Origin of the sequence: Isachenkonia alkalipeptolytica, assembly GCF_009910325.1 — a bacterium.
Lineage (GTDB): Bacteria > Bacillota > Clostridia > Peptostreptococcales > T1SED10-28 > Isachenkonia > Isachenkonia alkalipeptolytica.
Genome location: NZ_SUMG01000006.1, coordinates 115343 through 173013 on the forward strand (window position 1 = coordinate 115343; position 57671 = coordinate 173013).

59 protein-coding genes and 2 pseudogenes (2 of these 61 running past the window's edge) are annotated in these 57671 nt (G+C 44.5%); 5 read left to right on the plus strand and 56 right to left on the minus strand.

The window, feature by feature from the left end; translation table 11 throughout:
- The 13 genes from ISALK_RS06745 to ISALK_RS06800 all read right to left on the minus strand — a co-directional run.
- A protein-coding gene (locus ISALK_RS06745; protein WP_160720475.1) for an ester cyclase crosses the window boundary here: on the minus strand, positions 1-21 show its 5' end (the start). Its footprint begins 1194 nt before the window's first position; the window shows 21 of its 1215 coding nt (coding positions 1-21); its start codon is at positions 19-21; its stop codon lies off the left edge, out of view.
- A gap of 86 nt (positions 22-107) precedes the next feature.
- Positions 108-1697: a sodium:solute symporter family transporter gene (locus tag ISALK_RS06750; protein WP_160720477.1), complete on the minus strand. Its 1590-nt coding sequence runs from the start codon at positions 1695-1697 to the stop codon at positions 108-110.
- A 404-nt stretch (positions 1698-2101) separates the two neighbouring features.
- Positions 2102-3349 carry a tetratricopeptide repeat protein gene (locus ISALK_RS06755; RefSeq protein ID WP_160720479.1) on the minus strand — a complete coding sequence of 416 codons (1248 nt, stop codon included), beginning with the start codon at positions 3347-3349 and terminating at the stop codon, positions 2102-2104.
- A 143-nt stretch (positions 3350-3492) separates the two neighbouring features.
- Positions 3493-3906: a GNAT family N-acetyltransferase gene (locus ISALK_RS06760; RefSeq protein ID WP_160720481.1), complete on the minus strand. Its 414-nt coding sequence runs from the start codon at positions 3904-3906 to the stop codon at positions 3493-3495.
- 113 nt (positions 3907-4019) lie between these two features.
- Positions 4020-4604, minus strand: coding sequence for a serine hydrolase domain-containing protein (locus ISALK_RS06765; protein ID WP_371723662.1), 585 nt, complete (start codon positions 4602-4604; stop codon positions 4020-4022).
- Between the two features lie 26 nt (positions 4605-4630).
- A complete protein-coding gene (locus ISALK_RS15340) occupies positions 4631-5095 on the minus strand; it encodes a serine hydrolase (protein WP_371723664.1) in 465 nt (154 codons plus the stop codon).
- Between the two features lie 53 nt (positions 5096-5148).
- Entirely contained in the window at positions 5149-6009 is an 861-nt protein-coding gene (locus ISALK_RS06770) for a hypothetical protein (RefSeq protein ID WP_160720483.1), read from the minus strand.
- A gap of 356 nt (positions 6010-6365) precedes the next feature.
- Positions 6366-7085, minus strand: a complete 720-nt coding sequence (locus ISALK_RS06775) for an NAD-dependent deacylase (protein ID WP_160720485.1) — start codon at positions 7083-7085, stop codon at positions 6366-6368.
- 14 nt (positions 7086-7099) lie between these two features.
- Entirely contained in the window at positions 7100-8149 is a 1050-nt protein-coding gene (locus tag ISALK_RS06780; protein ID WP_160720487.1) for a hypothetical protein, read from the minus strand.
- On the minus strand, positions 8142-9095 hold the full coding sequence (locus ISALK_RS06785; RefSeq protein WP_160720489.1) for a hypothetical protein: 954 nt from the start codon (positions 9093-9095) through the stop codon (positions 8142-8144). Before ISALK_RS06785 ends, ISALK_RS06780 begins: the two co-directional genes overlap by 8 nt.
- Positions 9096-9281: 186 nt before the next feature.
- Positions 9282-10010: a hypothetical protein gene (locus ISALK_RS06790; protein WP_160720491.1), complete on the minus strand. Its 729-nt coding sequence runs from the start codon at positions 10008-10010 to the stop codon at positions 9282-9284.
- Positions 10007-10972, minus strand: coding sequence for an ATP-binding cassette domain-containing protein (locus tag ISALK_RS06795; RefSeq protein ID WP_160720493.1), 966 nt, complete (start codon positions 10970-10972; stop codon positions 10007-10009). Before ISALK_RS06795 ends, ISALK_RS06790 begins: the two co-directional genes overlap by 4 nt.
- Before the next feature lie 2 nt (positions 10973-10974).
- Positions 10975-11343 (minus strand): GntR family transcriptional regulator, encoded by a 369-nt coding sequence (locus tag ISALK_RS06800; protein WP_371723667.1) that lies wholly within the window; start codon positions 11341-11343, stop codon positions 10975-10977.
- Between the two features lie 293 nt (positions 11344-11636).
- On the opposite strand from ISALK_RS06800, the gene ISALK_RS06805 reads away from it, so the two are divergent.
- On the plus strand, positions 11637-11780 hold the full coding sequence (locus tag ISALK_RS06805) for a hypothetical protein (protein WP_160720497.1): 144 nt from the start codon (positions 11637-11639) through the stop codon (positions 11778-11780).
- Between the two features lie 158 nt (positions 11781-11938).
- Here ISALK_RS06805 and ISALK_RS06810 read toward each other — a convergent pair whose 3' ends face one another.
- Together ISALK_RS06810 and ISALK_RS06815 are read right to left on the minus strand one after the other, a co-directional pair.
- Positions 11939-12415, minus strand: coding sequence for a flavodoxin family protein (locus ISALK_RS06810; RefSeq protein WP_160720499.1), 477 nt, complete (start codon positions 12413-12415; stop codon positions 11939-11941).
- 42 nt (positions 12416-12457) lie between these two features.
- Complete coding sequence (locus ISALK_RS06815; RefSeq protein WP_160720501.1) at positions 12458-15451, minus strand: transglycosylase domain-containing protein; 2994 nt, start codon at positions 15449-15451, stop codon at positions 12458-12460.
- 589 nt (positions 15452-16040) lie between these two features.
- Between ISALK_RS06815 and ISALK_RS06820 the strand changes: the two genes are divergently transcribed.
- Together ISALK_RS06820 and ISALK_RS15045 are read left to right on the plus strand one after the other, a co-directional pair.
- The gene (locus ISALK_RS06820) at positions 16041-16358 is read left to right on the plus strand and encodes an antibiotic biosynthesis monooxygenase family protein (protein ID WP_160720503.1); all 318 of its coding nucleotides are present in this window, start codon (positions 16041-16043) and stop codon (positions 16356-16358) included.
- A gap of 115 nt (positions 16359-16473) precedes the next feature.
- Positions 16474-17871 carry a Na+/H+ antiporter NhaC family protein gene (locus ISALK_RS15045; RefSeq protein WP_160720505.1) on the plus strand — a complete coding sequence of 466 codons (1398 nt, stop codon included), beginning with the start codon at positions 16474-16476 and terminating at the stop codon, positions 17869-17871.
- 39 nt (positions 17872-17910) lie between these two features.
- Here the strand turns inward: ISALK_RS15045 and abc-f are convergent, their stop codons facing one another.
- The 7 genes from abc-f to ISALK_RS06860 form a co-directional block, all read right to left on the minus strand.
- Positions 17911-19857, minus strand: a complete 1947-nt coding sequence (gene abc-f / locus ISALK_RS06830) for a ribosomal protection-like ABC-F family protein (protein WP_160720507.1) — start codon at positions 19855-19857, stop codon at positions 17911-17913.
- 238 nt (positions 19858-20095) lie between these two features.
- A complete protein-coding gene (locus ISALK_RS06835) occupies positions 20096-20575 on the minus strand; it encodes a flavodoxin domain-containing protein (protein ID WP_160720509.1) in 480 nt (159 codons plus the stop codon).
- Between the two features lie 196 nt (positions 20576-20771).
- Positions 20772-21155: an FMN-binding protein gene (locus ISALK_RS06840; RefSeq protein ID WP_160720511.1), complete on the minus strand. Its 384-nt coding sequence runs from the start codon at positions 21153-21155 to the stop codon at positions 20772-20774.
- A gap of 525 nt (positions 21156-21680) precedes the next feature.
- Complete coding sequence (locus ISALK_RS06845; protein ID WP_160720513.1) at positions 21681-22280, minus strand: GNAT family N-acetyltransferase; 600 nt, start codon at positions 22278-22280, stop codon at positions 21681-21683.
- A 158-nt stretch (positions 22281-22438) separates the two neighbouring features.
- Positions 22439-23257, minus strand: a complete 819-nt coding sequence (locus tag ISALK_RS06850) for an alpha/beta fold hydrolase (protein ID WP_160720515.1) — start codon at positions 23255-23257, stop codon at positions 22439-22441.
- Between the two features lie 414 nt (positions 23258-23671).
- Positions 23672-24592: an alpha/beta hydrolase gene (locus tag ISALK_RS06855; RefSeq protein ID WP_160720517.1), complete on the minus strand. Its 921-nt coding sequence runs from the start codon at positions 24590-24592 to the stop codon at positions 23672-23674.
- Between the two features lie 146 nt (positions 24593-24738).
- A complete protein-coding gene (locus tag ISALK_RS06860) occupies positions 24739-25446 on the minus strand; it encodes a flavodoxin family protein (protein ID WP_160720519.1) in 708 nt (235 codons plus the stop codon).
- Positions 25447-25684: 238 nt separating this feature from the next.
- Here ISALK_RS06860 and ISALK_RS06865 point away from each other — a divergent pair, with 238 nt between their 5' ends.
- A complete protein-coding gene (locus ISALK_RS06865) occupies positions 25685-26179 on the plus strand; it encodes a nuclear transport factor 2 family protein (protein WP_160720521.1) in 495 nt (164 codons plus the stop codon).
- A gap of 56 nt (positions 26180-26235) precedes the next feature.
- On the opposite strand, the gene ISALK_RS06870 is transcribed toward ISALK_RS06865, so the two are convergent.
- The 30 genes and pseudogenes from ISALK_RS06870 to ISALK_RS07010 all read right to left on the minus strand — a co-directional run bounded on the left by ISALK_RS06870 (position 26236) and on the right by ISALK_RS07010 (position 50742).
- The gene (locus ISALK_RS06870; protein WP_160720523.1) at positions 26236-27207 is read right to left on the minus strand and encodes an ABC transporter ATP-binding protein; all 972 of its coding nucleotides are present in this window, start codon (positions 27205-27207) and stop codon (positions 26236-26238) included.
- Position 27208: 1 nt separating this feature from the next.
- Positions 27209-28873, minus strand: a complete 1665-nt coding sequence (locus ISALK_RS06875; RefSeq protein ID WP_160720525.1) for an ABC transporter permease — start codon at positions 28871-28873, stop codon at positions 27209-27211.
- Positions 28866-29960, minus strand: a complete 1095-nt coding sequence (locus tag ISALK_RS06880) for an ABC transporter substrate-binding protein (protein WP_160720529.1) — start codon at positions 29958-29960, stop codon at positions 28866-28868. Before ISALK_RS06880 ends, ISALK_RS06875 begins: the two co-directional genes overlap by 8 nt.
- 17 nt (positions 29961-29977) lie before the next feature.
- The gene (locus ISALK_RS06885) at positions 29978-30622 is read right to left on the minus strand and encodes a PHP-associated domain-containing protein (RefSeq protein WP_160720532.1); all 645 of its coding nucleotides are present in this window, start codon (positions 30620-30622) and stop codon (positions 29978-29980) included.
- A 238-nt stretch (positions 30623-30860) separates the two neighbouring features.
- Entirely contained in the window at positions 30861-31460 is a 600-nt protein-coding gene (locus ISALK_RS06890) for a kynureninase/PvdN C-terminal domain-containing protein (protein ID WP_245394409.1), read from the minus strand.
- Between the two features lie 119 nt (positions 31461-31579).
- Positions 31580-31894 (minus strand): DJ-1/PfpI family protein, encoded by a 315-nt coding sequence (locus ISALK_RS06895; RefSeq protein ID WP_160720539.1) that lies wholly within the window; start codon positions 31892-31894, stop codon positions 31580-31582.
- An 83-nt stretch (positions 31895-31977) separates the two neighbouring features.
- A pseudogene (locus tag ISALK_RS06900) lies at positions 31978-32811 on the minus strand (RNA-guided endonuclease TnpB family protein); the annotation flags it as partial.
- On the minus strand, positions 32763-33116 hold the full coding sequence (locus ISALK_RS15540; RefSeq protein ID WP_371723675.1) for a helix-turn-helix domain-containing protein: 354 nt from the start codon (positions 33114-33116) through the stop codon (positions 32763-32765). The pseudogene ISALK_RS06900 and the gene ISALK_RS15540, both read right to left, overlap by 49 nt.
- A 10-nt stretch (positions 33117-33126) precedes the next feature.
- Positions 33127-33528 (minus strand): annotated as a pseudogene (gene tnpA / locus ISALK_RS06905) (IS200/IS605 family transposase).
- Between the two features lie 224 nt (positions 33529-33752).
- On the minus strand, positions 33753-34178 hold the full coding sequence (locus ISALK_RS06910) for a SagB/ThcOx family dehydrogenase (RefSeq protein ID WP_160720543.1): 426 nt from the start codon (positions 34176-34178) through the stop codon (positions 33753-33755).
- Positions 34179-34359: 181 nt separating this feature from the next.
- A complete protein-coding gene (locus tag ISALK_RS06915) occupies positions 34360-35184 on the minus strand; it encodes a hypothetical protein (protein ID WP_160720545.1) in 825 nt (274 codons plus the stop codon).
- A 101-nt stretch (positions 35185-35285) separates the two neighbouring features.
- Positions 35286-36434 (minus strand): MBL fold metallo-hydrolase, encoded by a 1149-nt coding sequence (locus tag ISALK_RS06920; protein WP_160720547.1) that lies wholly within the window; start codon positions 36432-36434, stop codon positions 35286-35288.
- Positions 36435-36561: 127 nt separating this feature from the next.
- Complete coding sequence (locus ISALK_RS06925) at positions 36562-37509, minus strand: TraB/GumN family protein (protein WP_160720549.1); 948 nt, start codon at positions 37507-37509, stop codon at positions 36562-36564.
- 178 nt (positions 37510-37687) lie between these two features.
- Complete coding sequence (locus ISALK_RS06930) at positions 37688-38083, minus strand: TspO/MBR family protein (RefSeq protein WP_160720551.1); 396 nt, start codon at positions 38081-38083, stop codon at positions 37688-37690.
- A 237-nt stretch (positions 38084-38320) separates the two neighbouring features.
- Entirely contained in the window at positions 38321-38500 is a 180-nt protein-coding gene (locus tag ISALK_RS06935; RefSeq protein ID WP_160720553.1) for a DUF3784 domain-containing protein, read from the minus strand.
- 321 nt (positions 38501-38821) lie between these two features.
- On the minus strand, positions 38822-39298 hold the full coding sequence (locus ISALK_RS06940; RefSeq protein WP_160720555.1) for a hypothetical protein: 477 nt from the start codon (positions 39296-39298) through the stop codon (positions 38822-38824).
- Between the two features lie 364 nt (positions 39299-39662).
- Positions 39663-39959, minus strand: coding sequence for a hypothetical protein (locus ISALK_RS06945; RefSeq protein ID WP_160720557.1), 297 nt, complete (start codon positions 39957-39959; stop codon positions 39663-39665).
- Entirely contained in the window at positions 39956-40249 is a 294-nt protein-coding gene (locus ISALK_RS06950; protein WP_201756857.1) for a PadR family transcriptional regulator, read from the minus strand. The genes ISALK_RS06945 and ISALK_RS06950 overlap by 4 nt, the downstream gene beginning before the upstream one ends.
- A gap of 104 nt (positions 40250-40353) precedes the next feature.
- Positions 40354-40665, minus strand: a complete 312-nt coding sequence (locus tag ISALK_RS15050) for a DUF6897 domain-containing protein (RefSeq protein ID WP_236660300.1) — start codon at positions 40663-40665, stop codon at positions 40354-40356.
- Positions 40666-40680: 15 nt separating this feature from the next.
- Complete coding sequence (locus tag ISALK_RS06960; protein ID WP_160720559.1) at positions 40681-41190, minus strand: hypothetical protein; 510 nt, start codon at positions 41188-41190, stop codon at positions 40681-40683.
- A gap of 78 nt (positions 41191-41268) precedes the next feature.
- Positions 41269-41568, minus strand: a complete 300-nt coding sequence (locus tag ISALK_RS06965) for a hypothetical protein (protein WP_160720561.1) — start codon at positions 41566-41568, stop codon at positions 41269-41271.
- A gap of 71 nt (positions 41569-41639) precedes the next feature.
- Positions 41640-42368, minus strand: coding sequence for a hypothetical protein (locus ISALK_RS06970; RefSeq protein WP_160720563.1), 729 nt, complete (start codon positions 42366-42368; stop codon positions 41640-41642).
- Positions 42361-43233, minus strand: coding sequence for an ABC transporter ATP-binding protein (locus ISALK_RS06975; protein WP_160720565.1), 873 nt, complete (start codon positions 43231-43233; stop codon positions 42361-42363). The genes ISALK_RS06970 and ISALK_RS06975 overlap by 8 nt, the downstream gene beginning before the upstream one ends.
- Positions 43230-43607, minus strand: a complete 378-nt coding sequence (locus ISALK_RS06980) for a GntR family transcriptional regulator (protein ID WP_160720567.1) — start codon at positions 43605-43607, stop codon at positions 43230-43232. The genes ISALK_RS06975 and ISALK_RS06980 overlap by 4 nt, the downstream gene beginning before the upstream one ends.
- Before the next feature lie 120 nt (positions 43608-43727).
- Complete coding sequence (locus ISALK_RS06985; protein ID WP_160720569.1) at positions 43728-43919, minus strand: hypothetical protein; 192 nt, start codon at positions 43917-43919, stop codon at positions 43728-43730.
- A gap of 38 nt (positions 43920-43957) precedes the next feature.
- Positions 43958-44305 (minus strand): hypothetical protein, encoded by a 348-nt coding sequence (locus ISALK_RS06990; protein ID WP_160720571.1) that lies wholly within the window; start codon positions 44303-44305, stop codon positions 43958-43960.
- 62 nt (positions 44306-44367) lie between these two features.
- Complete coding sequence (locus ISALK_RS06995) at positions 44368-44682, minus strand: hypothetical protein (RefSeq protein ID WP_160720573.1); 315 nt, start codon at positions 44680-44682, stop codon at positions 44368-44370.
- A gap of 37 nt (positions 44683-44719) precedes the next feature.
- A complete protein-coding gene (locus tag ISALK_RS07000; protein WP_160720575.1) occupies positions 44720-45184 on the minus strand; it encodes a hypothetical protein in 465 nt (154 codons plus the stop codon).
- Positions 45185-45264: 80 nt separating this feature from the next.
- On the minus strand, positions 45265-47955 hold the full coding sequence (locus ISALK_RS07005; RefSeq protein WP_160720577.1) for a hypothetical protein: 2691 nt from the start codon (positions 47953-47955) through the stop codon (positions 45265-45267).
- A gap of 351 nt (positions 47956-48306) precedes the next feature.
- Positions 48307-50742, minus strand: a complete 2436-nt coding sequence (locus ISALK_RS07010; protein WP_160720579.1) for a HelD family protein — start codon at positions 50740-50742, stop codon at positions 48307-48309.
- 242 nt (positions 50743-50984) lie between these two features.
- On the opposite strand from ISALK_RS07010, the gene pgmB reads away from it, so the two are divergent.
- Positions 50985-51647: a beta-phosphoglucomutase gene (pgmB, locus tag ISALK_RS07015; RefSeq protein WP_160720582.1), complete on the plus strand. Its 663-nt coding sequence runs from the start codon at positions 50985-50987 to the stop codon at positions 51645-51647.
- Between the two features lie 140 nt (positions 51648-51787).
- On the opposite strand, the gene ISALK_RS07020 is transcribed toward pgmB, so the two are convergent.
- The 4 genes from ISALK_RS07020 to ISALK_RS07035 all read right to left on the minus strand — a co-directional run.
- Complete coding sequence (locus ISALK_RS07020) at positions 51788-52918, minus strand: ABC transporter ATP-binding protein (protein ID WP_160720586.1); 1131 nt, start codon at positions 52916-52918, stop codon at positions 51788-51790.
- A gap of 12 nt (positions 52919-52930) precedes the next feature.
- Positions 52931-55285, minus strand: a complete 2355-nt coding sequence (locus tag ISALK_RS07025) for a glycoside hydrolase family 65 protein (RefSeq protein ID WP_160720589.1) — start codon at positions 55283-55285, stop codon at positions 52931-52933.
- A gap of 182 nt (positions 55286-55467) precedes the next feature.
- Positions 55468-56835 (minus strand): ABC transporter substrate-binding protein, encoded by a 1368-nt coding sequence (locus tag ISALK_RS07030; protein WP_236660301.1) that lies wholly within the window; start codon positions 56833-56835, stop codon positions 55468-55470.
- 138 nt (positions 56836-56973) lie between these two features.
- A protein-coding gene (locus tag ISALK_RS07035; protein WP_201756858.1) for a carbohydrate ABC transporter permease crosses the window boundary here: on the minus strand, positions 56974-57671 show its 3' portion. It continues 169 nt past the right edge of the window; the window shows 698 of its 867 coding nt (coding positions 170-867); its start codon lies off the right edge, out of view; it ends in the stop codon at positions 56974-56976.

A 57671-nucleotide genomic window follows, 5' to 3' on the forward strand; every position in this document is an offset into this window, starting at 1 on the left:
ATCTTGCTCTTTGGTTTTCATTGGTTTTGCCTCCTTTTTAAGCCTTTCATTTATTCCTCGAATATTGATCCTTCATGGTAAATACCCCTTACACTGCAGTCCATCTTTTAACCGATAAGGTAGAAGAAAAGTAAAATCACCGCCAGGTAAATTAACAGTCCGTATGACCTCTTCTCAAATCGACCGGGAGCAATAAACACTCCGTCTTCCATCTCCGAGAATTTCCGTTTATCAAAGAGTGCTTTTTGTCCTTGTATGGTATAGAGTGTAATATCTTTGGTTTCCGAACCCGTACATATACTAATAACATACCCTGCGATAATGGTGGTTCCCGCACCGATTAAATTGTTCCACATCCAATAAACCTCGGTGTTTTGTGCCACAAAAGCTACCGCTACTATTCCCAGGACAAATCCCGCTGCGGTTCCTTTTTCATTGGCTTTTACTGTCAGCATCCCTAAAATAAATACTCCAAGCATGGATCCCAGTAGGTAGGAACCGTACACACTAATGGCTTCAAGAATGGATAAATTCGAAGTGCTGACGATTACCGCAAAGACCGCCATAAATATTCCAAAGACCAAAGTAAGTTTCTTGGAAATCTTCAAGACCTGCTCATCGGAAGCTCCAGGATTCATATGGTTTTTATACACATCTTTGATCACCACGGTAGTCATGGAATTTAGTAATGAGTCCAGACTGGACATGGCCGATGCAAAGATCGCAGCAATGATAATCCCTAACAGTCCTACGGGAAACTCGGTTAAGGCAAATCGTATAAAGACATCGTTGGGATTTTCAAAGGGAATCCCCTGAAAGTAAACGTAAAGAAAGGAACCCATCATCATAAAGAAAAACATTTGTATTACGACCACAAACCCTCCGAACCATAAAGAATGTTTTACATGGCGCATGGATTTCGCTGTAAGTACCCGTTGCACCTGGGCTTGATCAATCCCGAAATATCCCAAGTGAAGCACCGCTCCTCCAATCAACCCGGCCCAAACACTATTTGCCACCGATAGTCCCTGCGTAAAATTCAGAGCCGTCATCCTTCCCGCATCCCGGATCGATGCAATGCTTGTTGTGAAATCTCCGGGCATGCTTTGAACCACCGTGAAAATCGTAAGAACCAGTCCAAACCAAAGTACGACCATTTGGGTAACATCCGTCCAGATTACGGCTTTGATTCCCCCTAAAATCGTATAGAATATTCCAATGGCCGCCATTATGCCGATGGCCAGGTAAATAGATATTCCCGTTACTCTTGCCAGTACCAAAGCCGGGGCATACAAAATCGTTCCCATAACCATAATGGACTTAAATAAAAAGGCAAAAGCCATCAGTGCCCGAATCACTTTTCCGAAACGTTTTTCCAAATACTCATACACGGAAGTAACCTGGATGTTGTAAAAAAATGGATGAAATATACCGCTGATAAAAAAAAGTACCAGGGGAATATTTAATGTCATAATAATTGCAGAAAGGCCATCGGTATAGGCCCATCCCGGAGCACCGATAAAGGTTACGGCACTGACCTGGGTTGCAATAATCGATAAACCGATGGCCCACCATTTAAAATTTCTTCCTCCTAAAAAGTAGTCCTTTTCGGTTTTGTTAGTTTTACCTAATTTCACTCCTAATACCACAAGACCAAGTAGATATACCCCCACTAAAATCCAATCGATCCAACTCATAATTTACCTCCTTTCTAATCTGATATCGCGCGTACTATTAGCATAAAACCATGTTATTAAAATAACAATTTATGATTTTGCTATAATATGGGATTTTTGTATGGTTGTTTGTATGGAATTGCCCCAATTTATCGTAGATTATAATTCAATCTGGTTTTTGCAAAATGTTTATCCATTCCTTATTTATCCTATTGTCCTTTTTGTCGGTTTCACCCTAACTAACTTAAATTTTGATTTATTTAATGATTCTGATTGTACTTTCTATAATCACTGCAAAAACCAATTTGTAAAGAATTCTTTCCATATGTAAATATGACCCATTTTTATATGGCCCGGAATTTTCTTCATCCCTTTTTGCCATAAAAAAGAACCCGCACCAAAGGGTTCTCCATAAAATACCTTTATTAATCTTTAATCATAATGCTTCCAATAATCACTTTCAGCTTATCCAGGCAGTCCGGATCCCAGCGCCGCTCTTCCCTGGCCTTTTCGATCATCAGCTCTTTTAAATTCTTTAATAAGGGATTTTTCGCATCCATCTCATCCACAATCCTGTTAATTACGTTCAATTGATGGAGATAATAAATATATCCTTCCTTCTCCTCATCAATCATCTGTTCCAAAACAGCCAAAACTTCTCCCTTTTTCCGAAGACGCATTTTAATCTGAATATAAACCGTTAAATAGTCGTTCCGGGTTGCAGTGATTTTGCCCCTTAAACGATGAATCACATCATCCATCAACACTTCTGCTTTTTTAATTTGATTCATTTTGTAGTATAGCCGAGCCAAGGAATAATCCGCCATATTCTCTTCTACGACCTTTCCTTGATAGCGAATGATCTTTTTGGATTTTAAATAAAGTTCCTCGGCCTTTTGATAATTATCCTGCAAAAGTTCATAATTCCCTTTCGCAATCAAGCATTTTGCTTTCATGGTGTTTCTTTCGGTAAGTCTTTCCCCGTTCTCAAACATCAATAATGCAGATTCATGTTTTTTCAGATGATTATAGATCAGTCCCAAATTATAATAGATTTGATCCATGTTATGGATAAAATCTTCGTTGGCCTTATCTAGGCGCCGTACAATATAGGGCATTAATTCCTGTAGACGCTCCCGATCCTTTTTTGCCAGCAAGGCCAGCCCCAACTCTGACATGGTAAGAATCAGACGGGGTTGACCTTCTTTTTTCTTTAAGTAGTCAATGGCCAGGTCATAATAGGCAATGCTGCGGTCCAAGTCGTTCAGGTTATAATAATAAGAAGCATAGGCCCGACATACATCAATATACTCTTTTAACATTTCTCTTTCAAAGCAGATTTTTTTCAATCGTTCCAAAACCTGAACGTCTTCTTTTTTATTGTACTGTTCTTTATAGAGTAATAAATTCGACACATAATGCTTAATCTGGTCTTCCTCAGGAATGTACAGATTATGAAAGTCCTCTTCCAAAGCCATGGTCAATTTCACTTTAAAAGCCCCGGAACCCAAATTTTTACTGTATAGATATTGCTTAATGGAATCGGAATACAGATTGATCTTCTCTCCAAAAGCATCCAGACTTTCATATTCTTTTAGGATCCGGTCCATGATCTGAGCCCCGGGGGTTTGGATTTTGATGTCTTCTATGCCTAACTTAAAGCCTTTTTCCAAGGGTATCACTCTTTTCTTCTATGCATATTCTTAGAATCATTTTATCATAGAACGCTTTGATGATTCCACTTGAATATTCTCTTTACTCTTAAATTCTCTTTCCAATGCATTAGCCAGCTTTTAGGAATTCTTCCAGGGAGAGGTTACCTCTGTATGGCGAAAGCCACCATTCTTCCGTCATCACAGGAGCGAAAGCCCAGGGCTTCATAAAACCCTCTGGTTTCTTCCGTATCCTCGGTTAAAAGCACCTTTTGCCGGACACCCTTGAACTCATTCATTACAAGCTTCATTAAGTTTGTTCCGATCCCTCTTCTTTTATAATCCTGAAGAACCAGAATATCCTGAATAAAGAGTATAATTTCTCCGTCTCCCACCACTCGTATCAGACCCACCAGTTTTCCTGCGTCCCAGGCTCCGACCACCCTCAAGGACTTGGAAATCGCCGCCATCAACTGCTGGCTATTCTCTGTATAGGCCGTCCACCCGGCATCTTCATATAATGGAAGTACCTTGCTTTTTTCCATTGAATCTGCTGTTTGATAATTTATTTTTTCCATCTTACATCCCCCTTCATCCTTTGGGTTTTGTTAACCTTGGCTTGCACAATTACCTGTTCTAATCTCCCTAACAATCCGGTTATCTTCAATAGGTATATAAGCTATGGAACCCTTCAATTAGTATTTGCTTTTAACAGTTGGTTTATCACTTTAAGCATAAACCTTATGCCCTTCGATTTATAGGATACATCATTAAAATTACCGATCAGGTACGCATCCAGTTCCGGATGGTAAAACATAAAGGCCCCGGTTACCCCGGCGCATCCCCAACAGCTGTATTTCCCCGGCATAAAAACCGGTATCCTTTTGAATTGCCAAACTCCATAACCATAATCGATCCCGAAGTATAACTGATCCCCATCATTCTTCATGGTCTCCAGAGTAGCCTTTGAAATAATCCGCCCCGTTACTAAGGCCTTCATAAATTTGAGCAAATCCTCATTGGTGGCTACAACCCCGCCGCCGGCAAAGTCAATCCCCCCATAGTTCTTGAAATCATTCATTATTCGATTGTCTTTGCTGAAATGGGCAATAGGTTCCTTGTAGGCTTCCTTGGGTTCGGAGTAGTGAAGCATCGATGCATTCTTCATTCCAAGGGGAAGGAAAATATAGTCTTTCAACACTTGATGAAAGGCTTTTCCCGTTGTGTTTTCAATGATTAAGCCTAAAAGATAATAATTGGTATCCGTATAGTTCACCTTTTTCCCCGGGGGGCCATGGGGTTTTAAGTGTTTTTCCCCCAGAGGACGGCCTCCCGAGGGGTCATGTTAAAATCCTTCTCTTCCAAAAGCTTCTCCAGCAGGGGCCAGAAACTATCATTTAAACCTGAGGTTTGTTTTAGCAAATGCTTGATTTTGATATCCTTGGTATAGTCTTTGCCCTTGTACACATGAAGACCTTGCAGTAATTCCCCGTCTAAGTGATTGTTGATGGGATCCTCAAAGGAGAGGGCCCCCTTTTCATGTAAGATGCTGATGATCGTAGCGGTAAATAATTTACCCACACTGGCCATGTAGTTCGCTTGCCCGGGGCTTGCCGGCCAATCCCCGGTGGAACCCTCCGCAATATTCATATGAAAATCCAACTTGTCTGAATGAACCAATAAATACGCATTCTTGGCTTTAGGGTCTTGTTGTACCTGCTTTCTAAACATATCTTCAATTGCTTTTTTAGCTTCTTCCTGACGCACCGGTTTTCACTCCTTTTTTAGAAGTCGATTTTTCAAAACAGCCATCAGGGCTGTTATTGCCCTTCTCCGACTTTCACTCTTCGTTCAAACACCTCTTCGTTATCATAAATAAACCGCAAAAGAATTTCATCGTAGACTTCCTCCTCCATAGGGATACGCTTACGATAATTTCGGTAAGTATTTTCCTCATGATGCTCCATTTCCACTTCCCTTACCTTGTGGTTTTCCTTCAATAAATAAGTCTCCAGGGTCTTTAGCTGGTAATTGGGCGAGGGATGATACTGGTCCACATCGATGTTGACATCGTACTCCGGTTCACTTCCCCCATGATGATGGATATTGATATGAACCGGATGGTAAAGCTCAAACTTCATTCCGGAAAAGTGCATCTTTTCTTCTGCGGTGGTTCTTCTCTCACCGTTGTACTCCGTTGATACATAATGTGGGAGATAGTCCTGTCCGCCCTCTTCCTGATCGGCCCATGTCTGAACTTCATTCCCTCGATCTCCGGGGCTGCTGCCGCTGTAGTGCATCCTGATCTCCGGTTCGATGGACAGTGCAAGATCAAACACGGCACGAAAAACCCCGGTGCTGACCTCCTCCATTTCCACCGATTGATAGTGCTCATCTGCTGTGGGTCGGTAGTGAAAGTAAAGCTTTTCTCCATCTTTGTAGTCTTGAATCTGATATTCTACTGAAACCTCCTGAAGATTCTCCCCTTTTCGTTCCAGTTCCAAAGATCCTTTGCTCCACCACCGTTCCTCCTCCCGGATTTGACCGACCTGCTGCTCGATACGGCCGACCTCACGAGATATTTCCCGACTCATGTTATGGAGTTGGTTTTCAATTCGTTGCAGATCCCCGGACTGTAAACTTCGGCTGTAGTAGGTGAAAATTAGTAATGCGATGATCATTCCGATGTAGATTTTTTCCCGTTTCTGATTGATTTTTCTTCAGCTCCTTTCATAATGTCTCGGTTTCTTTATGTACCCGGTATTTGATTTGTGCAATAATAAAACCTTTTTCATTATAACAGCCTCCATAATTAATATTAGCTAACTATAATAATAAAGGTTATTCCTATTGAATATAACCGTCGGAAGATGTCTTTAGATCCCTTCTAGAGACTTACGCTTTCTCGGTCTGTAGACCGAAGCCCTTATTCCTTTACCCCTGGGGATCAGACCTGCATAAAAACAAGCTCGGCTGCTCATGGAATGGGTCCAGCCGAGCTTGTTAGATGACAAAAACTCCGTCCCGCTGTCATCTCCTAATCTTCCAGATTGTCATACAACTCCTCGAGTACCTCCCGGGCTTTCCCGATGATTTTCAAATCAAACATTCCGCTGCCGCCCCGGTCTTCATTATTAATCAATACGGTTTTTCCCCGGGTCATCATCGGCAACTGATTTACGGGATATACCTCCAGGCTGGTGCCGATAACCACCAGTAAGTCGCTTCTCTCGATGGCGCTCATGGCGGAATCCCAGGCCTCGTTAGGCAGCATTTCTCCGAACAACACCACCCCGGGTCGTAGGGCGCCACCGCAGAAGTTACATTTTTCCTTGTTTAAGAAGTTTTTTAGCCCGGCCTCCCGGTGGCAGTTATTGCATCGGATGCTTCGAATATTTCCATGGAGTTCATACACCCTACGGCTCCCCGCCATGGCATGTAAGCCTGCTACGTTCTGGGTGGCAATGCCCTCAATCATTCCCCTGCTCTCAAGCTCGGCGAGTATGAAGTGTCCTTTATGGGGCTTAACACCTTCCAGCATCTTCAGTCGCATGGAATAAAATTCATGAAATAGCGAATAGTTTTCCTGTAGGGTATCAATACTTGCCACGGTTCTCGGGTCCATGTTTTTCCACCAGCCGTCTTTTCCACGAAAGTCGGGAATATTGCTTTCGGTGTCCATCCCTGCTCCCGTGAGTACCACCACATGCTTGGAGTTTTTTAGTAAATCTGCCAGTTCCATAACTTCATTCTTCATTTGAATAACCTCCTTTACCCTGCACTCCTCCTGACATAGCGTTTATAAAGAAAAGCCAACAGCCACACCACCAGAACCGTAAGCACTAAGGGTCCGGCAAATACCGCGAGAAGAAAAAGCCCCCAGCCCACTCGAAACAAAAATATCATGGGGATCAGTACTAGGCCCAACCATTTATATTTCGGATCCTTCTTTATACTCAACCAAAGGATCCCTGTGGCCATAACAGCCATAACTGCGGCGACAATAACATTATGAATTACCCGAACATTGGTCCCAAGAAACAGTCCCGAGGTGGACACAAACCCCACAAGCCACTCCTCTTGGGGAAGCTCTTCCAAGGTCCCGTGGTAAATCCCTTCGCCGGCCTTTTCCATGGGAATGTTGGAGTCCACGGCGTAATCCCCTTCGGGCAGTTGAAATTCCAAGTTTACCTTCGCATCCCCCTCCCAAAAAAGAGCCGGTGTCAGATAATAAACCTGATGGTAGATGGAATTAATCACTTCCGTAGGTTGATAAATCCCGCTGTAGCTGGGATAGTGAAGGGTCAACTCCCCCGTTTCCCCTAAGGGTAGATCCACCGTAAACAGTTTTCCTCGACTGTTTCCATAGCTTCCGTAAACCGAGTATTCCCCCCTTAGACTCATTCCCGACAGCGGGTCATGCACTAAGGGAAGCTCCGATGCTCTCCAGTTACTGGGCAGTCTTGTACGGGAGACCTCTTCTTCTATTTCGATGCGCTCATTATTCCAAAAGACCTCTAAGGAATCGCTTCTTTCCGGTAAAATAAACAGCATTTCCAGATTTTCCTCTTCCCGGCTGATGTTTTCCATCACATAGCGAACCTCTACGATTCCCTGTTCCTCGGATTCCATAATAATAGTAACCCATTCTTCCTGTAGGGCGACGCCGCTATTTTCATCAAAAACCATTTTCTGATCCGACGGGCGGACGGTGGGCGGCCCTGAATTTCCATACACAACAGAAATCGAGGCGATCAAAAGACTGAGAACCAGCATAAGCTTGAGTATAAAACCTTTACGATCTTTACCACCTTTACACATTGTTTTCCCTCCGATCCATATACAGATCCATAAAAATCATCGGTGCAATGACATTGAAGATCACGGTTAAGAGCACCACCAAGCCCCAGGAGATACTTCCGAAAGTGCTGAGGATTCCCTGGTACAATCCGGGAAGCTCCACTAAGGTTTTTTCAATACCCATGGAGGGCTCCGCCAAAAGCCTCTGGGCCATTCGAAAGGGCACATTAGGGCTCAATACACTTTGAAAAGCAACGGCGGCGGCAAAAATTTGCAGCCCGAGCACCACGGGGTAGTGTTTTTTCACAAAGGAAATACTGAGGTTGACGGAATCCTTAATGCTACCGTCATCGGCTACCATAATGGTGTCCCACAGTGCAAACAGCAGGGTGATAAGAAAAATCACCGCCGGCGCCCAGTCCACCAGCCTTGGGTTCGAGGAGTTTAACAGCTCCAGGGCCAAGGGCAGTAGCATGAAAAAGGCGACGGTAAAAATAATCACTCTGCCCACCAGGATTTTCAGGCCGAAGCGCCCCATCCCGTCAGCGTAGTCTCTCATTGTGATATTCGCTACCTCCTCCCCTTCACCGGTGCTGTTTTCACCGGTATCCTGATACCCAGCGTTACGATTACCGGCGTTGTGCTGGGTAGCCTCCTGTTGATCAGTCTCCTGTCGCCTCGTATTGTGATGGCCCTGATAAATTTTCCGGATCATGTAAAGCTTTCCCGAAAGGAGAAATGCCCCGATAAATCCGGCGACGGCAACTCCGATCAAATAAGGCGGCGGACCGCCGGTGGCGTAAAAGGGTAAATTTCCGGAACTCTGGGCTGTTTGATTAATACGGTAGGAGGCATAGATCAACGTCATAAAGAATAGGGCATCGATCAGTCCCGTATACAAAAGTACTTTATTGGACCGTAAAATTTTGAAGCTATCGCTTATGTAAGCAAAAATCGTTTTTTCCATAGAATCCCCCCGGTATGATTGTCAGTTTTTGGTTTCTTTTTAATATATTCTATACCGGTGCTTCGAAAACCTTTTTTTATTTCAAAATAAATAACCGCCTAGAAGTATTAAGTTCCGGCGGTTAGTATTTAGGCTCTTTTTAAGTGCTCTTCACAAGGTTTAATTCCGTAAAATTTGCTTCGTTCTTTACTCAATAGCGTAGGGAAATCTTCGAATGGTTAAATAAATCACCCAAATGATAATCCCCGTAAATATTATCCCCTGGATCGGAAAAGCCAGTCCCGTCAGATGAGGCCCACCGTCGGACTCGATCATCATCGCCGGCAACATGGAGAACATGAAGGCGGGAAAGGCCACGCCGAGAAGGATGAGCACCCCTTTGATCACGGAAAACCGCTTAAATATCAAGGCGATTAACCAGCCGACAAAATAATACTGCAGCATTTCAAGGAAGCTCGGAACCAATCTTCCGATTTCCAATCCTTCACTAAATACGTAACCGGTAAGCACCAAACTTAATATCCCATGGAGAAATAAGCCTACAACAAATAGAGACAGAACTAAAAATAAAGAACTCAAAAGATTTCCAAAGAAAAATTCCCGTCGAGTTACCCCCACTTTGATATAATCTCCCATCATTTTTCCCAGTATCAAAATTCCCGCCACTAAGAAAAAGATATAAGCCCGTTCCTGGAGATGGATCATAAAATTAAATCCCCCATCACTGAAACTTCCCCTTGTAAAATAGAAAGCCATATTCAAAAGAAAGGCCACCGCCGTGGCTCCCATCACCACGCCCCCTTGTAACTTAGCCATATCCCACGCTACTTTTAGCACTCGATTATTAGGATGCTCATTTCTAAGATTTTCATTTCTATGATTTTCATTTCCTGGACTTTCCTTCATTGCCTTCATTTTGTATCCTCCTTTCCCATGCTTTTCTTTCCGGCGACTTTTTCCGTCCCTTCCGTTAGATGAATAAATAAATCCTGCAGAGAAGTCTCTTCAAATTCCAAACCGGTTTCCAGACCTCTTTTCCTGTCTTCCTCTGTGATTTCGTCATAAACCACGGTCTTTTCTATGGGTCCTAAGGCTTCCCGGTGAAGCACCTGTAAATCCTTAGTGAAATCTTCAACTTTCGACTTTTCGCCGCTGACAGCAATTCCCTTTTCCAGCACTTCATCCACCGGTGCATCAATGAGTAATTTTCCGTTTTTAAGAATCAGCACATGATCGAATAAATAATCCATCTCCGAGACCATGTGGGTGGATAGGATCATCAAACGGGGCCTTCTGATTTGCTCATCTAAAATCGCCCGGTACATTCTAGTTCTGGAAGGGGCGTCCATGCCGACATAAACTTCGTCCAACAATGTCACCGGCGTACCGCTTGCCAGCCCCAATATCCCATTCAGCGCCGACTGCTTTCCCTGGGAGAGTTTTTTAATAGTCTTGTCCAGGGAGATATCGAAATCCCCTAAGAGCTCCTTCGCAATATCGATTTCAAAATTCGGTCGATATCGCCGATAAAAGCCTAGGATCTCTTCTACCTTGTTCCGTTCCTCCTTAAAATCCGGCTTTCCGTGATAACTGACGTCCACTGCAACGGAAAGATTGTCAAAGGGGTTTTCACCAAAGACCTTTAAGGACCCTTCCCCCCTATTTATATAGCCGTTGATCAAAGCGAGCAGCGTGGTTTTCCCTGCGCCATTTCGTCCCATTAGTCCATATATTTTCGGGCTGCTTAGTGAAGTGGTTAGATCCTGTAGTACGGCCTCGGCTTCATAGCGATAGGTAAGATTTTTCAACTCGATCATCGCCTCGGTTTCCTCTTCGGAATGTTGCCGGTCTTCTCTTTTTATTTCATCCCTTTGCATGCTTATTCCCCCTCTTTTTTGTCGATCATCTTGATGAGATCTTTCTTTTCCAATCCGATTTTTTCGGCTTCCCGCAGTAAAGGTAAAATGTACTGATCCTGAAAGATCTCCTTTCGCTGTTCCAGCAATTTTTCCCTGGCCCCTTTCTCCACAAACATGCCCACTCCCCGTTTTTTAAAGATGATCCCATCGTCAAACAGAAGGTTCATCCCCTTGGATACGGTTAAATGATTGACTTTATAAAATCGAACCATTTCATTAGTGGAGGGTATCTGATCCCCTTCCTTTAGTTCCCCCTGTAAGATCTGATCCTCTATCCCCTCTTTGATCTGTAAATATATGGGTTTGTCTCCTTTTAGCGAACCCTTCACCCGCATCACCTCCTTGACTCTATTTTTTCCTTTTTGTTCTATGGTTATATAGTTATGTATATAAGTATATATGTTTGAGGGTGATTTGTCAAATAAAAAAAAGCCTACCGGCCCCGCTCCTTAAGTTAATGATATTACACCTTTGTTTCTCCCCATTATTATTGTACTAAAGTATAATTAATGATATGATGTCCTTATCTAGTATTCGTACACTCGTAGAATACAAAAGTTGTTTTATTGCTCCAAACCAATTTAGAACAGAAAAAGCGCTCAAAAAAAAGGAGTTTTGACTAATGAAAAACCATGAAAAGAAAAAAACCTCTTTGAAAGAAAGATTTCTAAAGAAGCCTAAGAAAAATTCTGTTAGCGCCGCGGAATACGAAGCCAAAATGAGAACCGCTAGAAATAAATCTGGAATCCCCTGTGCTTTTAAATAATTCTTAAAAGAACTCTGATTATTACAAATCAGAGTTCTTTCTTATTATGTCCTTACTTAAACAGAAAAAAATTTCAATTTGATAATCTACACATTTGCTTCGCTGACTCGAAAATATCCGTGCCGGTCATCTCAAACCACAGTTCGACAGGAAAATTACTAACTGATCTTTTGTGCCAGGGCCGTAACACTTTTACCTAGCTGTCTGGATTCGGAAATGATTTTTTCATCCGGTTCCCCGACCGCTGCAGGACCATAATGCCCTGCTCCGCTAAAGCCGGGCATAATAAGGCCGTGAACTTTCAGTGCCTGGGTAATACTGTGAATGGTTGTTTCATTTCCTCCTCCTTGAATCCCGCTTGAGGCAAAGGCGCCACCCACTCTTCCATCAAGCTTTTTATACACTTTGATGCTTCTGTCGATAAAGTCTTTCAGGGGGGCCGCCAGAATGCCAAAGTAGGTGGGGGAGCCCATAATATACCCGTCATAATCCAAGAGCTTTTCTATATCCCCGAAATCCTCAACATGCACTACATCCGGTTCTCCTCCCCTCTCTTTAACCCCCTCGCCGACAGCCTTCGCCATTTTTTTGGTGTTGCCTGTCTTGCTGTAATAAATAACCAGTATTTTCGCCATGATTATCCTCCTTTTAAAAAATTGTTACTAGTACTTGCTACTTTATTCGTTGCCGTTATCATCTTCGTTGCCGTCATCCTCGTCGTCGTCGTTATCATCCTCGTCGTCGCCGTTACCATCATCGTCGTCGTTATCACCTTCGTCGCCGTTTTCATCCTCGTCGCCGTCATCACCTTCGTCGCCGTTTTCATCCTCGTCGCCGTCATCATCATCGTCGCCGTTTTCATCCTCGTCGCCGTTTTCATCCTCGTCGCCGTTTTCATCCTCGTCGCCGTTTTCATCATCGTCGCCGTTTTCATCATCGTCGCCGTTTTCATCATCGTCGCCGTCATCACCATCGTCGCCGTCATCACCTTCGTCGTCATCTTCCGGCGGTTCCGGTTCTTCCTCTTCCTCCGCACGATATAGATAGGTTACCCGCTGGGTGCCCTCCTCAATGGTGCCTTCCCTTGGAGCTCCCGAGGGATCGATGCCAACAAACTCATAACCTTCAAAGGACCTTTGCCGGGTGCTGTATCCTGTGCCGATCCGACCGCTTTCCGTTTCTTCTGTATCCCGAAGGGTGCCGATGATCTCGCCGTCTTCATCCACTTCCATATACCGTACACTTATGGATCCCTCACCATGCTCACCGGGATCGTAGGTTTCCCGGTCCTCATAGCTTGAAGGCTTTCGGTACTGATAATCCCTTGGTTCAATACCGTCATGGTCATCGGGATCATAGGGCTCCGGGGGAACAATGTAGAGTCGTTCCTCGATTTCATCCGAGGGGGTTTCATCCGTGGCAAGGGTTCCCGTGGGTTCATGAATTTCAACTAATTCATGAGCATCGCATTCCTCCATGGGCTCCGTGCCTTCGATAAACAGTTCCGTGGTTACCTGGGAGCCTCTGGGATCCTCTTCGCAGAGCTCTGTAGGCAGTTTCCCTGAAGTTTCGCAGATTTCCACTTCAATAATATTATCGGGACGATCAAAGTCTTTGTCTTCATAATCCATCTCCTCATGGATTCGGCCCATAATTTTTGACCACAGCTCTGCAGAAATGACACTGCTTGTTCCTAAGTTTTCATCGTATAAATCAAAACCGATCCACGTGGCTGCGGACAGATAAGGGGTATAGCCTACAAACCAAGCGTCCCTCTGCTCCTGGGAAGTCCCGGTTTTTCCTGCCACGGGGATGCCTTCATTATCTTCCCGGATCGCTGCCTGCCAACCATACCCCTCATTTTCCGGGGTCACCGCATGACGCATAATATCCGTCATCAAGTAGGCCACATCAGGATCCACCACCCGGTCTGTTTCCGGTTCGTTTTCCAAAATCACGTTTCCTTCAGCATCCTCCACATGGGTAAAGGATATTAAATCACTATAAACCCCTTCGTTGGCAACCGTATTAAAAGCTCGGTTCATGGCATAGGGAGAAGTGTCTCCGGAACCCAACACCGAGGAATAGTCATAGGTATGAAGATGAATGCCCATATCATTTAGATATTCCGTCATAACCTCCACGGAACCTCCCCGTGTTGGAGCCAGTTCATCCAGTAATATGGTTGCGGTTACGTTGCTGGATATTCGAATCCCTTCCCGAAGATTAATCAGTCCTAAATACCCTGTGTTCCCCACATTTCTCGGGTGGGGTTCGTCGGGCTCTCCATGCCTAAAATACACAGGAGTATCATCAATGACACTGGCCGGTGTATGGTCATTGTCCAAGGCAGGAATGTATGCGGCTAAGGGCTTGATACTGGAACCGGTGGGTCTTCCCCGTCCCGTCGCCCGGTTAAATATTCGTCTGCCGGAAGTTTCCCGACCGCCCATAAAGGCCTTAATCTTTCCGCTTTCAGGGTCAGAAATCACCATGGCCCCCTGAGGCTGTACATTACCCTGTTCATCCCGCACCAGATTGCCGTCATCATCCACTACATTCTTCGGGAAATTATCCCGGTTGTTGAATTCCTCTTCCGTAATTTCCTGCATTTCCCGGTCCAGGGTGCTGTGTACCCGAAGTCCGCCAAAGCCAAGCATTCTCGTGGCTTCTTCTTCGGTGTAGCCCTCTTCAACCAGCGCTTCTTTCACTTCATCCTGTACCAAATCCGCAAAATGGGAAGAGATCCCCAAATCCTCATAACGACCGGGCTCAATGGAGCTGTGAAGATCCTCTGCATCTTCTAAGGCCTCCCGGTACGCCTCTTCCGTAATAAAATCGTGCTCTTTCATCATCTCCAGTACTAATCGGAGTCTCGGCTCACTTCGTTCGTCAAATATGATGACGTAATCCCCGGATTCATCCAAAACGATCATCTCTTCCGTGACATCCTCTTCCGGAATGTATCGAACCGGAGAATACCGGGAAGGATTCCGGGCGATTCCCGCCAGGGTTGCTCCCTCCACTAGATTCAGCTCCGACACGGATTTGGAAAAATAAGCCTGGGAGGCGGCTTCCACCCCGTAGTTTTGCCCTCCCAGATTAATGGTGTTTAAATAGGTTTCCAGTATTTGATCCTTAGCCAGGATGTTTTCGATTTTCACCGCATAATAGGCATCCTGAATCTTTCGGGTATAGGTCTGCTCATGGCTCAAGTAGAGGTTCTTTGCCAGCTGCTGGGTTATGGTGCTTCCCCCCTGCTGGGACCCGGTTCGAAAATTGGTCCAGGCGGCTCCCGCTATTCGGCGAAAATCCAGTCCGTCATGCTCCCAAAAACGGGCGTCCTCAATGGCAATAAAGGCATCAATCACATGGTCCGGGATTTCCGCGTAATCCACGATGATTCGCTGTTCCTCCTGTTCAATCCGCTCCAGCTGATTCCCTTCGTTGTCATAAATAAAAGAGTTCTCCCCCAACAAATTGTACATGTTTTCCGGATCGATATCCGGAGTGTCATCGATGGCGCTTTGTACAAAGCTTAAAGTGTATCCTCCCACAATTACCGCTACCATCAACAGCAATATCATGATCAGTCCGAAACTTTTTAGAATCGTCCCTTTGGTTTTTTTCTTCTTCCCCTTCGGTGCCCGGGTGTTTTTTGTATATGACATATAATTTTCCTCCTAATTATTACGGTTTAAAATTTTAAATTATGCTCTGATATATTATGTATTCCCTGATTTTCATAAAAAAATCTAATTCAAGACTAAAGAACTAGATAAAATAGCCTAAAAGGAGCTCAAAGAACCAAGTACATTCCCTATATTCGTATAAATCCTGTCTTCCCATGTAGAATAGTAAGTGCTTAAGAAATGGTTCAGAGGGCATATATTAATAATCTAGGTTAAATCTACGAAATGTTAACGTTTGAGATTGTTTAAAAAAAGGGAATAAACATGATAAGCGGCTGAAGAAAATAGGCATTTACTTGCATAGACCTGTCAATTAATGGCGGGTCTTTAACTTTTCACTCGGCATATTACATGATACTCCTTATAGCAAAAACTTGTCATAGAGTTAACAATGAAATGTTTACTGAATCTGGAAATGGGTAGAAAGATGTTACAAAATTAATATTTTAAAATAATAAGTGGAAGCTATGATTTTCCGGTTACGTTTGGACGCTTATGACCGGAGGGGAGCCAGTAGCGTAACCGACCAAAGGGTCGGTTTTATTTTTGAAAGAAAGGAGGTGCAAAAATGTCTGTACTCTCTGTCATGAAATGGAATATCAACCCTGCGAAGACTGAAGAGTACGAAAAGTGGGCCCAGTCCGCCATAAAGAGAACTCTAGAGGCCCCGGGGGTCGTAGAGTTCCGATCGTACCGTGCTACTACCGGCGATTTCCAGGTTATTGTAACCCATGAATTTGCTGATTTGAACGCCTGGGCCAACTGGCAGGCTAACGAAGAGGTCCAAAAGGTCAATGAAGAACTCTACACTGTAGCCACAAATATTCAAAAAGAAGTGTGGGGCCCCTCGCCTGTAGCCCCCAAACCCATCCGACCCGGTGGATAATGAGCCAGAAAACAGAAAAAAATACCAGGGGACTGTGAATTTTTTTTACAGTCTCTTGGTATTTTGTTATTATGTATTAGTAAAGAAATCATTACATATAAGGAGCTACTCATCAGTGAAAACAATCAATCCAAAATATACGATCATCATCTTAATTACAACCTTTATACTAATCGGCCTAGGCGTGTTTTTTCTAAACACGGCCATAATCGGACTGTTATTCGGCAGTGTTTTATCGGTAATCTTTTGCCTTAAGTCGGGATTTAGCCTTAAAGAGTCCCTTACCATGATTTTAATGGGAGTGAAAAATGCGAAGATTATTGTGATGATCATGTCCTTAATCGGGGTATTGTCGGCCTTATGGATGGCCAGCGGTACCATGGCAAGCTTAATGGATTTTGGCTTCAGTCATCTTTTAAGCTTTAATCTGGTGCTGTCCATATTTATAATCACCGGTGTTTTTTCCCTGATCCTGGGAACCTCCATCGGAACCTTAAGCGTTTTAGGTGTGCCCTTTATGGAGATTGGAACCACTTTGGGGATTCCTGCAGGAATTATCGGCGGCGCCCTGGTTTCCGGAATCTACGTCGGGGACAGAATATCCCCCATATCCAGCAGTTTAAATTTGAATGCCTCCATGACCGGTACCTTGGTAATTGATAATATCAAAGCCGGTATGAAAACCATTGGCCCCGTGATTCTTCTTTCCGCTCTGCTTTACGGTTTCATCGGCCGGGGATATGATGTTGGAAATACCCATGTGGAGAAGATCTCCGTCATAAGAGATCTGTTGGACAGCAGTTTTAGTTTAGGTTTTATCAATTTACTACCGGTACTTGTTTTAACCCTGCTCGCCCTGATGAAAGTGAAAATTGTATATGGCATGATTGTTAGTATAATCACCACGATACTCCTACTTTTACTCAACGGCACAGTGGGCTTACCGGAACTGTTTAGAATTATGGTAGTTGGTTTCCATCCTGAAAGTGGCGAACTGCACAGTGTCATTTCCGGCGGCGGCTTTTTATCCATGACCAATGTAATTTTTGTCATTCTTTTTTCCACAGGTTTTAGCGGGATCCTGGAGCATTCCGGAGGGATCAAACCCCTGATCCGGAGTTTTTCTAACATGGTGAAAACCTCAGGGCAACTAACTGGGAAAACCTCCTTGCTGGCTTTCTCCATAAATGTTGTGACCTGCAATCAGAGCCTTGCGATTATTATCCCCGGAAGATTTTTAACGGAAACCTTTGAAGAAAAAGGACTGACCAGGCTGAACCTGTCCCGAACCCTGGGAGATACCAGCGTGGTAACCGTGCCCTTAATCCCTTGGAATGTGAATGCCATCGCTATTGTATCCATTATCGGAATCAGCACCTTTAGTTACCTGCCCTATGCATTTTTGTGTTTGCTGCTTCCTTTGTACAATATTATCCATGAGTTTTTTCAGCAAAAAAATATCAAGGATGAACTTAAGGAACCAAAAGGGACGGAGGTGTTTGAGTCATCATGACTCAAATACCTCCGTCCCTTTTGGTTCCTCCCCTTTGGTTCATCCCTCTAAAGTAGCCCACTGCTCCATGGTTTTTTCGATGGATTGATTTAGCGTCTCCTTTTTCCCGTATAGCTCAGAAAGCTTTTCATAATCGGAACCGATGGTTGTCATGGCTTCATCAATTTCCGCGATTTCTCTTTCGAGCCTTTCCACCAGGGCTTCCAGTTTTGCTTTTTCCCGTTCCCCATTTCTTCTCTTTTTCTGGTGTCCGAGCTTTTTGCTCTTTTTAGCCTTTCCTGTGGGTTTTTCTTGGATTTCGATCATTTCCTGCTCCTTTCTCCTTTCCTGATCTTTCATAGCTTTATACTCCTCATAATTTCCAATATAGCTTGTAAATCCCCTGTTCTCAATCGCCACCAACCGCTGGGCAATCTCGTTGATAAAATAGCGGTCATGGGAGATAAAAAGTACCGTTCCTTTAAAGTTCTTCAGCACTTCTTCGAACCTTTCGATGGAGGCAATGTCCAGGTGGTTGGTTGGCTCATCCAGTATGATCAGATTAATATCCTCATATAACATCCGGGCAAGCTTTAAGCGGATTTTTTCGCCTCCGGAGAGATGCTTTACCGTTTCAAACACACTGTTTCCCTGAAACATAAACCTGGCCAAATACTCCCTGGCCTTTCCCTCATCGATGAAAAGATCTTCCCTGAAACAGTCCAGCACCGTAAGATTCTCGTTGTGAAATGCCACCTCCTGGGGTAAGTAGGCGGCCCGTACCCCCTCCCCTATTTTTACGCTTCCCTGGTCCGGCGGCTCCTCCCCTAACAGCATTTTAAAAAAAGTGGTCTTACCACTGCCGTTAGGTCCGATCAACGCCACCTTTTCTCCATAGGAGATCAAGAGATCCGTATTTTTGAAGATCTCTTTCTCCTCATATCCTTTGGTCAGGGACTCCGCCAAAATCGTTTGTTTTCCCGATCTTCCGTTGCCGTTAATATCCAGTCGCATATTTTTCCTCTGCATCACCGGTTTTTGGATTCGGTCCATTTTCTCGAGCTTTGTTTGAATGCTTGCCGCCCGCTTAAAAAATTTATTGTTATCCGCTCGAATGGCCCAGTCTCTTAACTGTTTTACCTGATCTTCCATGGCACGGATTCTCTTTTGTTCTTCACAGTACTGCTCATATTGAATTCTGAGGTTTTCCGCCCGCTGGGCCGCATAGGCGGAGTAGTTTCCTTTATAGGTGATGGACTTCTTGCCCTCCACCTCCACAATTTTTGTCACCACATGATCTAAAAAGTAGCGGTCGTGGGATACCACAAGGACAATCCCGTCGTAGTTCTTTAAATAACCCTCTAACCACTGAATGGCCTGAAGATCCAGATGATTGGTGGGCTCATCCAACAGCAGAATATCCGGCTGGTCAATCAACAGCTTTCCCAGCACCACGGTGGTTTTTTCACCCCCGCTTAAAATACTAAAGTCTTTTTGTAAAAATCCGTCATCAAATTGCAGGCCCGTAATGATTTTTTGCAGCTTTTCCTCGCTTTGGTAGCCGCCCTTTGCTTCGTAGGCCTCTGTTAAGGAGCTGTACTGCTTTAACGCTTTTTGCAGTTTCTCTCCTTCAAGCACTTTCATCGATTTTTCCAGCTGACGCATGTTAGTTTCAAGTTCTCGTACTTCCTCAAAGGCTTGGTTTAGCACATCCATCACTGTAACTCCCTCGGGGTAATCCGGGATTTGCTGTAGATAGGCAGCGCTCGCCCGGTTTGGCAGATGAATCAGACCCTCATCGTAGCCCGGACTGGAGGTTTGAGGATATCCCGGCCAATAGTGCATCGGTTCAATTCCTGCAATCAGCTTTAATATGGTGCTTTTCCCTCCGCCGTTTTCCCCGACGATTCCGACTTTTTCCCCTGCGTATACGTCAAAGGAGATATTTTTAAGGATGAGGTGACCCTCCAGGTATTTCTTTATTCCCTTTAATGATAATTCAAACATGTTATTCCCCTACTTTCATTTTAGTCTATGTATGCTGTCGTTAATAGGATAAACTATATTGGCGCTTTTCAGAACCGTCCAAGGGCTACTTTTCCCTCCCTCTTGGGGTAGAGTTTGTCTCCGTCTTAAGGAGGATAAAAAATAACCTGTCCGGTTTATTCAGACAGGCTCTTGGCACGGTAAAGGTTTGGGCGGGATTATATGCATACAGGTACGGGTCCCTGGGTCCGGTTCGTTTTTAACCCTGCAGTGCCTTGGCAAAGGCGTGGATATTTTCTTCATTAATACGAAACTTGCTCTCCTTAACCTTAGATACTTTTTTCACAACAAACCTCGACAAAAAATTCAACTTCTCAAAGTCAAACTCATAACCAAAATACCCCTTTGCCGTGGCAAGATCGTATATTTTCCCCTTAAAAGACGTGGATAACTGGTCCTCAGCCAGTTCTTCATTTCCACAGCAGATAAATATCCCGAGATTCTTCGTTATCAACAGCTCCTCATTTTCCCTGCAAAATTCCTGCACCTCTTTTTGGATGCTTCCGGCATAAATGGAGCCGCCTACAGCAATTGTATCAAACTTTGTTAAGTCGATGGATTTTGCGCTGCTCTCTTTCAGGTTGATGAGCGTCGTATTCCCTTCGATTTTTTCAGCCAGGCTTTTGGCGGCTTTTTCCGTTGCACCGTGTTTTGTACAATAGGCAATTAATGTTTCCATGTTTTTCTTCCTCCTTTATTTTTTTCTATAATTTTTAACTTTTCGCTTTTTAACTTAATCGCTTTTTAGTTTTTGCGCTTTTTAGTTTTTTCGCTTTTTAAAATTTCCTAATTCCCGGGTTTTCTCCGTTAACAGGGATTCTCGGCTCACTATTCAATTTCCTTCCTTATTTTAATTTTCTTTTACTTTTCAGGGCTTACTCTCCGATCAACGCATTTTCTATGGCTTTTAGATAGGCCTTGCTGGACACCGTGGCACCGGATACCACTTCCACCTCTAGACTTTGATGCTCTATTACCTTTTCATAGATCTCTTTTTTAACCTTCTTCATTTCAAATCCATCCACTAAGCGAATGCTTTGGATCTTTCCGTCCAGGACCTCAACCTCGACCTCGTTTTTCCATCTTACCCCATCATACTCTCCCGGATAGATTCCGTCCTCCAGGTTTTGAAGGTTCACTTCATGGATTACAAGGGCTTTCCCCTCGTCTAAACCTCTCGTTACGAAAAACAACATAACCAGACCGACAACACCCACGACCAGACCTGCACCGATCAGCACCTTTTTCCATTTTTTCATTTTTTTATCTTTCCTTTCTCTAAATCTATTTTTTGCTAATACAAACCGAACAACTCTTTCGATTCTTTCGATATTTTAAATAACGTTTCCCGCATTGATTATGGTCAATCACGCCTCCAACTCCCGTAAAGAAAATCGTCCAATGGTCTCTGAATGCCGAGTTTCATAGCGTACTCATGAACCGTTTTTTGCTTTAAGGGATCTGTGCCCGTGGTAATTCAAGGACTGTATGGCATAGTTCCCATACTTCTGCCGAGGACTTGCCCAGTTTTTCCAACGCACGATAAACTGCAAGAGCCCGGGAAGAAATGCTCAACATATTGTTGAACATTCTTTGGCGATATCCTTTAAAATAGGAGCCTCCGCTCATCAGCTCCTCCCTATACCAACGTCCTATATCATAGTAGCTGACCCTGCTGAATTACCCAAAATATTTATCTTTCCGAAACCCCGGCTTCATGTTAATCAATCCTTCCAGGGTGTTGGAAAAAGGGATGGCACTGCAAAAGTCCGCATATATAAACATTACTTTTCTCTAAAGTTTTTCTCTTTATAAGGAAACCCCTTTTCAAAGGCTAAAAGCTCCTCCTCGTTTACCTCAAAGGCCTTATCAATATGGAATCTTCCCTGGATCCCCCCTAGTCCCTCTTCCTGTAATTCCAATGCCATGAATTCATCAAAATTTTCTCCTGTATCGGTTTGTATATTGTACTTTTTCGCATTTTCAAATCCAAACCGCCCGTAATATCTGGGATTGCCGAAGATCACGACCCCCTTATATCCCATGTCCTTAGCTTTTTTCAGGGTTTCTTCCAACAGTCTGGAACCAATGCCTTTTCTTTGATACTCCGGTAATACGCTGATTGGCCCCATGCATAAAACCTCATGCTCCTGCTTATTTTCACTGCGGACTTTCGCCAAGGTATAAATGACATTGCCGATAATCTGCTTGCGGTCACATATCACATAACTGAGCTCTTTCACAAAGGCCGGTGATTTTCTCAAGTTATGTACGATTAAATGCTCGTCACAGCCCGGTCCATAAAGATCCCAGAAGGCTTCCCTTGTAAGAAATTCGACCTTTTGATAATCCTTTCCTTCTTCTAATCTAATGACCAGTTCCATTTGCCAAACCCTCCTTTCCCATTGTCCGGAGCCAGCCCAAACCATTACACGTGCTCGTAAAACATTAAAAGATCTGATTTTCCATAGCCGGTCTCTTATCAGTTGAAATAGCCCTGTATGCGTATTTCAGAGTAAATACAGCGTTAATAATTTCTGTATTATATTGTCTGTTTTATATTTTCTGTTTTACAATGTATGTTTTCGATTGTTTCCAAAAAAGCAAGCAATATTTTGTTAAACTCCGTATCATTGTCCTGATTGGCAATATGGTTGGCCTTAGGGATAACCCCTCGTTGGCTTCCCGGGATCCGCTTATGCCATTTTTTTGAAAGCCTTCGGGTATATATATCATCTTCCCCGTAGGTGATCAATAGCGGTTTGTCCGGTGGTGCCGGGACCCCTTCAAGCATATCTTCACCCATATCCTTGGTAATCTTCAGTATCATATCCTTTCCTGTTTTTGAAACCACATTCTCCATGTACCTTCGGGCTTCCAAAGTATTGGTCCTGTGCTTAGCCAAGGAACGGTAAAACATCTTATCCGGCATGATTTTCATAGAACCGGTCATACTAAAAGCCGGTTTCAGGAGACTGCTGTATTTCGGGTGCAAGGGAAGTCCACCGATATGAACCGTGGCAATCACTCTTTCCGGGTGTTTGCATAGCACATGTTGAATCACAAAACTGCCGAGGGAAAGGCCTCCTAATACCGCACGATCTGTCCCGGTCTCATCCAGTAACTCCACCAGACAATCCGCTGCCATCAGGGTAAAACGCATATCATGCTTTGCCATGGTTGAACGGCCATGGCCCGGCATATCCCATACAATCACCCGGTATTCTTTTTCCAGGGCTTTTACTTGCTTTTCAAAGGTTTTGTGATCCATGCCTACACCATGACACAGTGCAAGCACCGGTGCGCCTTCGGGCCCGCTGAACTCGTAGTAAATCTCTCCGTATTTTGATTTGTATATCATTGCTTTCCCTCCTTCCAATATAATGATTTTATCCCCGGGGAGCCTGGCTTTTATGTGTTGTAGCAAAAAACAACCGACCGCGAAGGGTCGGCGCTCATATAGTTGTTCCTTTTTTACCCTGCCAAATAATTATCAAACAATTTATATTTTTATTTTTACAAAAACTTTCATTACTTTTACCTCATCGGGCGTCGGTACTTTTGTGGCTTTATAAGGGTTTTAATAAGTCTCTATCTACAAGATTTTGATATACGGCCTTCATCGATCCATCTTTATTACCATAGATATTCTTTACAATCATTTTTCTAACAAGCAGTGCTGTAATTAATCGGTCGATATCACCTTCATCAGAGTACCTCCCGTTATTCTCAATAACACCGGCGCGCCTCCCGGCTTTTTTTCCTGGGAGACGACCTATGAACAGGCCCTTCCCTCCCAGTTATAAATGGTCTTTAATCCTTCATAAAAAGGGGCTGCGTTTAGAATCACGCCCTTATGCTTCTCCCCCGGAATATGAAAGCTTTTGATGTTCGGGAAGCGGTCTTGATAATCTTTCAGATCCGTTTCCCAAATCTCGTCCCTAGTACCGATTACTTGATAAATGGGGAGATCCGAGGTAAAAGCATTCCCAATTCCGTTGTTTTCCTTATCCAGGGTAGAGGCGTTTTGCAGCATCAGGCTCTCCATCTGCGCCGGATCGGTTTTTTTCATGGCATCCATAAAATATTTGGTCAGTTCTCGGTTGCTTCTTAGGTCATAGACCCCTTCAAAATCAGGATACTCCATGGGAAGCTTTCCAAGATTTTTCTTGTAAAAGCTCTCGGTTATTTTTTCTAGTAAACCGTGCCGATACAAAAAACCCTGCAGCCCCTTAACTTCTTTTAAGGAGGGAGAGGAGGCCATAAGGATAACTTCATCGATCCGTTCATCCATAGCTGCAAGCTCCAAGGCAATGGGTCCGCCGTAGGAAATGCCGATTGCCGTAACCTTCTCAGCAACTCCCAGGGTGTCCAAGAGTCCCTTCATATCCTTTGCATGATCCTTTAATGTGAGTTTTTCCTTAAGAGGCGTGCTAAGGCCCTCTCCCCTTCGATCGGGAAGAATTACTTTGTTAAACAGACCCTGCTCAATCAACCATTTTCCCGGACGAAGAAGCATGGTGTGATTTCCGCCGGAGCCTCCACCATGAATATATATGGCGGTTTTCCCTTTTTCTTTCTTTGAAGCAGCCTTTATTCCCGTAACCGTTCGGGTATATAACTGAATACCCTCTGCAATCCGGTAATGCTCCAATTCCTCATAAAACTTCACAGAACCTGACAGTTTTAGACTCACTTCCCATCCTCCTTCATTTTTCTTTCATTATACTTTTTTTCTTACATATAATAACCGTCCTAAGACTGATCCCTTACCATCCTTAAGATGGTTTTGGCACTTCAGTTTCCATACTACCGAACTTAGTTTTTTCCCCGATAGCCTATTCATTCTCGCCCCCACGGTCTATTCTTCTCAAGCCAGCCGAAGGATTCCCAGTGCTTAACATCGGTAGGATTAAATTTAAACCTCTTATGCATAAATCTCATTAAATGAAATATCCCTTTTACCTTAAGACGGGGTTGTACATTTTCGCTTTCCTTTTTAATTTTCCTGCTGAGTCTGGTAATCTCCTTTTTAAACTTCAATTTTCTTTTCTCATCCACACTATTCCAGTCTACGGCATGGGTGTTTCTTCCGAAGGTATAGGTCTTGGCAACTCCCCAAAAATCCATGCTGTTTTTTAAATCTTTTAGTGTTGACTTGGTACCTGCACCTGCTGCGGTGGAAATGAGAAGAGCCTGCTTACTGAACATTTCCTTTCTTGGCTGATGGGCCATCCACTGGTATGCAAAATGATCGAGAAAAGCTTTTACCTGCCCGGGAACATGATACACATAAACCGGTGCGGTAAAAATAAGCAAATCCGCCTCCACCATCGCCTGTACTATAGGATCTAAATACTCATAATCCCGACATTTTGTCTGGTCCTCAAAGCATTCATAACATCCTCGGCAAAATTCCGGCATGCTTTTTGGCAGGAAAAATTCTTTAACAGCATCACCTTCCGATAAAGAACTGATAAACTGCTGTGCTATATTATATGTGCTGGACTTCCCTTTTCGTGGTGTTGCATAAATAACGGTGATTTTCATACGAACTCACTCTCCCGGATTTTTTCCCATGAAATAAATATTATAACCGGAAATCCTTACAACTCTTTGAATTTATTATATACCGGTAAATTGTCTTTCAGAAGGGGCTTAGGGTACCATCCTTTCTCCGCCCGAAGGCGGATTTCAGATAATTCTAAAATGTGAAAATATATTATTGCCACCCTCTTTCTTTATGATATAATTATAAATAAGAAATCCCTATAAAGGAGGGTAAATCATGGCTCTACTTTCAATTGAATCGGCAGATAAGTTCAATGCTGTTATAGAGGACTATCTGGAATCTTATTTTCAGAAAAGAGATCTAAAAAAAATTGCTTCCTATTTAGCCGAGAGCTTCTACGGATGCGGCACAGGACTTGATGAGCAGGTCTATAATAAAGATGAAGGCCTCGCAATTTTTAAGCGTGATTTGGAAACCGTCAATACCCCCATTAAAAAAATTTATCGAAGAAGAGAAATGCAGCTTCTAAATAATACCACTGCAATTTTCCAGGCTTCTATGGATGTTTACTTTAACGTCATGGGTGAAGAAATGGAGTTTCAAAATCTTCGCATGACTGTGGTTCTCCATGAAGTTGATAACGAAATTAAAATCATAACAAAGCACCTTTCACTCCCCACGGATTCCCATGAAGAAGGGGAATCCTATCCCATTAAAGAGGCCCTGGCACGGAAAAGCGAGAAAATCAACACCATCAGCATTAAGTTCTAGTGAAAAAAATGCAAACCAAAGGGGACGAACCAAAGGGGACGGAGGTGTTCGGTAGATCATCTACCGAACACCTCCGTCCCTTTTGGTTCACTCTTTGGTTCATCTATATCTACCCGATCCCCGTATGCATAGTCCCGGCTATCCTTTCCGGAAAGGATGACCTCCACCCGCTGATTTCCGTCATCAAGAACCACTTCCGTTTCATGGCCTAGAAACATCATTTCTTGAATTCGATAATTTCCCCCGGTATTTTTTATTAATCGAATATCTTCCGGCCGAACAAAATAGGCTCTTCCTTTATTGTCGGTGAACTGATTGGACTTGCCCACGAAATTTGCAACATAAGGACTTTGGGGGTGGTAATAAACCTCTTCCGGAGTTCCCGTCTGCACGATGGTTCCATGATCCATCACGACTATGCGGTCTGAAAGGCTTAGGGCCTCCCCTTGATCGTGGGTAACAAAAATCATCGTGACACCGGTTTCACGCTGAAGCTCCTTAAGCTCCCTGCGCAAACGGGTGCGCAGGGCTACGTCCAAATTACTGAGGGGCTCATCCAATAATAGCACCTTTGCCCCGGTGGCAATGGAACGTGCCAGTGCAACCCTTTGCTGCTGTCCACCGCTAAGAGTTCCAATTCCCGTATGTTCATAGCCCTCCAGACCTACTAGCCGAACAAACTCTTTTCCCTCTTCCAAGGCTTTTTTCTTTTTTATTTTTTTAAAAAATCGAATGCCATAGGCGACGTTTTCCAGTACAGACATATGGGGAAATAAGGCATAGTTTTGAAACACGGTAGACACCGGTCGTTGTTCCGGGGGTAAGTGGCTGATTTTTTGGTTTTCAATAAGAATTTCGCCTTGATCCGGCTTTAAAAATCCACCTATAAGATTTAACGTGGTGGTTTTTCCGCAACCGGAGGGTCCTAATAACGTTACAAACTCACCTTTTTTCACTGTTAAATTGAAATTTTTGACCCCTTTGTCTTCTTCATAGATTTTGGTAATATTTCGTAGTTCCAATATCATTTTAATTCCTCTTTTCCCGATTTAATAAATGAATCGCAAACAAATTCACACTGAAAGTGATCAAAATAAGCATGCTTCCCATAACTGCCCCCTGTCCGTAACGACCGCTGTTGATTTCATTAAACATCAGTACGCTTGTCACCAGGTTTCCCGGAGAAACCAAGAGCATTAAGGGGCCCACCGTAGTCATACATGCGGTAAAGGCATTAATAAAGCTTACTAAAAATGTAGGTCTCAGTATGGGGAATACAACGGTAATCAAGGTTCGTACCTTCGATGCTCCCAGATCGTTAGAGGCCCACTCCAACTTATGATCCATACTTTCAAATGCAGCGTTCGCCGCTTTATTCCCCACGGATACATGTCGAAAAGTACAGTTTAAAATTAAAATCAACAAGGTTCCTGTTAAAGTAATTGGCCCCCGATGAAAAGCTACAATATAGGAAAGACCAAAAAATATTCCTGGAATGATATAGGGCACCGAACCGATAAACTCTAATGCTCCGAAACCTTTTATTTTTCGTCTTTGATGATAATAGGAAAGAAGCATGCCGGATACCGTGGCGAAAAAACTCGCGGTTACAGCCATATAGATTGTTCGAATCAGTGCATCCACATGTCTGCTCTGAAAAACTCCCCAGTGATCCAGCGTGAACACGATACTTCCTGATACATTTCTTGAAAAAGCGGTGAGAAAAATATTGCCGTACTGCACCAGATTAATGAGAAAAAAAGCAATCGTAATCGAGGCCGTAACCCATTGTAGGATTTGGGGCAATTGAAAGTGGATGGACTCTCTGTCCAAAACCTTGGATCGCTCCGATAGGGTTTGGACCTTTCTCATATTACTTCGATAGAAATAAAAGGCTATCATAGCCGGAGGCAACAAAAGCATGGCCATGGCTGCCGCCCCGTTTAAGTTCCCCTGGGCATATACCTGAAGATAGGCTTCCGTAGCCAGCACCCGAAAGCGACCGCCAATAATAATCGGTGTTGTGAAATCCGAAATATTCATGGTAAACTGCAAAAACAAAACGGAGAATATAGTGGGAACCATGGAGGGTAACAGGACTTTATGAATTGTATGCCAAGCATCGGCCCCTAGATCCCGGGAGGCTAAAATCAATCGATTGTCAATTTGTGCGAAACCCGTCATCATCATCATCGCCGAAAGAGATACCCCGCTTAGACTTTGAAGCAGTACGATACCGTGCCAGCCGTAAGGATTTAATGTGGCGCCAAAAATCCCGTAACTGATCAATCCCCTGCGTCCGAACAGCGTAATCAGTGCGATGGCGGAAATGAACGGCGGCGAAATCATGGTCATCATTAATCCCCGGTAGATTCCTTTTCGCACTAAAACCCCTTTAAAATGAGCAAAAATGCCGACACAAAACGCCAGTACCGTAGCAATCACCGATGACAGGGTAGCTACAAAAACACTGTTGCGGATCAATTCTAAATTTCTTGGGGTCACCAGGCTTCGATAATGATCCAGGGACCAGGTCCCATCCTTTGTAAGGCTTTTGAGAACTACAGTGAAAATCGGATAGAGAATAAAAAGCAAAAAAGCACCGGCCAACAGAAGAATCACCGCTTTTTCAAAAAAGAAGTCGAAGGAAAAGGAGCTTGCAGCATCCCTTTCCTTCTTAAATATCCTATTCACCAATGACATCCTTCCATCGATCTAAAATGTTCTCTCTTTCTCTACCCATTTCTTCTAAGTCAAAATCAATGAGCTGCTCCATATTCAACGTGTCCATTTCTTCCGGTGGGGCTACGTTTTCATTAGCCATAATTCTGGCATCCGCTTCCATCAAAATGGTCTGTCCGTGCTCTGAAAGATACCAGTCTACGAAAACCTTTGCTGCTTCCTTATTCTCAGAGTTCTCGAAAATAGCGATTGGAGCAGGAATCCAGGGAATGTGCTCCTCCGGGAATAAAGCCGCCACTGGCGCGGTTTCCATTAAACCGAAGGTTTGTCCATGAATGGCGGTAAGCCCGATAGCAAACTCTCCCGCAGCAACTTTTTGTTGAGGTTCGCCTCCGCTTTGGGCATAGAAGTCCACATTTTCATTTACCGCTTCCCAGTAATCCCAAGCTTCATCTTCCCCCATCACTTGAATGAGACTGCTGAGTATTGCATATTGTCCTCCCGAAATACTGGGATCTGCCATAATAATCTCTCCACTATACTGTGAATCCCTAAGATCTTCCCAATTTGACGGCATATCCAGTTCCAAATCTTCTATCAGATCTTCATTGACGATAAAACCGAAGGGCACCAGGGATAACGCTCCAAAATAGCCTTCAGGATCTAAATACTTCGGGTCGATATTTTCGAATTCCGGCGATTCATACTGGTGTAAATATCCTAAATCCCGAGCATTAAAATAGCTGTCTACACCACCGCCAAACCATATATCCGTTGTGGTTTCTCCTTCTTCTGCCTGCAGTTGTGATAATTTTGCACCGGTGGATAGGCTTACCCACTCAATTTCAATACCGGTCTCCTCTGTAAACTGTTCAAAGGAATCCTCGGCGCCTCCATAGGCAACCGAAACCTCTAATACCGTTCCTTCAAAGGGCTTTTCTTCCACCGCTTCCTCTTCTCCATCGCCTTCGGCGGTTTCCTCCTCATTTTCCACTGCTTCGCCCGGATCTTCCGATTCTTCCGGCTCTTCCTCCTGACCACAGGCGATTAGTGAAAACATTAACATTAAAATAAGTACTGCAAGTCCCAGTTTTCTCATTTTGATCTTCCTCCTTTTTAAACTGCTTTTAATAAGCGTTGATATTGAAACTCCCGGTAAATTCCTTCATCATAATAAACCGGTTTCGTGTTTCCTTCTTTTATTGCTGCTACAAGCTCCTCCATCCTAGTGATGTTCTTCGGAAATTTTGTGGCATATTTCCCAACGCGGTCCAATCGGTGGGCGTCACTTCCTCCAAAAACAGGAATGTTTTTATATATCCCGGCATCGCAGGCTTTTAAATTTAGCTCTTCCGGAGTGCTTCCATTTAAACCTTCAATACCATCCAGGGCGATCTTGCTTCGAACCCCGTCCTCCATTCCCCGATTGTTTTTTCTGTAGGGATGAGCACTGATCATTACGCCACCTTCCTTATGTACGTATTGAAGCAGTTCGTGGGCATGAAGTTTTTTCTCCGGAAGCTTATCCACCCCAAATACCAGAATATCTCCTTCAAAGGTGAGAATTTCTGCCCCAACAAATACGGGAAATCCAGTTTTCTCAGACATTTCCTCCGCAAAGCTTCGTAGACCGTTGCTATCGTGATCCGTAATACAAACTCCATCCAGGCCCATGGCTTTGCTTTTTTCTATAATATCCCCCAGCTTCATAAAGCTGTCAAAGGAATAGGTTTGCTCGTGGATATGCATATCGATAATCATCCAAACACCTCCATGGTTTTCGCTCATCAACTGTACCTTTTCATTATATATTTCGGTATTCCTTAAGTAAAATAATAGATTTGAATGATTTCTAGGTTTCCTATGCTATAGTCCTATATTTGAATATAAGGAATCAAAGGGGACGTGAACCAAAGGAACCAAAGGGGACGGAGGTATTCGGTACATGATCTACCGAATACCTCCGTCCCCTTTGGTTCTCCTTTGGTTCACCGATTTATTAAAGCACGGTAACCCTTTCCAGATCATAGTTTTCATACACTTTCTTACTGACGATAAATTCCAGAATCTCCACCAGTTTATACACCTCTTCGTAAGTGTTATAAAGAGCCACCGGTGCAAGTCTCAGGACATTGGGCTCTCGGTAGTCGGGGATGACGTGATGATCCCTAAGGGCCAGGCTGATGCGGTAGGCCTCCTCGTGCTCTAAAGAAACATGACCTCCCCGGCGGTGTTCCTCTCTGGGGTTTCCGATAGCATAGCCGTACCGGGAGAGTTTTCGGTCAATCAAATACATCAGATACTCGGTAAGACGAAGGGATTTTTCCCGTATCCGGTCCATCCCCGCCTCGTTGAAAATGTTTAAAGCTCCTTCAAGGGGAGCCATGGCAAGAAGACTGTGGGTGCCAAGAAGAAATCCGTTTGCATCCTTGTCCTGGTGAAAATCATGGTTCATCAGAAACTGACTTTCATCCTTGCTGCCGAACCAGCCCTTCAGTCCTGCGGATTTTCCAAAGTGCTTTTTGTTGATATACAGTCCCGCCGTTGCCCCGGGTCCGCCGTTTAGGTATTTGTAGGAGCACCACACAGCAAAATCCAAACCCTCTTCAAATTGTTGATATATGTAAAAAACTTCCTTCGCTTTGTTTCCTAAATTGTAGCATCCCTGAAGCCATGGGTACATACAAGATGACAGCGGGACGGAGTTTTTGTCATCTCCTAAAATCCCATAAGTTCTTTGGTTTTCTCCGCTTCTTCTGTTGAGGTGAGCATTTCCAAGAGTTTAAATGCAACCCCCAGTGCCGTGGAGGGCCCCCGGGAGGTAATAATGTTTCCCTCGGTGACAATCGCCTCACTCCCGATTGTTGCACCAAAATCTTCCAACTGCTTTTGTCTTTTGCCCTGGGATAAATGATAGGTGGTGGCTTTTTTGCCCTTCAGTATACCGCTTTTCCCAAGAGGCAGGGCACCGGTACAAATGAAAGCTTTGAACCTCTCATGACTGAAGTCATAAGATTCTTGGGAACAGAGCATACTTGCAAGCGTATTTCTTTACTTACAGCGGTTTCTCTTCTTTACCAAGCTATCCCCGTAGTACCTACGGTTCTGGATACTATTTAAGCTTTCGCTTGTTTTCGTAGACCTTCGGTCAAAATATTTTTACTGGCATTGATATCCCGGTCATGATGGGCCTCACAAATAGGACAAGTCCATTCCCGGATACTCAGGGGTTTCTTGCCGTCCTTGTGGCCACAGGCTGAACAAATTTGACTCGACGGAAACCATGGGTCCACTTTGATGACTTCCCGACCATACCAGTCTGCTTTGTACTGTAACCGGTTCACAAAACCGGACCAGGATACGTCGGAAATGCTTTTTGCCAGTTTATGATTACGGAGCATCCCTTTCGTGTGCAAGTCTTCAATACAGATTATATCGTGGTTTTTGATAATTTCTGTACTCAGCTTGTTCAGAAAGTCGCTCCGTTGATTCATTACTTTTTCGTGCAACCGGGCAACCCTGCGTTTTTGTTTCCGGTAGTTTTTTGCATCCAAGAGATTGATTCCTTTCTCTTTAGCCTGCAACCCGCGTCTCGACAACTTACGCTGTTCCCGTTGTAATTTCTTTTCCATTTTAGACGTGAATTTATGGTTATCGATCTTTTGCCCGTCAGAAAGAATGGCAAAGTCCGTAATGCCAAGGTCCACTCCCATCGCGGAATTTGTCTTCGGTAGCGGCTGAATTTCTTCTTCGCAAAGGAGAGAAACAAAGTATTTACCGCCGGCATTTTTTCGGATGGTTGCATTTAATATCCGACCCTTAGGGGTTTGACTTTTCCGGAACTTCACAAGGCCTAACTTGGGTAATTTAATGGAGTTATGAACGATTCTGATACTGTTGTTCACATTTTTCGTTGTATAGCTTTGAACCGGGTTCTTTTTACTTTTAAACTGCGGTGGGTTATTTTGTTTTTTGAAAAATCGGGAAAAGGCATCGGAAAGATTTTTACAGAGGACTGAAGAGAAATGCTATCCACTTCTTGTAACCAAAGGGTCCCTTCATTCTTTTTCATTTGAGGAATCATTGCTGCGCAGGCATGATAGGTTAACCCTTTACCGGTTGCAGCATAGGCTTCATTCCACAAACGTAAAAAATGATTGTAGACAAACCGGGAACAGCCGATGGTTTTAGCAATTAAGATCTCCTGCTCCCGATTCGGATAGATTCGAAATTTATAGGCTTTGTGGCGTAGCACAACTTTCCCCTCATTTCTTTTTCTGACTTTTTATGTAACTACGGATCTGTTCTTCCGTATGCTCACTGACGGTCGCTACAAAGTAGCTGGGATTCCATAAGTGGCCACCCCAGAGGCGTTGTTTAAGTTCCGGATGTTTTTTAAACAGTAATCTGGCGGATACCCCTTTAAATGCTTTAACGATACTGGGAATAACATGCTGCGGTTTACAGTCGATCAGTAAATGAATATGATCTTTATCAGATTCCATTTCGATAATTTGAATCTCGTTATCCACAGCGATTTTCCGTAATAACGCTTTAACATCTGCATCAATTTATCCGCGTAAAATATCATGACGATATTTTACGCACCAAACTAAATGATACTGAATAGAATAGACGTATCCACGCCCGTAATGCATGGTAGCCATGGGAATCACCTCTATTTAATTATAACATATGTAAGTGCTGAATACTATCGCAAAGAGGCTGTTTAATGGTTCGATTAAACAACATATTACGGTTGCTATCCATCGCTACAGCGATGCCACAACCGAAGCCGATTCATCTACACGACTAAAGTCACGAGTATTCTCGGCTATTTGATAAACTTATTTTCCTCATTGAATTTTCCTATAATTTCTAAAAACCTTCATCATAGGCTTCCCGGTGAGTATCGATACAAGCCCGCATTCAGTCCCTCCACATTTTCCGCCAGCACATAAACTTCCATGGGATAAGTGGCACCGGCTGAAGGTGCTACCCGATAACCCCTCTCTTCCTCCGTAATGCCTTGGGCCGACCACAATAATGCCGCCAGCTCTTTTAAGGTCAATGCCTCCTCTGAATAGTCCCGAACCGACCTGCGCTGAGATAGACTATCCATCAACGGAACATTCAACTGATCTGCAAACTCCTCTTTCGAGGGAAGGACCAAGGGTTCTTCCTCTTCTACTGAATTTCCGGGTTCTTCCCCGGTTTCTTGATTTTCTTCGCAGCCGGTAGTGATAACTCCCACTAATAGAATCGCCGCCATCGGGAGAATTGCAAAACGCCGTTTATCAGGATATTCCCAAAACATAAAGCCAACACCTCCCATTCTCTTCCGTAGAATAAGCAAACAGGTGAGTTTCTCCTTTATAGTGATGCATCCTCGCTGTTACTAAGCTTCCATTGGCTTTCACAAAATAAACTTTCCTTGTGAGCTGATGCATATTTTAAAGAAAAGATGACAAAAACTCCGTCCCGCTGTCATCTCGCTGTCATCTTTTGGAGACCGACAGCCATCCCCGGTAGAAAGAGACGCCCAGGATAACTGCGAAAAACAGACTTAGGGTTCCGTCACCCAGGTCCGTAGCGGTGATGAGAGCAACATACATCCCCAGGTAGAATATGTAACTAAGAAAAACGTAGCTGCTTTCCATGATCTCACCCAGGTCGTCTCGAATTCCTTGGTCTTTTCGAAGCCTTCCCCCGTAAAAGATGCCCAGGCCCAGGCCTAGCAGTAGTAAAACCCCTCGGAATGAATTCATTTGCAGGGCTGCTTCCGGTACCGGGATAGAATAGCTGATGACTCCCCAAACACTGAGGATCACACCCACCCCAATAAAGGTTTTCAACGTCTTATGCTTCGGAAACCTAGTATACCCCATAACCATGGCTGCGGTGAAAATCAGCCCGTAGATCCCATTTTTCTGTCCCATCATTACATAGATCCCCAAGCCCGTCAGTCCTAAGAGATCCACCAAGGTGATGGTTTTTCCCGTGATTTTCGTGATTCCCCTTAGCAGAAGCACCGTCCAAAAGACCAGTCCCAAATTGATCTCCATCGTCTCCATAGTCCTTATCGTTCCCACAGTCATTACAAGATACGCCGCTGCTGCAACAAAGGCGGAGGTATCGTGTAGGGGATCAATTTCCCGGGCCAGGGCCCAGGTCAGAAAAAATCCTGCGGAAAATACCAAAGAGGCTCCCCAGTCCATGGTAAAAATCCCCATGGCGACCAGCAGGGTTAGGGTCATTATAAGAATTATAAGATTTGTTTTATAAGTCGGATCTATTTTTCTTCCTAATGTAAAATACGTCATAACCATGCCTCATTTCTTAAATTTATATTCCATCGGCAGACATTCTTTATCCTCTGCATAAATAAAATAGCAAAACTTTCAGTTGCTTATCCAATATTCTTCTAAAAATCCCACCAGGGGGTGATGGTAAGGTCCAGCTCCTCTAGATCCACGGTCTCCCCGATTTGGGGGGCGATAATGGAAACTCCCTGTTTTTCCGCTTCCTCAATCCCTCTTTCCACAGGTTCCGACCAGCCGTGAAGAGCCAGGGAAAAGGCTCCCCAGTGCATTAGCATCATCACATCCCCCTTTGCATCCATATTAGCCTGTACCGATTCCTCGGGGAACATGTGGGCGTCGGGCCAGCGCTCATCGTATTGTCCCCCTTCCATTAAGGTCAGGTCAAAGGGACCGTAGGTCTCTCCGATCTCTATAAAGTGGTCCCCATAACCGGTGTCTCCGCTGACATACAGATTCGTGTTCTCGCCGGAAATCACAAAACCGGCCCACAGAGTTTGGTTCCGGTCAAATATACTACGATTGGAGGAATGCCGGGCGGGAACCGCTGCAATGTCCAGTCCTTCCCACTCTACTTGCTCCCACCAGTTCATCGGGGTGATGTCCCCAGACGCCACTCCCCACTCCATAAGATGGGCGTCCACCCCCAGGGGAACGAAAAAGTGATCCGTCTTCTCCTTTAGGGCAAGGATCGAGGGATAATCCAAATGATCATAATGGTCGTGGGTAATAAATACCGCGTCAATTCGGGGAAGTTCCTCAATCAAGTGGAAAATGTCCTCGGTAAACCTGCGACTCCCCACAAAGGACACCGGGGAGGCCATATCGTCAAAAACCGGGTCGATCAGGATCTTTTTGTTATCGATACTAAGGAGAAAATTCGAGTGTCCGAACCAGGTTAAACTGTCCGCTTCACTGTTGATCTGCTCCCAGTCCAGGGGGGCCACAGGAACATTCTCAGAAGGAATACGGTCTTCTCTTTCCGTGACCCAGTCCCAAATCAGCCCCCCTATAGAGGTCAGGCCCATTTCCGACTCCTTCTCTGTTTCGTTGATGAATTCCCCCTCCACGTAATTGTCCAGTTCTTCGTAGGCCGCCTGCTGTTCCTCCCTGGGACTTCCGCCGAAAACCGGGTGAAAATACATAAAGAGAAGCCCTGCGATGATTCCAACAATCACAAGGCCAAATAGTGTCCATAGGAATTTTTTAAAATACCATTTTCGTTTTCTTTTCTTTCTGAATCGTAGCTTCATGTTCTGTCCTCCTTGCAAAGGGTTGATCGGTTCCGTTAACTTCTGCAGAGACGACTTCTTTACTGGCTCTAACTCTTTATGACGCTACCCCACAAAGACATTATACCCAGTTGAGCACTTCTTAATCTTACAGTTCCACCGGCGTAAAGTCATAACCCGCTTTTTCCAGTTCCTCGATGAGACTATCCGCACCCACCATATTCAGCACAGGAAACTGTAAAAAGTAGCTCTCTTTTTCTTCTTCCAATATTAAGGCTTCAATGCGTTTGGCAAACTCTTGATTATGACCTTTATACTCCCGGTGATAATAGTCCTGAACGCCGCTGTCTTCATGGTTGAGCTTCGTATCCAGCATAGCTTCCAACGCCTGGGTATCCCCTTGTTCCCAGGCACGAATCAATTCCGTTTTACCGGGGTTGCCGGCTTCGATTTCTTCTAAGGTATCCTTAAGCATTTGCTTCTGGGATTCTATGGGAATTAGGTTGCTATGTTCATTATGAAACAGGATCAGTTCCTCGTAATTATAAAGAGCCCTTGTTTCCATATCCTCTTCCGTTGTCCGTTGCTTAAAATAGTCCATCGTTCCCTGGTCGCTGCTAAGTGAACTGTTCTGATAACCAGTGTACTCAATTAGATTTCTCACTGACCAAGGTTTAAACCGGCTCAAATACTGCCAGGACCCGCCCTGTTCCACGGCAATATCCCTGACCTGCTGAAAAACATCTTCCGATAAAACCTCTCTCAGCCCGTCTTCATCCGGTGCGTATTTCATAACCGCCTCTTGAAGTTCCTCTTGTTCTCGACGGCTTAATGGAAAATCAAAGGACTCTCCGTATACCTCCGCCTGATCGAAGGCTTCCAACACTCCTGTTGCTAATGAATGATGTTCCTCCGTCAATACCGACATCCCACCGTATAAATAAACTGTTGCACCGTTGATCGTGCCTTCATACAGTAATCCCCGGCTATCTCCCTCATAACTGCCTTCATCGTTGCCGCTTCCCTCCGTTCCCTCGCTACATCCTGATATTAAAAGCATTGCACCTACCAGTATTGCCAAACAAATTTTTTTCATAATTAAGTTACCCCCTCTAAATATTTATATATAATTAGTTATTCTTCTTTAATTTAAAAATACTTTTTTTTTGGGGGCTTTTTTTAGAAGGCTTTTTTTTGGGGAGGATGCAGTTTCATGGTTTTCAGCACTTTTAGTGCTTTTTAAGTACTCTAGAGAGTTTGCTGATTTCTCCCGGTTACCGGTTCAGCCAAGTGATCACCACTTGCAAAGCCGTTGCAAAGCTTACCCATAACAGATAGGGTACATTGATATAGGCCACCCATTGGATATAGGGCCCGATGGCAATCATGGCCCAGATCAGGGTTATCAAGACTAAGAAAATGTCCACCGCTGCAAATAAATTGTTTTTCAATCGGAACTGCAACGGCGTGAAAGCAACATTAAACACTAGGTTCAGTGCGAAGGGCAGCACAATCCCCCAGGGTAAATCCCCCCGGAAAAACTGTATAAAAACACTGCCGAAGGATACTGCGATGATCACATAGAGTAAGGACCACACCGGACCAAATACCCATGCCGGGGGTGCCCACTTCGGTTTAACCAGTTTTGCGTACCAGTTGCTGTTATCCATAGGTTTTACTCCTTATATCATAAATTTTTGCCCTTTTTTCTTTTTCAAAAAACTGGCGATGATCCAGGCAAGGCAAAATATTCACTGTCATTGATTGGTGTGATAATTTTCTTACTCCATAATTACCCCTAAAACAGAAGGATATGCAAACATAATGCCACCCTTTTCAGAGTGGCATCCGGAATTACTAATATTTGGTTCACAACCATAAGTGATGACAGTTTCTCCGTCCCGCTGTCATTCTGCTCCTCTTTCGATATAACAATGGAGAAATTTTTCCCTCTCTTTTGAAAGGGCTTCGGTGTCGTATTCCGCTTTTTTCTTTTTAGAAGAAGTATTGTATCCTGCAATCAAAAGGGTCATTTTCTTTTCCTTAATTAAATATCCCAGTATAATAAGAAGCAAACCGCTTCCCATGTGTATCAAAATCCTCTACATAACTGTAGGTAATGCGTATCCTTGTGCTGTTACCACACAAGGAATCCGACTTCATCTCGACAATGATCACTAGGCTTTTTACGTATATATCACCGAAGCGTTCCCTTAACTTCTACTTAAATATATACGATAGAGCAACGGTCTGATGCGTCAACCGAGGGTATCATAACCTAACAATCGTAGGGACTATTTCTAATCACTAAGTCTGGTGAACCAAGACTTTTAGAAGCCTACGACTTCAGTCGTGGGAGGTTCTCCTAAATATAGCAAAGCTTGCACTAATAAAGAACATTGGATAGATTATTGTATTCTTTGACTGTTTTCCTTTAGTTTAAATGGTACTGTCCTTATAGCTACGACGATCATGATCCCCATAAACACTCCGATGTCCAGTCCTCTTGGAAACTGCAAGATAAGTGACGGAATCGAATAAAATAGAAAAGCGATAGCGGCGACAATAAAGACCCTAAGATGTTTGTAGGCAAAGGCTCTACGCTCCTCCCCGGTGGCATCCCGGGCCTCTTTATAGGTTATGTAGTTGATGTAGTACACCCGCTCGGTTTTATAAATCATCCCCAATATGCTGATAAAATATAAGTTCGTAAAATAAAGCCAAAAGATTGTGGTCATCTTTGAACTAAGCTGAAAACCAATTCTTGTGAGCAGAGTGTTAAAGAGACCCGCAAAGATAAATAAAGAAACCAACCAAAGGATTAATAATTTATAAGATTTTTCCAATTGATGCTTATCATCATTTTTATGCTTATTCATGTTCATCTGATTCGAACTCCCTTCTAACTTAGTTCACAATCCATTCAAATTAGTACTTTCCCATTTTATTTCTCCTCTTACAATCCCTCGGTTCCCTGAAACATCACTTTTTTAGCTTTTCCCTTATCATCCTTTTCTTGTTAACTTTAATTTTACTGTACTTCTCCTTGGAGTTAATCCTTCCCAGGACTATTTTCACCTCCGCCTTAAGACGGAGAGCAAAAAAAAGACGGATCATCCATCCCGTGAATGATGTCCACTGAATATCGGTTTTCCGTTGCAGCTGTCGATCAATAGGGTAAATATGATCCTTGAGATGATAATTTTTTCGGGCTCCATGGACTTCACTCCTGTTTTAAAGTTGGTAGGACTATCCTTCGGTTTGCTTCCTCTTTACCCTAAAATAACACAATAGAGCACGAACAGCATTACTTCCGTTTGCAATGATCCCTGTAATTAAGGCTAGCCAAATAATCCAGGTAAAAATCGACCGGCAGCGGAAGAAGATTCCGAGATTTTTGTGAGTGCATGGACTCCGATCAACAGAATCGGGAGGATATACACCAGTTGGGAGAGCATCATCCTGAGGCGAGGTTTTAATCTCATCAGCAGGCGTTTCATTCATTAAAATATACCAGTTGCCCAGGGTAAAGATTTTTTTCATCATCTGGATTCCCCCTCGTAGGTCAGTGCATTTTCGTGTAATTCCTTCAGTCTTGTAATCTCATGGAGTATCAAGGTTTTACCGATGTCATTGATCGCATAGATCGTTTTCTGTTTTTCATCGGCATATACGGTGATGATACCGCTCTTTTGCATTTTCGTCAGGGTTCCGTATACCGTACCGGAGCCTAGACGGATTCTTCCCTTGGTGATCTTCTCCACATGTTTAACAATCCCATAGCCATGACGGGGTTCCGTCAAGGACAAAAGGGTATAAAATGCAGTTTCCCTCAAAGGTTTATTTCTCTTTATTAAAAAAGCCCCCTCAGATCATTGCATCCAGGGGGTCCTAAAACTTCAATATACTTCTCTTATTTTTAATTTTGTGGATCAATAGACTACTCCTCCACTTTAATGTTTTGAACAAACTCCGCATTCATCAGCTCAATCCCTTTTTTGGTTTCCAACTCAATCCAATTTTCCTTAACATCCACAATCTTTCCCGAAGTAGTACTTCCATAGGATCCTGTGGTGACCTTACACACCTTTCCGATATACTTCTTAATCATTTCATGGCTCATTCTAGTCCTCCTCCTTCTCTTTATATTGTGTTTTGCTGCCAGGGCCTGCATTTGATTTTGCTGGGGAATAATTACAAAAAGCAGAATGAAAACCGGCATGTAAATGGCAATCCATGCTCCCGGGTTCATAAAATTCCTCCTTTATTAGGAAACTTCCCTTTTCTTTACAGTGCTAATATAAACCAATCCTCCTACCATTATAGACAGGATAAAGGGAACACCGAAGGGACTGGTCCGGGTACTGCTTTCCGTTATAATGACTTCTTTAAGAATATCAATATTCATACCATATGCAAATATTTGACTGATTAAGTAGGCGATCATGTAGACAAACAAGGGTTGATTATTTACGGGTTTCCACTTGGAGTTTCGGTACTTAACGTCTTTAAATCCGATAAAAATCTTACCGTATAAGATCGTGACAATCCCTAAATGAAAGGACATATAGCTTAGGATTCGCCCAATCTGGTGAATGTTTGACTCCGGAAAATAATGATTTAAAATGACGGGTAATATCATCATCACCCCGCCGAAAATCAGTAGTCCCTTTGCCAGTAACCGCAGTCCTCTTGGTATGTTTGAAATAATCATGAAAACGATGCTTCCTACTAGGAGCATAAAACCTGTGGCTATAATTATTCCTTCGATGTTCATGTGACATCCTCCATTCTTTCGTTAACGCAATCAGTGGGAATGACCTCAACACTGAAGCCCTTCTCCTCCTTGTAATTCCTAAATAATGCCGCCCTCTACCATACCTTTACCAAAAGTAATATCCGTTAGTCCCATTAACACACCGAATATTGCCCCGGATAGTACAGCCCCTAAGGTAAACACCTCATTCAGAAATACAAGTACAAAAATCATTCCTATTTTAACTCCAATGTAATAGTACCTCTTTCTCTTAAGAAGGGAAATTCGCTTTTGCAAAGAACTAAACAGTAGTAAGGTACTCTTATTTAATGCTCCGAAAACAATGGAAGATAAAACGTACATCATTATGGTGGCCAATAAAAAGTAAACAAGTTCCATCAATTCACAACCTTTCTAGTTAAGGGCTAAGAAAACATCATTAATCCTTCCATGAGTTCTCTTATGACCCCTTAAGTATTATAAAGCTTTCGGCCAACCTTAATGGATATGGGAATGACTAGCAAGGTCAGTAATCCCAGGCCTATCAGAATTTCCGGTGCATGGGATGCCTCGCTGAAGCGGTGTAGAAAACTCGTAGTGTCAAATTCCACTCCCCTTGGTAGCCTTGGCAGTGTTCTATCCAGCACTTCAATACCGGCTCCAAATACAGCAATGGAACTGAGAAGGACTGCCCTTCGGATACGATTTTCTTTAATCAGTGCAATGGTCGTTCCTGCAAACCATATTAAGAGATACAGCAGGGCTACGAAGACTATGCCCTCAAAGGACGTGGCTGTTTCTGTTATCGCTGTGCCCTCCGGGGCTTCCTGTCCAAGGTTCCCTCTTATAATCCTCAGGACTAAAACGAAATGTCCTACAATAATCATGGTCCCCAAAGTAAATACCAAGTAAGTAGCTACCATGGCAATGGGTTGGAACAAATAGATGTTTATCAGAGCAAATTTTGAGCTGACCGGTGGCAACTGGTATATTTTTTTATCACTGTTCAGTGCGTTGTAAAGTAAAACGAAACTTACCGCGGGGATTACAATTAGGGTAATACCAAAGCCTTTACTGACCAGAAAAAAAGAACTAACGGCCAGAAGTAAATATGTTGCAACGGTTAATTTAGCATTCTCCACGGGAGTACTTACGGAGTTGAAAAGCATTCGCTGAAAAGATAGGAATTGTTTAAACATCACTTTCCCCTCCCTTCCTGCCGGAGTAAATCATTACATCCTCTATGGTGGGTCTTTTGCTCTTAACGCCGTTGATGCCCTGAAGGATCTTTTTGTTTTCCAATAGTCCCGTAAAAGTAAAACTTGATTCTTTAACTCCCCTAAGGGCTTTTTTTATATCATCGGTCATCTCCGCTTTATCGATACTTACAACGGCGAACCGGTCCAGTAGAGCATCTTTTTCTTCACTGAAGATAATCCTTCCCTCATCAATGTAGGTAAGATCGTCGGCAACCTTCTCCAAATCACTGGTAATATGAGTGGAAAAGATCAAGGATTTTTCCTCATCCTGCATGTGTTCCATCAGACAGTCCAAGAGCTCCACCCTGGCTACGGGATCGAGGCCTGCGGTGGGTTCGTCCATAATGACCAGGTCCGGATTATGGGCAAGAGCCATTACCACAGAAAACTTCATTTGCATTCCCTTGGAATAATGCACAAGCTTTTTATTCGGATCCAGCTGAAATCGCTCCATCAAAGCATTGAATCGTTCTATGTAGACCTGCCGATCATAAAAAGGTGCAAAAATCTTCACTACTTTCTTCGGCTTCATTCCCGGCGGATAGATTAACTGATCATACACAATCCCCAACTTTCTTTTAACCGGCTCTTCATTTCCAAGCAAGGGCCGTCCGTTAAACAGCACTTCTCCCTTAGTAGTTGGATTTTGAAGCAATAGGCTTTTGATCATCGTGGTTTTTCCGGCGCCGTTTTTACCGATCAGTCCCATAATTCTTCCCTTTTCTAAGGAAAAATTGATATCTTTCAGTTGAAAATTCCCTGCTTTTGCTGATAAATCCTTGACTTGCAATGCGTATGGATTCATTTTTCTCCCGCCAATATCCTGTCCAGTTGATTTTTAAGCTCTTCTTCGGAGATTCCTGTTTTTTTACAATACGCTAAGGTCTCCTTCAGTTGGTTTCTTACGACTTTAAGGTGTTGCCTTTTCATTACTTTCAGGTCAATTTCCCGTACAAAACAGCCCCTGCCTTGAAGATTTACCACCAGTTTTTCCTTCTCCAACTCTTCGTAGGCCCTTTTTACTGTAATAATCCCGACTTTCAGTTCCTTCGCCATCAGTCGGATGGAAGGCAGCTGTTCTCCCGAGGTGATTTTGCCTGAGAGTATCATTTCCGTGATCTGGTTCTGTATTTGTTCATAAATAGGGGTTTGGGATAAATTTGAGATTAATAGGTTCAAGGCTTCCACCTCCGATCTACTGTAACTATACACTAGATACAGCTGGACGTCAATAAAAAAACGCCTGACAAAAACGATGATTAAGATATCATTGATAAAAGCGTTCGGGGTTATGATTTTCTAATCTATCCGATATTTTTTCTTCTCATTTCGAACAAAAATAGAGGAAAGAATAGATAAAAACATGGAAACACCAAAAGCTCCGGCTAATAGATTTGATACAGGTCTACCTGTAAGGACTGAAATGAGGATCAAGACTAAAATGCTCATTTGAACGGTCAAACTTCCCCACATTATTTTTTCGGCTTTCATTGTCTCCCTCTCCTTTGAGTTCGTTTTTTGTTGTTCAGCTAACTTCCGGCGATTTTCTTGCTCATACCAAGCCGAGTGATCAAATGAAAAGCGATACACACCACAAACCAAAGAAAGAACCCTCCCATGATCACCTCATGATAAATCTCTCTTGGAAAAAGGGCTGTGGATAGGGACATCACCAGTAAAATAGCGAACAAAATCCCTAAGAAAGGAATCATATAACGTTTATTATATTTCCTTATGTACTTTTCATCAAAAAGGCCTTCCGTGGACTCATGGATTTTTTTAATCTCAAAATGAAATCTCTGAGGCTCCCGGAAGATTTTCAACCCCATATAGATGACAATCAACTGCATCGGTATTAGAACAACGTTGAAAAACATGGATCTTCCTCCGTTCTGTTCATCTTTTTTTAGTGGTCCTTATCGTATTACTTCCGGATTATTTACGGTTGATATTTCTTTTTGATTTTAAAGCCAAGGGTTTTTTCCAGTAATACTATAGGAGCTAAGTAGATCAACGCATATTCCCGAGGGATTACATTTAAGGCTAAAAGAACACCTATGGTAAAGTAGCCGAAAGCCTCGGTAATATCCAATGCCCTTTGAGCTTTAATATACTTCGATAAATAAGGGTTGTTATCGATTTTCATTTGAATTGCTAATTTCTTCGGATTTTCAAAAATCGCTATATAAACCAATGCGATAATCAAAAACACTAATATAACACTCAGTATGAAACTTAGTACTTCTACATTCATGTCTTTCCTCCTCTAGACTTCCCGCTTTTCCTCACCACTATTTCTCTTTTTCCGTATCCAGGTTATGCTCCTCTAAAATACCCAGGATCTTCTCCGTATCTTTTCCTCGGTAGGCCTGATTAAACCGAGCCGTTTTGCCGGAGAATTCGATCCCTAGGATTTCACCTTCACTGAGGGTTGCCTTTTTAATGCTATTCCAAGGAGCCGTAGACAGGATAAAGGTTTTCCCCGTAAAATAGCAAACCCCTTCTTCACTGATTCCCTGGGAATAGATGGAGGAAATCATAAAACCTATAGCGGACAGGGCTATCAGGTAATCCACCGTCTCTCCCCGAATAAGGTGTGCCATCGAAATGAATATCACGGCGATAATAAGTAAGCTGATTTTCAACATCGGCTTGACATAGCTTGTTATTATTAGGGTTTTTCGCTTTCTTAAATGAAACGCAGTTCCTAGAAGAAACAATGCTACAATAATGATTCCCACTATATTGATATCCATATCTTCTCTCCTCTTATAGTGTGTTTTGGCTTGTGTTACTTTAGGAGTTTAAAAAAGATGACAAAAACTCCGTCCCGCTGTCATCTTTCTGTCCCGCTGTCATTTAGGGCGTCGAGAAAGGAGGGGAGTTTATAGATTCTTGACCCTTGGTGGTCCCGGTAATACAGGGTGGTAAAGGCCTCATCCAGCTTCAGCTCCTGATAATCCCAGAGGGGGAGCAGAGGCGGATGGTCGCTGTCCCGCTTTAGGACACGAATATAAGGATCGCCGCCCCGGGTGATATAAAAAAGGTTTCCGGTGGACCGGTCATAGCGGAAGGGATTATACCGTTGATGGCTGTCAGGAGAATAAAACCTTTCATAGGGGCTGAAAAAATAATGTTGCCCGTAAATCATCAAGGCTCCCGGTTCCCGCTCCCCGTTGATTTCGGAGTAACGCTCCAGCAGGGTAAAGGCTTCATGGTCTAAAAGATCTTCCATTTTCAGCTCCGTAGTTTCCCCGGGAAGGTTGCCCAGGACTTTAGGGTCTCCTTCCAAGACCAGTAGCTCATGGAAATCCTTCATCAGGATAAACACCTGATCCTCTAGGGAGTAACTCAGGGTATAGCCCTGGTCTTCCTGGTGAAAAACCATATTTCTTGTGACCTCATCCTTTACGGTCCATATCTCCCGGCGAAACTCCTCCCCGCCGCCGCTGGAATGGATGAAAAGTTCTACGTAGAATAGATCCTCCGACAGAGGGGTAAAGCGGTAGTGGTGATCCTCAAACTCATCAAAGGCCGTGGGGCTTGGGGCCTCTTCCCGTTCATCCCCGCCTTCCATAGCTTCCTCTTCCAAAGCCTTGGCCGTTTCCTCTTCCAGGGCCTTTTTTTCAAAGGGGCCCGGGGCCACGGAAATTATGGTGTTTTTCTGAAGATCCAGCACCCACTGTTCCTGTTGATGGTTTACTAGAAAAATCCGCTCCCGGTCCATCACCACAAAATTTTGAATCCCTCCGACCTCCCGGGAAGCCTCGGCTAGGCTGTGATTGACTTCCAGGCCGTTTTCGGTGCCCCGGTAAATCTGAAGACTGCCCTCGGGGAAGATTTCTTCCGACAGCTCCTTCAGTCCCCGATAATAAACCAGCAACATATCATAGGTTTCGCTGACAAAGTAATTACTATGAAGCATGGAATTTTCATCGCTTAACTGCTCATAGCTTTTTTCGATCAGCACCTCTTCGGTTTCCATATCCATCAGCTGGATCTCTTTTCGTTGCCGGTCTTTTCCCTGTCCCCGCTCCCCCATATGGTAGGGCCGATCGGCAAGATAAAAGATCTCCTCTTGGTGAAAGTCCCCGGCGTTGTGGATGAGTTTGGTTGCAGTCCGGTCCGGTTCCCAATCCACCTGGTAAATATGCTCTCCATTTTCCCCGTAGACCACCAAATCGTAGCCTTCCCGTCTTTTAATGTCGTTTCTGGAGTAGGGATTTCCCTCTTCGTCAAGGACCGTTTCCTGTTGAATTTCCTCCGTGATAAGGAGTTCTTCCACCACTTCCCCCTTTACGGGATCATAAATCCGGTACCAAAGTCCTCCGTCCTCTAAGATCAGTTTTCGTCGATCCGGCCCCGCATGATCCCTTGCCAACACTTGCTGTTTTCCATGGTCAAAGGTTTGTAATGCCTCGGGCCAGGGATCTCCGTCGGTTACTTGGACGCTTTTATAGTAATTCTGTAAGTGGGAAAAGTTCATTCGGGCCATATGGGGGAAGGTTTCAATGTTTTCCATCAGCTGTCGATAGTATTGGCCGACTCCTCCCCGTGAAATTAAACGATAGCCCCAATCATCCTTATTCGGTTGATCCACCTCCCGTATCTCAAAGACCCTAAGATCCCGTTCAATTTCAGTTTTCTCCCGAACCTCATCCATAACCACATCCACTAAGGAGGGATGATCTACAATCTCTTCCCTACGATGGCGAAAATCATCTAAACCGGCGACTTCCTGCATCTTCATAATCTCATTGACCTTCGATGTGATTCGGTAGTTTTCTCCCTCCGGATCCCGGTGCCAGTCAAAAGAAACTTCATTGAAAAAACCCTCTTCCAGCAAGGTGGTCATCACATCCTTTAAAACCGGATCAATATCACTTACCCCAAAATCCAAAGAAGTTCCCATCACCTCTAAGACCTGATCAAAGCCTTCTGCAATTTCCTCCGTGGGATTATGGGGCAGCACCGGCTCTAACACCTCGGGGTTTCGAACCTGCCACTGGTCATTCTCCTCTTTTAGTAACACTTCCTTTTTCAAGGGATACACCGACCATTCCCCCTGCTCCACGGAGCGGCGGTAAATCTCCTGAAGACTCTGTCTGGGTTCCTCTTCCAGCCAGACCTGCTGCTGGATCATCTCCTCAAAGTAAGCATCGTACACCGTTACCAGATCGGGCATCAGGATTTCAACAGCCACATGATCATACTCCCGGCTTTGGTGGGTTACTTCATAGTCATGGATTTCCACAGCGTTTACCAATAACGGATCGTACTCCCGAAGCATTCGGCTTTTGTTGTTTAACAGGGCTTCTTCCAAAGCCTCTAACCGGGCATCCCCGCTGTTTTGGAAATTTGCAAAAACACTGCCTCCGATTAACAAAATCAGTATACCGGCAACCACCCCCAGCAGGATTTTAATTTCTTTATGGGAAGCACTTTCCTCGATTGTGCTCCGGTTGTCCCCGGAACTTTGATTGGTTTTAAGATTCTTAGTATCTGAGTTTTTATTATAATTTTTCATCGTATCCCCCTAGCGCCATCCAAGAAACATCTGGCTGTATTTGTTGTATTTAGATGTTTATTTACAGTTCTTTCCTCCTATTATATATTCGCTATCCATCCCCGGATTCCTCTAAAATTTATAAATATCTTTACGTATTATGATCTTTTTTTAACCGTTCCCTTCCTTTGTGGTAATCCAGGGGCTATCCCGTCGCTTTGAAGGATTCCATCCTTCCTTTGATTGATTAATGCATAAAAAAACGACAGAGAAGTTTTAAATAAACTTACCTATCGTTTCTTACGATTCATCCTTTAGGTTGCTTGTCGCCCTTATAGTCCTTTTTAGTCCTTTATAGTCCTTTATAGTCCCTTAAGCACTTATGCTTTTGGTGTTGGATTTGCCGTAAATCTTTCTCAGCAGGGAACGGGAGTCGTTTCCTTCGAAGATGGAAAGGGTATGCATCCCTCGGGTGATGGCAACATACAGGAGTTTAATGTCGATGGGATTGTCTTCATAGTAACTGTTTTGATTACAGATAATCACGCTGTCAAATTCCAAGCCCTTGGCCAGATACGAGGGTACGATGGTGATTCCGGATCCGTAGGTCTTTTGATCCTCTTTCAACACGGTTGTCTTCAAATTTTTCGGAAGCTTTCTCTTCAGGTCCAGGCTTTCCTCCCGGTCCTTACAGATCACAGCGATGGATTCTCTACCTTCCCTCTGTAAGGATAGGATTTCCTCGCTCAAATCCTGTACCATGGCCCCTTCATCGTCGTAGTACTGATAGGTGGGGGCCTTCCCGTGACGGATCACCGGCTTCGCCTTTTTCACCCCATGATCATCCAAAAAGTCGATGACCTCATTGGCCAGATTCATGATCTCGATGGTGGTACGGTAACTTTGGGTAAGCTCCATATACGTAGGCTTCTCATCCACAAAGACTTCCGCCATAAGCTCCGACCAGTTGTCAATGCTTCGGTAGCTATGGATCCCCTGGGAAAGATCTCCCAGCAAAGTGAACTTATCGGTTTTCAGCAGTTCCTTCAGTACTTTAACCTCCAACAAACTAAAGTCCTGGGCTTCATCGATTACCACATTCCCGATGGTGATGTCCTCCTTAAAACCGAATAGGGCTTTTTTCAAGTAGGCCATCGGAGCCAGATCCTCAAGTTCCAGTTGTTTATTTTGCAAGGTTTTTTGATGGTAATCCTTAAAGTATTGTTGGCGATCCCGGTCTTTTTCCGTCCATAACTCTTTCTGCTCAATAATCTTATCGGTGGTAAAGTCCTGATAAAGGGCATACAAATCTTCTTTTACAAACCCGGCGGTATAATCCTTCACCAAGGTCTTGGCTTCCTTTTCCAGCGCCTTCAACTCCGCATCCCGTTTTCCGATCAGGGGCAGGGTTTGTTGTCTGCGTTCTTCCAGTTCCGGAACCTTTACCCGAATCCCTTGGATCCGGTCGTCATAATACGCCTCAATACTTTCCAGTACTTCTTTTTTCTTCTTTTTCAATTGGTTTCGAAGGGTCTTTTTCAATTCCTCCGGCCGTTTATACAGGGGTAAATGATTAAAATCCTTTAGGATTAACTCCTCGATGGTTTCCTTTCGGACCAGAACATGCTCTCCCAGGGTAAAATCCAGGTTTTGGAGAAAATCCTGTTCCATTTCTCGGATATATTGCTTCAAGGCTTCCAGATACGCCGCGGAGCCTTTAAACTTCAGCAGCCATTTTAGATTCTCAAGGTTTTGCGTCCCGGTTGTGAGGTCAAAATCTTCAGGATTTTGCGCCGCCTCCTCAGATGCGATGATTGCCGTAGCAGCATTCGGTGGGTTCGATGCACCGTATTCCTTCGAGGCATTCGGTGCTTTCGAGGCATTCGGCCCCTTCGAGGCTTCTAAAAAGGTTTTTAGTTTCTCCCCGGTGCCGATCAGCTTGATTTTATTGCCGATTAAGGATTTCATAAAATCAATGAAGGTGGTTTGCCGTACCTCCTCTACCCCCAGCTCCGGTAGCACCCCGGAAATATAATCCAGGAAAATGTTGTTCGGTGCTAAAATCATGAAGTTATCGGGATCAAAGGTTTTTTCATAGGTATAGATGAAATAGGCGATTCGGTGCAGGGCAATGGTGGTTTTTCCGCTTCCCGCAGCCCCTTGTACGATCAAAGGATTTTTCATATCCGCCCGGATGATTCGGTTTTGCTCTCCCTGAATGGTGGAGGCAATATCCTTCAGCTTATCGTCGGCCCCCGCCTCCAAGGAGGCTTGTAAAAAATCATCCTTTGTGGCGATGTCAATATCCATATAGTCTACTAAGGTTCCCTCTTCCATGGTGTACTGTCGTTTTAAGGTGAGTTCTCCTTTTTGCTCTCCCGCTGCGGTTTCGTATTCGGTTTTTCCGATGCGCCCCTCGTAGTATACATTGGCGATGGGGGATCTCCAGTCCACAATTAAGGGGACATCGTCCTCCGCCCGCATCAGGGAGGTTTTTCCGATGTATACCGGGTCCTTTTGTCCCTCTTGGGGAATAAAGTCGATCCGGGCGAAATAGGGTTTATCTTTTACCCGTTGCAGCTGCTTAAAGTTTTTCTCCGCCGTCTCCATAAACTGGGTGTTAATCAGTACACTGATATAGCTTTGGGAGCTGTCTAAGTAATCCAGATTTTCCATGGCCTCCTGGATATTTTCTTTGTATTGACTTTTATAAATCTCCGTTGCTTCCAGGGTTTTTTGAATGTAATCCTTGGTATATTTTAGTCGTTTTTCTTCTTTTTTAAATTCCGGGCTTTTCTTCGAGCTCATAGAAAACTCCTCTCATCCTGTGTTCGGACCTATCATTATATCGAAATTTTTTCTAAAGTTCAAGGAAAAGCCCTCAGAAACCATAGGTTTTTCCTGGTCTAAGAGGGATTTTTTGCAGTTTCATTGTCAGCTCACCGGTGTTTTTCAAGATATCAGGGTATTAATAAATACCGGAACCTAAGTTTTGACCTGTGGCCTAACCCAGGCCGAAGGACGGTCGGAGGATAAAAGGAGATGATAAGATGAAAGAAATCAAAGGTTTTATCTTTGATCTGGACGGCGTGATTGTGGATACGGCAAAATACCATTTCATTGCCTGGCAGGCCGTGGCAAGGGAGCTGGGCATTGACTTTACCGAAGAGGATAACGAAGCCCTAAAAGGAGTCAGCCGAAAAAAAGCCTTTGATCTCCTTCTATCCTTTGGGGGGCTTACCTTGACCGAAGATGAAAAAGAGCCCTTTCTGGAAAGGAAAAACCGGCACTATTTAGCCCTGGTGGATCAGATGGGAACCGGGGAGATTCTCCCCGGGGTCCTCCCTTTTTTAGAAGTGCTCCAAAGAAAAAACTATAAAACCGCCCTGGGTTCTGCCAGTAAAAACGCCCGAAGGGTTTTGGACCGTTTGAACCTCACCCCTTTTTTTCAGGTGATCATCGACGGGAACCGGGTAAAAAAAGCAAAACCTGATCCCGAGGTGTTTTTATTAGGGGCCGGGGAACTGGGGCTGCCTCCCGAAAACTGTCTGGTGTTTGAAGATGCCCGGGCAGGCATCGCGGCGGCCAAGGCGGCGGGGATGATTGCCGTGGGCATCGGTAAAAGGGATCAACTCTCCCAGGCGGACCTTGTGATCCCCGGTTTTTATCAGGAAAGTCCCGAGGCTTTATTGCAGCGCCTTTTGAGGTTGTAACACAAACCGACGAGGATCACTGCCCGGGTGCCCGGGGCTCAACGCCCATAAAAAACTCCCGCAAAACTAAAGCGAAGCCCCTTGTATAAAAAGGGTTTCGCTATTACTTTTATGTTTCTATGCCCGAATCTTTTTACATTTTACTCTTTAGCATCGGCCTTCTGCTGTCGCTCCCTATGCAGGATGGATTCCTCGGTTTCCCCATCGAATAAATGTACCTTATGGGCTTTCATCCCCACTTTCACATGGTCCCCTACTTGAATCTCCAACTGCGGCTCTACCCGCGCCACCAGGGTCGCCTTTTTGAGCTTAATAAAGAGATAGGTTTCTGAACCTAAAAGCTCGGTAACCTCCACCAGACCGGTATCCCCGGACTTCTCCGTTTTTTCCACGTTCAAATGCTCCGGACGAATACCGATGATAATTTCCTTATTGCTATAACCCATCTTCCGGAGGGCCTCCTGCCTTTCTTTGTCAATGGCAAAGGAAATCCCTTCATAGACCAGCCCCACTTCTCCATCCTTTTCCAGGGACTTTCCCTCGATAAAATTCATCTGGGGCGAACCGATAAATCCCCCGACAAATTTATTTTCCGGTTTTTCGTAGAGGTTGGTGGGGCTATCCACCTGCATCACCTTGCCGTCTTTTAATACCACGATCCGGGTTCCCATGGTCATGGCTTCCGTCTGGTCATGGGTCACATAAATGAAGGTGGTTTTCAATCGATGATGAAGCTTGGAGATTTCCGCCCGGGTCTGTACCCGAAGTTTTGCATCGAGATTGGACAGAGGCTCGTCCATCAAAAATACCTTGGGATTTCGAACAATGGCCCGCCCCAGGGCCACCCGCTGTCGCTGTCCTCCGGAGAGCTGTTTCGGCTTATTCTTTAGAATAGGGCGGAGTCCTAAAATTTCCGCCGCTTCCTGTACCCGCTTATCAATTTCATCCTTTGGCATTTTCCGAAGTTTCAGCCCAAAGGCCATATTCTCATAATTGGTCATATGGGGATAAAGGGCATAGTTTTGAAACACCATGGCAATATCCCGGTCCTTAGGGGATACATCATTCATAATTTCTCCGTCGATCAGCAGCTCGCCCTCGGTTATTTCCTCAAGACCGGCAATCATTCGTAGGGCGGTGGATTTTCCGCAACCGGAAGGTCCTACAAACACAATAAACTCATTATCTTTGATCTCCAGATTCAGGTTTTTCACCGCATGAAAGCCGTTGGGATACACCTTGTTCAGGTTTATCATTTTTAAACTCGACATCTTCTCTCCCCCTTAGTTATTTGTCATTGGAAGCCTCAAGCTCCCTTGCCTTTGATCCAACCGGTAATCCCTGCTGTTGTGCTTAAATTCGATGGAATCCCCCCTTAACAGGGTATACAGGGTTTCTTTTTTTCCCACCATAACCTCCAGCCCGGCGCCTCGAAAAAGGATCCGAAAACTGTAGCCCTCCCAACCTCCGGGAAGGACGGGGCGAAAGGACAGTTTTTCCTTATCCGTTCGCATCCCCCCAAACCCGAAAACCATAGTCATCCAGGCACCTCCCATATTGGCGGTGTGGATGCCGTGGTGACTTTTCTTCAGCACATTGTCCAAATCCATTCTTACGGTTTTTCGAAAGAACGTTTGAGCTTCATCGCCATACCCCGCCTCGGAAGCCATAATACTGTGAATGCAGTAGGACAGGGAGGAATCATGGGTGGTCAGAGGTTCGTAATAGTCGTAATTCCTCTTTTTGTCTTCAAGACTATATTCTTCGCTTAAAAGAAACAGTCCCAGGACCACGTCCCCCTGTTTTAAGACTTGGTGGCGGTAGATATTTAAGGGATGATAATGAAGAAGCAGGGGTTTTTTTTCCTTCGGTTCCTGCTCAAAATCCCAGGGGGGCTTATCCAAAAAACTGTCGTCCTGGGGATAGACCCCCAGGGCTTCATCTTTGATAAGCTTCATTTTATCGGCGGCCCGTTGAAAGCCCTTCAGTTCTTCTTTATCCATGGCAATCCTTTTCATCAGGGCATAATAGGCCTCGGCGTCCTGGTCTTCAAACCCGACGGCACTGTCACAAGCGTAGTTCAGATGCATTTTCGCCATGCTGTTGGTAAAAAAATTGTTGTTGACCAGGGCGGTGTATTCATCCGGCCCCGTCACATTATAAATCTCAAACTTCCCCTTCCCTCTTTTATTGAAATGTCCGAGATCCATCCAGATCCTTGCGGTCTCCAGGACCATCTCCAGGCCGTAATCCCTTAAGAATTCTTCATCTCCGGTGGCTTCCACGTACTTTTTCAAGGCGTAGATGATATCCCCGTTAATATGGTACTGGGCGGTACCCGCAGGATAATAGGCGGAGGATTCGCTGCCGTCGATGGTTCTCCAGGGATACAGGGCCCCTTTTTTATGATTCATCTCCCTGGCTCTGTCTCTGGCCCGATCCAAGGTTTGATAGCGATACATCAGTAAATTCCGAGCCAGTTCAGGTTTGGTATATAGGAAAACGGGAAAAACATAGATTTCCGTGTCCCAGAAGTAATGGCCGTTATACCCTTCCCCCGTCAGTCCCTTGGCGGCAATGGCGGTTTTTCCGTCCTTCCCCAGGGACTGAAGCAGATGAAAAAGGTTAAAATTCATTCCCTGCTCAAGATGGCCCGCTCCTTCAATTCTTACATAGACCTTCTCCCAAAAATCCTTCAGGTATTCCCGTTGATTGTTTTCATATTTATTAAACCCCCATTTTACCGCTTTCCTCTGGGTTTTTTCGCTCTCCTTTTTTAATAATTCCAACCCCGCTTTTTCATCGGTTTTACAATGGTGATAAGTAATGATTTTTAGGACCCTAAAAGCCTCTTTTTCCCTACATACCCCCGACAGCTCCACGGTCATTAAGCCTTCTTCATCGATGGCGGGATTGACGGTTTTCTCCAGAATATTGCTTTGATGGCGCACTTCCGTCCATAGGGTATAACGATTGAATCTGGTTCGATGGACGGCTTGCATTCTTTCCCCTTCCACGGAAGTATCCTCGGGGACTAAAAGGCTGCCTTCCATTCCCGCTCCGATTCGCGGATCCTCATTGTGACTCTTATTAAACACCGAAGGGTCCAGGGTGGAACGAATCCCAACTTCCCCCGAGAAGTTCAACGGCGTCACTTGATAATCAATCATGGCCAGTCCTTTTTCTTCAAAGGGAATGATCCTTTTAATATGAATCTCTACTTCCCGCCCCCGGGGAGACTGCCAACGGATCAAACGCTTCACCATCCCCTCCATCATGTAAAGCCCTCTTTCATAATGCAGGAGGGTTCCCTCTTCAAGGGAAAAAACTTCTCCCCCAAGGATCAGCCGGATCCCCTGGGCATCGGGCAAGTTCAGCATGGTTTCATTGCTTTTTGCATAGCCATAGGCGCCTTCTCCGTAAACAATGGGGATCGAATCATAAAAACCGTTCATATAGGTTCCCTGTATGCTCTGGGTATTCGTCTCTCCAGGGCCCTCCTCCAGGTTTCCCCTCATGCCCAAAGTACCGTTCCCTATGGAAAAAAGCGTTTCCACCAGCCGAAGGTCTTCTTTTCCGTAGCGATCCTCCCGGATCACCCAGGGATCCTGTCCAAAGTTTCCTGTGCCGCTTGTCATGGCATTTCCTCCCTTTCTTTGTATCCGGTATCAACGGCCCCCATTTCCATTCGGCATCGAGGGCCGTCATTGCTTCCCTATTGAAACGTCCCAAGGGCAGCAGGAGCCGAGGATTCCCGGCCCCGACCATTCTTTCCCAGGGCTTTTTATAAACTTACCCTTTTAAATGATTCTTCCACTAGTTAAAAACCGGTGATGTCTTCTAAATCCAATTCCAGTTCTTCCAACGCATCGGCGGCGTCCATATCCCCGGTAAGCACACTGTGTACCGCTCTAAAGAAAGCGGTGGAAACTTCATTGTACTGGGGTGCTGATATCGTGGAAGGTCTCGCCACCGCATTGGTAAACACATCATAAAGACTTCCGAAGAAAGGCACGGCTTCCAATACCTCATCGTCTTCATACAAAGACATGATCGTAGGATTGAAGGCACCTTCAATGGCTCTCATCTTCTGAACTTCTTCGGAGGCTAAGAATAAGGCGACATCCGCCGCAGCCTCCACGTTCTCACTGTATCGACTGACACCCAATTGCCATCCCCCAAGGGTTGCCGCAGGGCTTCCGCTGCCTGCCGGTAATGCGGAAACGTCAAATACGCCCTGTACCGCACTGTCATCGTCTTCACTTAGGCTATAGGCATAGGGCCAGTTTCTCATAAAGGCCGCATTGCCGCCCTGCCAGATCGCCCGGGCATCTTCTTCCGCCATACCGGTTACTCCGTCGGGAGAAATGGTTCCTACCCAGCCGGCGGCCATATCGATGATTTCCACCGCATTTTCATTATTGACGGTAATCTCTCCGTCGGGTTCGATGATTTGTCCACCCTCATTGGAGGCGATCCATTCCAAGGCATTACAGGTAAGACCCTCATAGGCGTTGCCCTGCCATACAAAACCTACAAAATCGGAGTTTCCGTCGGCCCGTTCCCCTTCTTGGATGACATCCGCTGCATTTTCAAGCTCTTCCCAGGTTTCCGGGGGATCCAGATCGTATTTTTCCAATAAATCCGTTCGGAAATACAGCAGTCCCGCATCGGTAAACCAGGGGATTCCCACTAATTCTCCGTCCACTTCGTTGTTCTCCACGATGGCCGGGAAGTGGTCTCCCACCACGTCTTCCGCACCATAGTCATAAAGGTCCACAAAATGCTCGGCTAAATCTCCGGGCCAGATAACATCAATCTGATAGACATCCACTTCCGAACTTTGGGCTTCAAAAAACTGAAGGTAGAGTCCCAACCGGTCATCGGCCAGGTCGGGGGTATCCAGCACTTCTACCCGAACCCCTTCATTACGCTCGCTATACATCTCGGCGGCTTTTTCCGTAAGTTCAAATTCCTGTCCTACCGCGCCCGCTGCAACGGTTATTACAATGTCATCTCCGGGATCGTCGGCCTCATCTTCATCGTCCGCATCATCGGGGTCCAGGGCGGCTCCGTTTTCATCGGGGTCATCCAGCAAATCCTCCTCCCCCTCTCCACAGCCTACAAGGCCGGAGAAGGTCAGCGCCAGAACCAAAAACATGATCAGCAATAATTTTTTCTTCGACATGGTAATCCTCCTTTTCTTCTCTTTTCTTTAACAGAGACCCAACTTTTTACTTTCCAACTTTCTTTTTTGACTTTCTTTTCTTCTCCTTTTTTCCGCTCAGCCTCCTTTTTAAAATGGTATGGATCCTATGCCTTCGATCTATCCTTTGATCGCCCCCGCCGTGAGTCCTGCAACGATCCGTCGTTGGAAAATCAACACCAGTAGGACAATGGGCACCGTCACAACCACGGCGGCGGCCATGATCTCCCCGAAGGGCTCCTGTCTAGCAACCGCCCCGCCGAAATAGGCGATGGCCACGGGGACGGTTCTTGCCCCGGGGTCAATCGACGTAAAGGTTAGGGCAAAGAGATACTCATTCCATGCGGCAATGAAAGCAAGCAGCCCAGTGGTTACCATGGCCGGTGCGGTTAAGGGCAGTAAAATACGATAGAAGGTTTGAAAAGGGGTGGCGCCGTCGACTTGGGCGGACTCCATCAGAGCCGGGGGCAGCCCCTTGAAAAAGGCCGTCAGTACCCAGGTGGTAAAGGGCAGGGTAAAGATCATGTATGACAAAATCATACTGAGCCTTGCGGATAAATTAAGGGTGTTAATAACGGCGTATAGCCCTGCCAGCACCGTTACCTGAGGGAACATGGTCATGGCCAGAATCATATAAAGAGCGGGCTTTCTTCCTTTAAATCGGAGTTTCCCAAGGGCAAAGGCCGCAAAGGATCCCGCCGTCAAGGCCAGGGCCGTGGTAGATACCGCCACCACCGTAGAGTTCCAAACGCCCCTTATGAACTGCTGATTGTCAAAGATCACCCGGTAATTGTGAAAGCTCGGTGAAAACTCCCGGG

Excerpts from the sequence above, each read along its gene's own strand:
- ISALK_RS07030 (WP_236660301.1), bottom strand. The coding sequence starts at position 56,835 with ATGTCGAAGAAAAAATTATTGCTGATCATGTTTTTGGTTCTGGCGCTG.
- ISALK_RS06960 (WP_160720559.1), bottom strand. The coding sequence starts at position 41,190 with ATGAACATCGAAGGAATAATTATAGCCACAGGTTTTATGCTCCTAGTA.
- ISALK_RS06940 (WP_160720555.1), bottom strand. The coding sequence starts at position 39,298 with ATGAACATGAATAAGCATAAAAATGATGATAAGCATCAATTGGAAAAA.
- ISALK_RS06775 (WP_160720485.1), bottom strand. The coding sequence starts at position 7,085 with ATGAAGAATGAAGTTATGGAACTGGCAGATTTACTAAAAAACTCCAAG.
- ISALK_RS07010 (WP_160720579.1), bottom strand. The coding sequence starts at position 50,742 with ATGAGCTCGAAGAAAAGCCCGGAATTTAAAAAAGAAGAAAAACGACTA.
- ISALK_RS06815 (WP_160720501.1), bottom strand. The coding sequence starts at position 15,451 with ATGTCATATACAAAAAACACCCGGGCACCGAAGGGGAAGAAGAAAAAA.
- ISALK_RS06870 (WP_160720523.1), bottom strand. The coding sequence starts at position 27,207 with ATGATATTGGAACTACGAAATATTACCAAAATCTATGAAGAAGACAAA.
- ISALK_RS07005 (WP_160720577.1), bottom strand. The coding sequence starts at position 47,955 with ATGAAAAATTATAATAAAAACTCAGATACTAAGAATCTTAAAACCAAT.
- ISALK_RS06895 (WP_160720539.1), bottom strand. The coding sequence starts at position 31,894 with ATGCTCTGTTCCCAAGAATCTTATGACTTCAGTCATGAGAGGTTCAAA.
- ISALK_RS06995 (WP_160720573.1), bottom strand. The coding sequence starts at position 44,682 with ATGAATGTAGAAGTACTAAGTTTCATACTGAGTGTTATATTAGTGTTT.
- ISALK_RS06915 (WP_160720545.1), bottom strand. The coding sequence starts at position 35,184 with ATGACGTATTTTACATTAGGAAGAAAAATAGATCCGACTTATAAAACA.
- ISALK_RS06925 (WP_160720549.1), bottom strand. The coding sequence starts at position 37,509 with ATGAAAAAAATTTGTTTGGCAATACTGGTAGGTGCAATGCTTTTAATA.
- ISALK_RS06935 (WP_160720553.1), bottom strand. The coding sequence starts at position 38,500 with ATGGGAAGCGGTTTGCTTCTTATTATACTGGGATATTTAATTAAGGAA.
- ISALK_RS06820 (WP_160720503.1), top strand. The coding sequence starts at position 16,041 with ATGTCTGTACTCTCTGTCATGAAATGGAATATCAACCCTGCGAAGACT.
- ISALK_RS06790 (WP_160720491.1), bottom strand. The coding sequence starts at position 10,010 with ATGAAGGCAATGAAGGAAAGTCCAGGAAATGAAAATCATAGAAATGAA.
- ISALK_RS06865 (WP_160720521.1), top strand. The coding sequence starts at position 25,685 with ATGGCTCTACTTTCAATTGAATCGGCAGATAAGTTCAATGCTGTTATA.
- ISALK_RS06945 (WP_160720557.1), bottom strand. The coding sequence starts at position 39,959 with ATGATGAAAAAAATCTTTACCCTGGGCAACTGGTATATTTTAATGAAT.
- ISALK_RS06835 (WP_160720509.1), bottom strand. The coding sequence starts at position 20,575 with ATGGAAACATTAATTGCCTATTGTACAAAACACGGTGCAACGGAAAAA.
- ISALK_RS06920 (WP_160720547.1), bottom strand. The coding sequence starts at position 36,434 with ATGAAGCTACGATTCAGAAAGAAAAGAAAACGAAAATGGTATTTTAAA.
- ISALK_RS15050 (WP_236660300.1), bottom strand. The coding sequence starts at position 40,665 with ATGAACCCGGGAGCATGGATTGCCATTTACATGCCGGTTTTCATTCTG.
- ISALK_RS06780 (WP_160720487.1), bottom strand. The coding sequence starts at position 8,149 with ATGTGTAAAGGTGGTAAAGATCGTAAAGGTTTTATACTCAAGCTTATG.
- ISALK_RS07000 (WP_160720575.1), bottom strand. The coding sequence starts at position 45,184 with ATGGATATCAATATAGTGGGAATCATTATTGTAGCATTGTTTCTTCTA.
- ISALK_RS06860 (WP_160720519.1), bottom strand. The coding sequence starts at position 25,446 with ATGAAAATCACCGTTATTTATGCAACACCACGAAAAGGGAAGTCCAGC.
- ISALK_RS06880 (WP_160720529.1), bottom strand. The coding sequence starts at position 29,960 with ATGAGAAAACTGGGACTTGCAGTACTTATTTTAATGTTAATGTTTTCA.
- abc-f (WP_160720507.1), bottom strand. The coding sequence starts at position 19,857 with ATGTTTGAATTATCATTAAAGGGAATAAAGAAATACCTGGAGGGTCAC.
- ISALK_RS06975 (WP_160720565.1), bottom strand. The coding sequence starts at position 43,233 with ATGAATCCATACGCATTGCAAGTCAAGGATTTATCAGCAAAAGCAGGG.
- ISALK_RS06985 (WP_160720569.1), bottom strand. The coding sequence starts at position 43,919 with ATGAAAGCCGAAAAAATAATGTGGGGAAGTTTGACCGTTCAAATGAGC.
- ISALK_RS06970 (WP_160720563.1), bottom strand. The coding sequence starts at position 42,368 with ATGTTTAAACAATTCCTATCTTTTCAGCGAATGCTTTTCAACTCCGTA.
- ISALK_RS06785 (WP_160720489.1), bottom strand. The coding sequence starts at position 9,095 with ATGGAAAAAACGATTTTTGCTTACATAAGCGATAGCTTCAAAATTTTA.
- ISALK_RS06850 (WP_160720515.1), bottom strand. The coding sequence starts at position 23,257 with ATGATATACAAATCAAAATACGGAGAGATTTACTACGAGTTCAGCGGG.
- ISALK_RS06965 (WP_160720561.1), bottom strand. The coding sequence starts at position 41,568 with ATGGAACTTGTTTACTTTTTATTGGCCACCATAATGATGTACGTTTTA.
- ISALK_RS06810 (WP_160720499.1), bottom strand. The coding sequence starts at position 12,415 with ATGGCGAAAATACTGGTTATTTATTACAGCAAGACAGGCAACACCAAA.
- ISALK_RS07025 (WP_160720589.1), bottom strand. The coding sequence starts at position 55,285 with ATGACAAGCGGCACAGGAAACTTTGGACAGGATCCCTGGGTGATCCGG.
- ISALK_RS06795 (WP_160720493.1), bottom strand. The coding sequence starts at position 10,972 with ATGCAAAGGGATGAAATAAAAAGAGAAGACCGGCAACATTCCGAAGAG.
- pgmB (WP_160720582.1), top strand. The coding sequence starts at position 50,985 with ATGAAAGAAATCAAAGGTTTTATCTTTGATCTGGACGGCGTGATTGTG.
- ISALK_RS06760 (WP_160720481.1), bottom strand. The coding sequence starts at position 3,906 with ATGGAAAAAATAAATTATCAAACAGCAGATTCAATGGAAAAAAGCAAG.
- ISALK_RS06845 (WP_160720513.1), bottom strand. The coding sequence starts at position 22,280 with ATGGAACTGGTCATTAGATTAGAAGAAGGAAAGGATTATCAAAAGGTC.
- ISALK_RS06910 (WP_160720543.1), bottom strand. The coding sequence starts at position 34,178 with ATGTTTTGGGAATATCCTGATAAACGGCGTTTTGCAATTCTCCCGATG.
- ISALK_RS06990 (WP_160720571.1), bottom strand. The coding sequence starts at position 44,305 with ATGTTTTTCAACGTTGTTCTAATACCGATGCAGTTGATTGTCATCTAT.
- ISALK_RS07020 (WP_160720586.1), bottom strand. The coding sequence starts at position 52,918 with ATGTCGAGTTTAAAAATGATAAACCTGAACAAGGTGTATCCCAACGGC.
- ISALK_RS06930 (WP_160720551.1), bottom strand. The coding sequence starts at position 38,083 with ATGGATAACAGCAACTGGTACGCAAAACTGGTTAAACCGAAGTGGGCA.
- ISALK_RS06840 (WP_160720511.1), bottom strand. The coding sequence starts at position 21,155 with ATGAAAAAATGGAAAAAGGTGCTGATCGGTGCAGGTCTGGTCGTGGGT.
- ISALK_RS06770 (WP_160720483.1), bottom strand. The coding sequence starts at position 6,009 with ATGATCATCGCATTACTAATTTTCACCTACTACAGCCGAAGTTTACAG.
- ISALK_RS06885 (WP_160720532.1), bottom strand. The coding sequence starts at position 30,622 with ATGATTATCGATATGCATATCCACGAGCAAACCTATTCCTTTGACAGC.
- ISALK_RS06750 (WP_160720477.1), bottom strand. The coding sequence starts at position 1,697 with ATGAGTTGGATCGATTGGATTTTAGTGGGGGTATATCTACTTGGTCTT.
- ISALK_RS06805 (WP_160720497.1), top strand. The coding sequence starts at position 11,637 with ATGAAAAACCATGAAAAGAAAAAAACCTCTTTGAAAGAAAGATTTCTA.